Source organism: Streptomyces sp. CA-251387, assembly GCF_050936625.1.
Lineage (GTDB): Bacteria > Actinomycetota > Actinomycetes > Streptomycetales > Streptomycetaceae > Streptomyces.
The window spans coordinates 57,246-113,270 of record NZ_JBNJMJ010000001.1 but is presented as its reverse complement, the minus strand read 5'-3'; the positions used below and the strand labels follow the sequence as shown (position 1 = coordinate 113,270).

The following is a 56,025-nucleotide window of genomic DNA, read 5'->3' as shown; positions in this document are numbered from 1 at the left end:
GCGGTGCGCTACGACCGCGCCTCCTGCGGCGAAGCCCACGACGAGGCCCCGTACGGCGAGGCCTCGTACGAGCCGCAGGGGGAGCGCTGATGCTTCCTCAGATGCTGCTCACAGGGGCACCGGGCACCCTCGACCTGGACTCGGACACCCGCTCCTGGGTCCTCGTCGGCTTTCTGACGTTCATGGTCCCGATGCTGCTCATCTGTGTGCTCAACGGCCCCGAGCGCGACCGGGTCAACGACTTCTACACCGCGGGCCGCAGGCTGCGCCCCGTGCAGGGCGCCATCGTCCTCTCCGGCGTCTATCTCTCCGCCGCGACCGTGCTCGGTACGACGGGAGCCGTCGCGGTCTTCGGCTTCGACGGCCTGTTCATCGCCTTGTGCACCGTGCTGTCGCTCGGCGTCCTGCTCCTGCTGTCCGGCCCGCTGCGCGAGCGCGGCAGCTACACCCTCGGCGACACCTTCGCCCTGCGCGCCCCGGGGCCCGCCGTGCGGATCGCGGCCGCCGTCGTCACGCTGAGCGCCTGTATCCCGTATCTGATCGTCCAGCTCTCCGGCGCGGGCGCGACCACCGCCATGCTGCTCGGCCTTTCCGGGCCGGGCGCCGAACAGACCGTCATCGTCATGATCGGCACGCTCGTCGTCTGCGCCACGGCCTTCGGCGGGATGCGGGGCATGATCGCGCTCCAGATCATCAAGACAGTGTTCCTGCTCGCCATGGCGCTCGCCGTGGCCGCGGTGCTGCTCCATCGCTTCCACTGGAGCGCTGACTCCCTCATCGACACCGCCGCTCGGGGCAGCGGCCGACCCGAGGGCTATATGCGTCCGGGCCTGCGCTTCGCCGCCGGCGGCCCGGTCGAGAGCACGCTCGACTTCATCGGCCTGATGATCACGGTGGTGCTGGGCGTGGCGTGCCTGCCCCATGTCGCCACCCAGCTCAACACCGCGCCCGACCCGGCCGCCGCCCGACGCACGGTCCGCCACACCATCGCGATCGTAGGCGCCGTCTGCCTCATCACCACCGTGATGGGCTTCGGCGCCGCGGCGGTGATCGGTGCCCCGAAGATTCTCGCCGCCGATCCCGGAGCCACCAGCAGCCTGCTGATGCTCACCGGTGATCTGGCGGGAGGATCGTCGGCGCGGACGGGCGAGGCATGGCTCGTCGTGCTGGTCTCCTGCGCGGTGTTCCTCACGACGCTTGCGGTCGTCGCGAGCGTGACCCTGGCGGCGGCGGGCGCCGTCGCCCACGATCTCGTCACCAACGTCGTGCGCCGCGGGCGTACCACCGAGGGCCGGGAGGTGGCCGCGGCCCGTATCGCGTCCGCTCTGGTCGGGGTGCTCAGTATCTTCTGCGCGGTGTGGGTCCACGGCTGGAACATGGGCTTCCTGTCCACGCTCTCCCTGGCGGTGGCGGCCTCCTGCCTGCTCCCGGCGCTGGTGTACGCGTTGTTCTGGCGACGCTTCACGCGGCGGGGACTGCTGTGGACGCTGTACGGCGGCCTGGGCTCCGCGATCGGACTCCAGGTGTGCAGCCCCGTCTTCTCGGGCAACCCGATGGCGCTGATGCCCGAGTGGCACATCGACTGGTTCCCCCTCCAGACAGTCGCCTTGGTATCGCTGCCCGTCGCGTTCCTGCTCGGCTGGCTCGGCAGCGTGACGGAACGGCGGCATACGGCCCCGGTTGCGGAGGCGCCGGTCAAGCCTGACGTACTGACGTACTGACGCACGAAGGCGGCGGCCGGCGGAGCGCCCTCACACGCTCCACCGACCGCCACCTCGCCGACCACGACTCAGCCAGCCGCAACCTGCTGCGACCCATCGTCGACAGCCAACTCGAGGACGTCGACAAGTCAGGCGAACTCACACGACGCAGTCTGTGCGCTTTCCTGGAAAGTACACCTGGGTGTGGGCCAGGGTCTGGGTGCCGATCCAGACCTGGTGGCTGGCACCGTCGCTCGCGCACCGCACCCGGTACACGTACGGGCAGTCGGAGAACACTCCCAGCCCCATTACCACGCCGGGGCCCAGGACAGGGGGTGCTGCCTGCCGCCCAGTTCGGGCGGCATGGAGCCGACCATGTGGACGTGCAACGTGACGCCGTCGTCGAGGTCGACGTCCAGCAACGACCCGATCGGCGGTGGGCCTCCCCGACCTTCGGCCTCCGGCAGGCGTGCGGGATGCCGTTGACCTGCGGGTAGTGCTGGAAGTGGCACACGATCCCTATTGACTCGGCGCGTTGAAGCCGATCTGACAGGGTGGCGCGATGAGCAAGTGGCGTGTGCTCTGGGTCCCCAAGCCGGCGCCGACCACCCCACCGTGCGTACCTGTGCCGGCGGGCGGAGCGCGAAGCGTCAGCCGGGATCCGGCCCGGAGTTCGGACTCCACAAGGATGAGGCCCCGGTGCCGATGGCGCGGATGAGCTCGGTGACGGGCACGGTGCGCAGACAGGCCGCCGCGGTCGTCGGGTCCGTGCAGCCGACCGAGGCCGCGAAGTCGCTTCCCTTCCGCTCGGCCGCGTCGAGCGTGAGCGGTGTCAGACCGCCGCCCGCGGCGCAGCTTCCGCTGTGCTGGATCGCCCGGTGGAACAGGCCTTTCGCGGTCGGTGAGGGGATGTGGAGGCAGGTGTCCGCCGAGCCGGCCGACTGACCGCCCAGCGTCACCCCGTAACGGTCCCCGCCGAAGGCAGCGATGTTGCGCCGCACCCAGCGCAGCGTGGCCTGCTGGTCCATCAGGCCGTAGTCACCGGAGGCGTGGTCCGCGCTCTCGGCCGACAGGGCGGGGTGGGCGAGGAACCCCAGTGCTCGGAGGCGGTAGTCGACGGTCACCACGACCACGCCCCGTGCGGCAAGAGCTGCGCCGTCGTAGTGGCTGCCCGCACCGTAGATGTTGCCTTCGCCGTGCAGCCACACCGAGGCTGCCGTCGGGGAGCAGCGTCAGTGGCAGCTGGGGGCAGGGGTGGGCCGGTTCGGTGGCGTCCCGTACGCCGGACCACGGCGGTGCGGACCGCGCCGTACGCCGGCGGAGCTCACCGGTCGGCGGGGCGGCGAACGGGATCCCCTGGAAGACCCGCCCGCCGTCGCGGCCGGGCGCGCCATGCACCCACCCCCGCTCGGTGCGTACGACCAGGGAGTCGGGGTCGGAATCGGCGCGGGCAGTGGCCGGGGGAACGGTCAGTGACAGGAGCAGGGCCGCGACGGTGGCTGTGGCGCGGGCCAGGGCGTGGCGCAGACTCGGGGCTCTCATCCATCACTCCAGGTGCCGGTGTGGGGGCGGGGGATCCTGGCGTGTGCTCGTAGGCGCCGATGTCACAGGCGGCGCCTTGGGGGCGGGCGACGCCGGGCAGCCGCCGTCCGCGGCGTCGAGCGCGGGCTGCCCGGCAGCAGCGCGGCCGTGTCCGTGCGACCGCCGTGGTCCGCGACCGGTCCCAAGAGCGGGTCCCCACTGGGCAGATCACCCACGACGGTGAGCCGGCAGCTGCCGTCACCGTCGATGTTGTGGCCCAGCGACGTGATGGTGGCGAAGGCCTTCTCGCAGTCGGCGGCCGAGCCCTCGACGGTGTTGCCCGCTACGACGGAGTTGCGCAGGGTCATACGCCCCGGCGGCAGATCGATGATGTCGGAGATGGGCGCGGGCAGGCTGTCCAGGTAGGCCGGCGCGATGTTGATTCCGCCGCCGTCGTCGGTGGAACTGTTCCGCGCAATGGTCGAGTTGAGGATCTGCACGGTTCCCAGGCCGCGGATGTGGATGCCGCCGCCGTAGCCGCCGAGGCTGCCGCGGCGGCCGCCGGGATCCGTCACCCGGTTGTCGGCGATCGTCGAGTTCGTCAGGGTGCCGCTGTCGTCGAATCTGATGCCGCCGGCCTCTCCCGCGGCGTTCTGGCTGACGGTGCTCTCCATGAGGTCCAGGTGGGAGTCCAGGACGTTGAAGATGCCGCCGCCGTAGCCGGCGGAATTCCCGGTCACGGCCACCCGACGCAGCGTCAGGTGCGTCCGTTGCCCCGGGAGCGGCGGCACTGGTGGCGGGAGGCGCCGCACCGGCAAGGAGGACGGCGGCGAGTGCCGCCGGGATGGCACGGACCTTCATCGGTGAACCCCTCTCGGCGAGGCATGTGGGCGTACCAGGACTCGGCTGCTGCGGGACTTGCGTGCTGGTGCGCGATGCGCGGCTCGTGCGGAGAACGTGGCGGGGTTCGCTGGAGCGGCGACGCCGACCGAAGAGCAGAAGGTGAACCGGCGGAGCGGGAGAACAGGTCCGCGTCTATAGGGAGCGTTCCATTCAGAGTGGGTCGTGTCTGCACGCCGAACAGAGAAAGGGCCGGGGCGGAGCAGTGTCGGCGGAAGTCAGCCCTGCGGACTGAGGGTCATGGGGTCGGTGACGGCGACCGGTTGCAGCCGGACGAGACCGCGACAGTGGTGAGGTCCGTTTCCTGCTGGTCCTACAGGCCGGTCGACGGCCCTCGGCGTATCAGTGCCCAGACGCACGTACCGGCGGGTGTGCCGTGGACGCCGAAGCGTTCCGACAGTGCCTCGACCAGCCAGAACCCCCGGCCGCCCTCGGCAGCGCCGTTGTCCTCGGTTCCGGCCGGCGCTCGCCACGTACCCGTGTCGCAGACCTCGATCCACAGGTGTGACGGGCAGCGGGCGAGCCGCAGGGTCGCCTGATGTGAGCCGCTGTGCCGGACGGCGTTGGTGACGAGCTCCGAGACCACCAGGCCTGCCGCTTCGGCCACCTCGTCGCCGAGCTCCCATGCGGCCAGCCGTGCCCGGGTGAACGCTCGGGCGTGAGCCGCCGCCTGTGTCTCGGTGCGCAGCGTGCGGCAGGCGAAGGCCGTTGCGTCCCTGGGACCGGGGACGGCATCCCGTGTCGTCGGATCCCCGCGCTGGTGCGGTCCTCGACGGAGGGCCAACATGATTGCTCAACTCCCTGCTGCAGATACGGAATCGTCAGTGGCCGGGGCTCGGACGATGATGAGGGCGTCCAGCCGACGCGGCCCGTGCACGCCTTCCACTCGGTCGAGTTCGATGTCGCTGGTGGCCGACGGTCCGGACACGAACGTCAGCGGCCGCGCCGGATCCAGGAGGGCAAGGGCCTCCGGCACGGACGCCACCACCCGAGGAGCCTCTACGACGCACACATGCAGATCGGGTACGAGGGTCAGCGCCCGGCGGCCCTGCCCCGGCCCTCCGTCCAGGACGAGCGTTCCGGTGCCGGCGATGGCGAGGGCCACGGTGGTCACCACCGCCGAAACCCGGTCGAGTTCGGCGACGGGCAGGCGGGGGACGTCCGTCAGCACCCGCTCGGGACGCAGGGCCGACCGCCAGGCGGGCGGGAAGCCCTCGGGCACCACCACGGAGCCACCGCCGCCGACGGACCGGGCGATCGTGGCGGCCACATCGCCCTCGGAGACCAGCCGCACCGACGCTCCGTACTCCGCCAGCCGCTCGGCGAGCAGGTCCACGGCCTGCTGAGACCCCGGCGGCGGAGTCCCGCCGGGGGAGTAGTCGCGGGGGACCGGGACGTCCTCGGCCCGCTCGCTCCCGGGCACGTCTCGCAGGGCGTGCCGGATCCTTTGCAATACCTCGGTCCGTGCGTTCATCGGTGCCTGTCCGCTGCGTACGATCATGAGTGCGTCCTCTTCCACCAGGCGCGGAAACTCTCCGTGGCCGGTACCGGGGCGTCACGGGCCTCGGTCCACCGGGACAGCGGGCCGGGCAGCCTCCCGCGCCCGCGACGGGTCATCAGCCGCCCGGCCACCCCTGCCGCGCGCTGCGCCAGGGCGAGTCGCGACGGGGCGGAGAGCACCCATCGTGCGACCGCCATCGCCAAGCGTTCTGGACCGGGGACGCGCCGTCCGCGCTTGTCGTCGACGACCCGGGCACGCAGGTGCAGCAGCAACTCCGGGATGTCGATCTTGACGGGGCAGACCTCGTAGCACGCTCCGCACAGCGAGGAGGCGTACGGCAGGGAGCGGTCAACGGCCGAGGCGGTGCCCCGCAGTTGAGGGCTGAGGACGGCGCCGATCGGACCGGGGTAGACCGAACCGTAGGCGTGTCCGCCCACCCGCTCGTAGACGGGACACACGTTCAGACAGGCGGAGCAGCGGATGCAGTTCAGCGCCTGCCGGCCGACCGGGTCGGCGAGTGCGTCGGTCCGTCCGCCGTCCAGGAGGACCAGATGGAAGGCGCGGGGTCCGTCGGCGGCTGTGGTGCCGGTCCAGGTGGAGGTGTAGGGGTTCATCCGCTCCCCGGTGGAGGAGCGGGGCAGCAGTTGGAGGAAGACCTCCAGGTCCTGCCAGGTGGGGACGACCTTCTCGATCCCGGCCACCGAGATGAGCGTCTCGGGCAGCGTCAGGCACATCCGCCCGTTGCCCTCCGACTCCACCACGACCGCCGTTCCCGTCTCGGCCACCAGGAAGTTGACGCCGGAGACGGCCACCTTGGCGCGCAGGAACTTCTCGCGCAGGTGCCGCCGGGCGGCCTCCGCCAGCTGTCCGGGGTCGTCGGTCAGATGGGAGGGCGCGGGGGTGCCGTACGCGCCCATCGCCCGCAGGAAGATCTCCCGGATCTCCGCCCGGTTGCGGTGGATGGCGGGCACCAGGATGTGGGAGGGGCGGTCCTCGCCGAGCTGCACGATCAGCTCGGCCAGGTCCGTCTCGTACGCGGCGACACCGGCGTCGGCCAGCGCGTCGTTCAGCCCGATCTCCTGGGTGACCATCGACTTGACCTTGACGACCTCCCGCTCGCCGGTTGCCCGTACGAGGTCCACGACGATGCGGTTCGCCTCCTCGGCATTGCGTGCCCAGTGCACCTGTCCGCCCGCCTCGGTCACCCGCTCCTCCAACTGCACCAGGTGATGGTCCAGATGGCGCAGGGTCCGCTCCTTGACGGCGCGGCCCGCCTCCCGCAGCCCCTCCCAGTCGTCGAGCTCGGCCACGGCGGCGGCCCGCCGGGAGCGGATGGTGCCGGTGGCGTGCGCGAGGTTGCTGCGCAACTGGGTGTCGGCCAGGGCGCTTTGTGCCGCCTTTGGGAATGCCGGCATGCCCAGGAACGTCGTGTCCTTCACGGGGTCCCCGTCCTTCCGGTGGTGAGCGGGCCTTCCGGGTGGTGTCGGGGGGCGGGTAGCGGCGGCGTGGAGGCGGCCGGGGAGTGGGCGCCGTTCGGGGCCGGTGAGTCCTCGGTGGACGCGAGGATCTCGGCGAGATGCAGGGTGCGCACACCGGCGCGCAGCCGGGACAGCGCGCCGCCGATGTGCATCAGGCAGGAGTTGTCGCCGGCGCACAGCACCTCGGCGCCGGTGTCCAGCACATGCCGCACCTTGTCCGCACACATGGCCACCGACGTGTCGGCGTTCTTCAGGGCGAAGGTGCCGCCGAAGCCGCAGCACTGGTCGGCCGCGGGCAGTTCGACCAGGTCGATGCCGCGCACGGCGCGCAGCAGGGCCAGCGGTCGGTCACCCACGCCGAGCGCGCGCAGCGAGTGGCACGTCGGGTGGTAGGTGACCCGGTGCGGGAAGTACGCCCCGACATCCGTGACCCCCAGCACGTCGACGAGGAACTCCGACAACTCGTACACGGGCGGGGTGTCCCGGACCGCAGCGGACAGCCGGGCGTCGCCCGCCTCCTGGGCCACCCGTCCGTGGTGCTCGCGCACCATGGCGGTGCACGAGCCGGAAGGGCTGACGACGGCGTCGTAGTCGGCGAACACCTCGCTGAAGCGCCGCACGAGAGGGACGCATTCGCGCCGGTAGCCGGTGTTGAAGTGCATCTGCCCGCAGCAGGTCTGTTCTTGCGGGAACTCCACCACGCAGCCGAGCCGTTCCAGCAGTGTCACCACCGCCCGGCCCGTCGCCGGGAACAGGGTGTCGTTGAAGCAGGTGATGAAGAGCGCGATCCGCATGATTCCTCCAGTGCGGGATGGAAGGGCGACGGCGCGTCAGGGCAGCATCCACGCGAGCGCGTTGGACTGCAGGAAGACCAGGAGGCACAGGGCCAGCAGGAGCAGCAGGCTCCACTTGATCGCTGCCCGGAAGAGCACGGATTCCTGACCGGCCAGGCCGACGGCGGTGGCGGCGATGGTGAGGTTCTGCGGGCTGATCATCTTGCCCACGACACCGCCGGAGGTGTTGGCCGCGACGAGCAGCGTCGGGTCCAGGTTCGCCTCGTTCGCGGCAGCCTGCTGCAGCGTCGCGAACAGGGCGTTGGCGGACGTGTCCGATCCGGTGACGGCGGTGCCCAGCCAGCCGAGGACGGGGGAGAGGAACGCGAAGGCCGCACCGGCTCCGGCGATCCAGGTGCCGATGGTGATCGTCTGCCCGGACAGGTTCATCACGTAGGCGAGCGCGAGGACGGCGGCGACGGTCAGCAGGGCCCAGCGCAGCTTGACCACCGTGGCGACGAACTCCCGTACGGCCGACACGGGGGAGATCCGGTAGACGGCGGCGACCACGATGCCCGAGAGCAGCAGCAGGGTGCCGGGAGAGGAGAGCCAAGGGAAGGTGTACACGGTGGTGGTCGAGACCTTCCCGGCGGCGGTCAGGACCTGCCCGTCCAGCCCCGGCCAGCTGATCTTCCGGTCGGAAGCGGTGAGGAACTCCTTGGCGGGCGGCCACAGCTTGGCGACCGAGAAGACGGCGATGACCACCAGGTAGGGCAGGAAGGCCATCAGGATTCGGGAGCCCGAGAGGCGCGCCCCGGGGCCCTCTGGCGCCGGACGGGTACGGGTGACGGCCTGCCGGTCGTGCGCATCGGCGGTCCCCTGAGGCCGCGGCGAGGCCGCGTCGCTTCGGCGGCCTCCTGCCGGCCCTCCGGCCGTCCCGTTCCCCGTCTGCCCCTGGAGGTCCGCGCGGGCCTGCTCACCGCCTTGAGGCTTCCACACCCGCAGGAACAGCACGACGGCGGCCAGACCGGCGAGGGAGGCGATGATGTCGGTGAGCTCCACCGAGATGTAGTTCGCGCTGACGAACTGTGCAAGGCCGAACACCGCACCGCACACCAGGGCGACCGGCCAGGTCTGGCGCAGTCCCCGGCGTCCGTCGACCAGGGTGACGAGCATCAGTGGCACGAAGAGGGCGATCAGGGGCGTCTGGCGACCGACGTAGGCGCCGATGTCCGTGTACGGGATCTTCGTGAGGTTGCCCGCGGTGATGATCGGGATGCCGATGGCGCCGAACGCGACGGGGGCCGTGTTGGCGACCAGCACGGTCAGGGCCGCCCGCACCGGAGTGAAGCCGAGGCCCATGAGCATGACGCCGGTGATCGCCACCGGCGCTCCGAATCCGGCCAGCGCCTCCAGCAGGCCGCCGAAGCAGAACGCGATGATGATGGCCTGCACGCGAGGGTCGGCGCTGATCAGTCCGAAGGCGGCGCGCAGGTCCTCGAACCGGCCGCTGACCACGGTGAGCTGGTAGACCCAGATGGCTGTGAGGACGATCCACATGATCGGGAACAGCCCGAAGGCCGCTCCTTCGCCCGCCGACAGCAGGGCGAGATCGGTGGGCATGCCGTAGGCGGTCACGGCGACGAGGACGGCGACGGCGAGCGAGGCGAGGCCGGCCCAGTGCGCCTTCATCCGCAGGCCACCGAGCAGGACGAAGAGGGTGAGCAGCGGGAGAACGGCGACCAGGGAGGAGAGCGCGAGGCTGTCGCCGAGTGGGGAGAGATCTGGCTGGTACATGAGAGACCTTTGTTTGCGGCTTTGGTCAGACCATGCATTGGGCTTTCCACGCTAAGCAGCGTCACGGCGGCTTGTCCACAGTCGGAGGCGGAAAAATTCAGCTTGGTCGGACCAAGCTCCGAGCTTGCCAAGCTATGATCGGATGTCTGCACACATCAGTGATCACGCGTGAGAAAGGGCTATCCGTGGCTGAGTCGACGGGCTGGGAGCCGGTGCCGCGTGCGCGCACCTTCGAGCTGGTCCTCGCCCGGATCGAGGAGCAGATCCTGGCCGGCAACCTGCGGGTCGGTGACCGGCTGCCGCCCGAGCGGGAGCTCGTGGAGATGCTGGGGGTGAGCCGGGCCGCGGTGCGTGAGGCGCTGCGCGTGCTGGAGGCACAGGGAGTCCTGCGCTCTCGCGTGGGGACCGGGCCGTCGTCGGGCAGCGTGATCGCCGCCATGCCGGACGAGGGCCTCACCCAGCTGCTCCGGCTGCACATCGCCCTGGCGAACCTCCCCCTGACCGATGTCATCGAGGCCCGCGCCACGCTCGAGCGTGCGAGCGCCCGCCTCGCGGCGGGGCGGGTCGCCGAGGTCGATCTGGACCGGATGCGTGAACCGCTCCTTCACATGGACGAAGCGGGCCTGCCGCGCGAGGTCTTCAACGACTACGACACCGCATTCCACGTCGCGATCGCCGAGGCCGGGGGCAACAAGCTCATGGCGGACATGACGGTCGCCGTGCGCAACGCGGTGCGGCACACCTTGCTCACGGCGTTCAACAAGATCGACGACTGGGAAGAGATCGCGTCCAGGCTGCGGGCCGAGCATCACCGGATCTATGCAGCCATCGAGGCCGGAGATGCCGAGGCGGCCGGCGATCTCGTGGAGGCACATGTGCGCGGCTTCCACCACGACGTCGTCCAGAAGGTCCTCGACAACCCGGAAGCCTCCACCTCCGCAGGCTGAGCTCATGCTTGCGGCTCCGCCCAAGTCGTCGGCCGCCGGTGGCCCGGCTGCTGACAGGCGTCATGCAATGTGCGCGCCGTGCCGTATGCCGGAGCTTCGGAGGGCGGCCGCCAGGAGATCACGGAGGGGGGCTGCGCTGGTCCGGTGAGAGCCGTGGCCGACGCCCGACGGCTGGCACCGACGCTGTGGTTTGGGCCAGGCGGCGATGGCGTCCACCGTGTGCGCTGACGACGGCGTCGAGGTATACGGCGTGGGCTGGGCACGCTGATATGACGCAGCCCTCGCCGCCCGCAGGAGGCGGACGGCGAGGGCCGGTGACATTGTCGACGGCCAACGCCCAGCGGAGCTTCGTGCTTACCCACTCAGCGAGGTACCGGCAGTGCACGTCGGTGGCGGGTGGCAGCCATTCCTGACGAGCGGCGACAGCCGCCCTGGCCGGTGGCGCCGTCTCCCGAATCTCCCTGGATGGCCTCAGTAGCCGCAATGCCGGATCCCTGCTCGGGCCCGCATCCCACGCGGACATTGCCGGGTACGGACTGAACCGAGGATCCAGCTCTTCTGTCAGATGCCCAGCGGGCCACGGCGTGGGAGGGGGTACTCCTGCTCGGTGACGCGGACACGGTCGCCGCCGCGCGCGAGTGGCGAATGGCTGCCGTACAACGCGCTGACGAGGGGCGGGACCAGTTCTACAGCGCTGCCGGAGTCGGCCTGACCGTGGGCAGCGGTGATGTGGCTCAGTCCCGATGGCTCATCGACCGGCAGATGACCTTGTGAGCCGGACGCGGGTCGTGCCTCCGCGCACCGCCCCGAGCACCGAAGTGGCCAGCTGAGGCGCTCAGTCACACGAGGAACGAGTACAGGGGCACGCCGCGCCATGCGCTGCAGGTCCGCTACCGCGCCGTAGCCGTCCTCCGGGCACGCAACGCGGGCCTCGGCGCATCAATGCGCCGCGAAGATCGCGGAAGCGGACTCGGGTAGGGGTGTCTTCTGAGGGCTGGCGTTCGGCGGTCTCGGTGTCACTGTGGTTGAACGTGTTCAAAACGTGTGTCAGGATGTGTCTGTCGCCCGGTGGGCGGTGGACGGGAGGATCACGGTCGTGACGAGTTCGCTTCTCATGCCGCGGGGCCGTGTCCGGGTGGGCGCAGCCGGCGGGGGGACGGCTGCGGGGAGTACGGCTCCGACGCAGATCCTGGATTGGCAGCACCCGTATGTCGCCTCGCTTCTGAGGCGGATTGATTTGGCGGCGGAGTCGGAAGCCTCAGGTCCCGCGGAGGCGATAGCGGTTCTGCGTCGGGCTCACCGGTGGATCGCCGCAGGTGTGCAGCCGGTGTACTCGGTGCAGGACGAGCGGCCGGTATCGGAGGTTCTTCGCCGGGGCCGCGGCTCGTGCAGCCAGCGGCTGGCAGTACTGGAGTGCGTCGCGCGAGCCTGCGGGGTGGCCACGCGGGTGCGTGGCCTGCTGGTGGACGGGAGGTTCTGGCTTCCGCGGTTCCCTCGGCTGCATCGGATCCTCCCGCGCCAGGTGGTGCTCGCATGGCCGGAATTCCGCCTCGAGGGCCTGTCGCGGACTTCCTACCCCGCCGCGCCCTGGTTGACGGTCTCGGAACTCTTCGGCGGCCTGGACGAGTTGAGCCGTGATCAGGGGGGTGGCTTCACCAACGACGGCGCGGAGACGCTCTTCGAGGCGTTGTCCAGAACAGCGATCGACTGGGACGGCGGGGTGGCATGCCCGGCTGCCGGCGCCACGTGTGATCTCTCGGGTCACGTCCTCGCCGACCTCGGCCACTTCGACTCGCGTGACGAACTCTTCGCCCGGCACGGCCAGACGCTCTGCGGGATGGCTCGGCTGCTGGCCGAGCCGATCCTGGGCCGCCGCTCGGCGGGTGCCTGACGCCTGCAGCACACCGAGCTCCCCGACGGCACGTCGGCGGGGCACTCCTGCCTCTTGCCAGTCAGACGTACCGGCCGTGTGGGCTGCGGGCAGGACGGGTCCATTGCAGTACTTCTCCTGTCACGGCCCCCGGCGGGCGGGCCTTGGCAGTGTGCCGGCAGGGTCAGCTGGAGGAGAAGCTGCGCCTCGTCCTGCCACTCCCGGCCGTACCTCGTCCGGTCCCCGCCCTCGCACAGAGGCCGCCCCTCGGTCTGCATCACTCTTGCTCCTAAGGCTGAGCTGTGGCTGACTGGCAGCGGCGCCGAGGGGGAGCGGATGGGCAACTGGGTCGTGATCGCGCAGTATTACAGCGACGTGTACAGGACCGAGTTCGTCTGCCGTGGGCTGGAAACGAAGGACCAGGCACTGAAGGCACTGCGTGCGGCCCTCCACACCTATGTACCGAGCAGAAAGATCGTCGAGAAGCGGCGTCGCGTGCACCGCTTCGCCGACCAGGAGTCGTACCTGGTGGTGATCAAAGGCAAGCTGTCGGAGTGGGAGTGCACCCTGCGCATCGCGGAGCTGGTCTCGGACTCGACCAACCCGGCTGTGGCCGAGCGGGCGCAGATGGACGACGGCGCGGCAGAGGTGGCTGACGGGCCGCAGGACCGGATCCCGCCCGGCTTCTGAGCGGCGGACAAAACTCCGCTCAAGCCTCCAAGATCCGGCGCTTGGGCACCTGGCACCTGGACATGGAGCCGCACGACGGGCAGGCCGTCGGACGCGTGCGGCCGGCCGCATGAGGGTGCTGTGCGGTGAGGTCGAGGAAGTCGGCCGACGGCCGCTGTACCGATTCCCTGGGGCCGACTGGATGGGGTTGACGCCGACAAAGTGTGAGTGATGCATTACTCACATGCAGACAGGGCAACGGCAACGCCAACTCCGCACCGCGGAGGAGCGCCGCGAGACGGTGCTGCGCACCGCGATCGGCGCCTTCGCGGCCCGGGGGTACTTCGGGACCACGACCATGGAGGTCGCTAAGGCGGCCGGCATCTCGCAGGCGTACGTCTACCGGCTGTTTCCGAACAAGGAGTCCCTGTTCGGTGCGGTCGTCGAGCACTGCTTCGTCCGGGTGCGGGCCGCCCTGGAGCGGGGTGCGGCCGAAGCGAAGGGCGTCTCGCCGGAGTTGGTGCTGGATTCCATGGGGGACGCGTACGCCCGGCTGATCAGTGACGACAACGATCTGCTGCTGGTCCAGTTGCACGCCCAGGCGGCAGCGGTCTCGGAGCCGGTGATCCGCGAGGCGGTCCGCGCGGGCTACGCCCGTACCGTGGAGTACGTCCGTGGTGCCTCCGGTGGTGACGAGCGTCAGGTCCAGGAGTTCTTCGCGGTCGGGATGCTCTGCCATCTCCTCGTCTCGCTCGACGTGGAAGCGGTGGCCGCGCCCTGGACGCGCACGCTCGCCGCGGGCATCACGCACTACTGAGGCCGACGCGCAGCCCTGCCGCACCGGAAGCGACGTTGCGGCGGGGCTGTCGGCACAGGCAACCGGCCGTGGGTTGTCCTTTTTCAGAACCATAGAGTGAGTGGTTGACCACACATAGATGGGTGGGGAGTCATGGGGTCCATCGCGGACGGCTGGGGGAGAGGTCGGTTACGGGCTTGGGGCAGGAGTCCCGCGCCTGCCGCGCCGGGCCTTGCACTTGTGACTCTGGCCGGTGCTCAGTTCGTGGTCGTACTGAGCACGTCCGTCGTCAACGTCGCACTGCCACCACTGCGGCACGGCGTCGGTCTGTCCGGCACGGGGAGGTCCTGGGTCGTCAACGCCCACGGCCTCGCCTTCGGGGCGCTGCTGCTCCTCGGGGGCCGGGCCGCCGACCTGGCCGATGCCCGCCGTGTCCTCGTCGCGGGCTGGTCCTGTTCGCCGCCGCCTCGGTGGCCGCTGGGCTGGCCGGCTCCGCCTGGTTGCTGATCGGCGCCCGTGCCGCCCAGGGCGTGGGTGCTGCCGCGGTGGCACCCGCCGCACTGGCCCTGGTCGTCCGGATCTTCCCGGCCGACGGCGAACGTGCCGGTGCCCTGGGGCTGTGAGGCGCGGTCTCCGGGGCCGGCGGTGCGGCCGGGGTGTTGCTCGGAGGTCTGCTGACCGAGGCGTTCGGGTGGCCCTGGATCTTCCACGTCTGCGCGCTCGGGGCGGCCCTCGCCCTGGCCGCCGCCCTCCGCCTGGTCCCCGCCGATTCCGGTGGTCCACGCGGCGGCCCCGACGGTCCGCGTATCGACGTGTTCGGCGCGCTGTCCGTCACCGCTGCGATCGTCGCCCTCGTCCACGCTCTGACCACCGCCCGCACTTCCGGCCTGGGTCGACCCGTTCGTCCTCGGTCCGCTGCTTGCCGCCGGATTGTTGCTCCTGCTCTTCCTGCGAGCCGAACGCCGCCACCCGGCCCCGCTGTTGCCGCCCCGGCTGTCGGCCCAGGGGCTCGTCGCCCCGGCCAATCTTGTGATGGCCCTGCTCGGCGCCGTGTGGGTCGGGCTGTTCTTCTTCCTCCCGCTGCTTCAGCAACAGGTGCTCGGTGCCGGCCCCTTGGCCGCCGGCCTGGCGCAACTCCCGCTCGCGGCCGCCCACGTGCTCGGTTCCACTCTCGCCCCGCGCCTGGCCCGTCGGCTGGGCCCGCACCCCGCCCTGGCCGTCGGGCTTCTCGCCCAGGCCGCCGGACTGCTCTGGCTGGCCCTCCTGGCCGCACCGGGCACCACCCTGGCTGGACTGACCGGTCCGACGGCACTCATCGGGCTCGGCCTCGGTATCGCCTTCGTCCAGCTCACCGCAGCGGCGGTCAGCGGTGTCCGGCCGGTGGACTCCGGAGTAGCCGGCGGGCTGGTCAACACTACCCGCCAGCTCGGCGGCGCCGTGGGCCGGGCCCTGCTCGGCACCCTCGCCAGCGCCGTCACCTCCACCGATGGGCCCGCGATGCTCGCCGACGGCTACCGTGCGGCCTTCCTCCTGGCCGCCTCAGTCGCCGCCGCGGCGGCCGCCCTCACGCCTGTGCTTTCCCGCCGCGCCCTCGCCGGACCTACCCCGGCCATGGACAGCACCACCACCGACACCAACGACTCCACGGAAGGAGCCCACCGATGAACCCCACAACCTCGACCCCCTGCACCATCGACGAGTCCGCCAAAGCCGTCGTCCGGCTCGCCGCGACCGTCCCCGCCCCCATGGTCCGCCTCTGGGCCCCGTGCACCGTCGTCGCGGCCTGGCCCGACCGGAACCCGACATCACCCTGACCGAGTCGGCCCGCTCGCGGCCGGGGCTGTCTTCTGCTGCACACCCACTCCCTCGACATCACGTCCACCGTCCTGGAACGGAGCACCCGTCGAAGCCGAGCCCGAGGCGTTCGGCCAGGCCCTCCGACAATCCCTGGAGCGCTGTTTGAGTGCCCTGAAGTCCGCGGCAGAACGCCACTGACCGTCCCGCCGCCCTTGCTTGCCCACCCATCTCGACTTGAATGGCAGAAAGGACTGTTGGCATGACCGCCAAGCCCTACCTCACCGGCCACTACACCCCGGTCGCCGACGAGATCACCGTCACCGGCCTCACCGTCGAGGGCACCCTGCCGCCCGAGCTGACCGGCCGTCTGATCCGCAACAGCCACAACCCCAAGCCCGGCGTCACCCCCACCCACTGGTTCAAGGGCAGCGGCATGGTCCACGGCATCCGGCTGCGCGACGGCCGCGCCGAGTGGTACCGCAACCGCTGGGTCCACACCCCCGCCCTGGACGGCGCCCCCTACATGACCGAGGACGGCCCCGACCTGACCGCCAGCACCGCCGGCACCCACGTCATCGAACACGGCGGCCGCCTCCTCGCCCTGTGCGAGTCCGCCCTGCCCTTCGAGCTGACCCCCGAGCTGGAGACCGTCGGCGCCTTCGACTTCGACGGCAAGCTCACCTCCGCCATGACCGCCCACCCCAAGCAGGACCCGGTCACCGGCGAGCTGCACTTCTTCGCCTCCTCGCCCTTCCCGCCGTATTTGATCCACCACGTCGCCTCCCCCGACGGCCAGGTCCTCGACAGCCAGGAGGTGCCCGGTGCGAGCGCGGCGCTCAAGCACGACTTCGCCATCACCGAGCAGTACGTCGTGTTCCTGGAGGGCTCGGTCACCTTCGACATGGCCGAGCACTCCGGCATCCCCTACGCCTGGAGCGACGCACAGCCATCCCGAATCGGCGTCCTGCCGCGCGGCACGGGCGGCGCGGCGAAGGTCCGCTGGTTCGACATCGCACCGGGGTACGCGATGCACTTGGCCAACGCCTACGAAGACGCCCTCGGGCGGATCGTCGTCGAGGGCCCGGCCGTGGGCCGCGACGGCTGGCAGCGCTCCTGGAACTGGTGGACCGGCGCCCCCGGCCGGGGGGCCGAGCCCACCTCGCAGTCACGTGCGCGACGCTGGACGGTCGACCTCGCAGCCGGAAACGTCCGCGAAGAGACCATCGACGACCTCACCGTGGAGTTCCCGACCATCAACGAGGCTTACACCGGACGCGAACACCGCTACCAGTACGCCCTGTCCTTCCCCGACGAGCAGGGCATCGGTAACCACACCTCGTCAAGTACGACCGACGCACCCAAGGCCGCCAGTTGCTTCCCGTCGGCAACGGCCAACTCCCCAGCGAGGCCGTCTTCGCACCGGCCGAGGACGCCGCCGACGAGGACGCCGGCTACCTCCTGACCGTCGTCAGCGACCTCAACTCCGACGGCTCGCGTCTCCTCGTCCTCGACGCCTCGGACCTGTCCCTGCCGCCGGTCGCCACGGTCCTTCTTCCGCGCCGCGTCCCGGCCATGATCCACGGCTCCTGGATCGCGGACGCCGCCAACTGACTGCGGACGACCCTGTCGCCGCCCGAGAACGCGGAGCGCTGCCCTCCTGCAACCGCCGCCTCCAGCGGGTCTTCTGCACCTCAGCGTTGTTCCGCGTCCGGCACTGCGAGGAGTCCCGCCGGTACTACGAACGCAAACGCGCAGAGGGCAAGCTCCACATCCGAGCCGTGCTCGCTCTTGCCCGCCGTCGAGTCGACGTTGTCTGGGCCCTCCGTCGCGACGGACGGTGCTACGAACCCACGCTGCCCGTCGCTCTCGTGGTTTGACAGACGCCATGTGGAATCAGTCAGCCGTCCGCGGCAAGGCGGTCGAGCCATTCGCTGAGGAGGTGTTGCTCCGCGCTGCTGAGCGTTGTCTGGCCGGGCAGGAGGGCCTGCAAGGTTCGGACGGCGTCGGCGAGGCCCGCCTCTTGCACCACGGGTCTTTCGTGGCTGACGGCGGCGACCATGGATTCGCGCAGTGTGGTGAGCAGGGCCGGGTCGCGTTGGTCCTCGGGTAGCGACAGCCAGGTGAGTACGGCGCCGCGCGCGGTCGCGTGGATGAGGGCCGCCGCGAGCTTCTCGTCGACGCGGAGCCAGCCGCCGGCGGCGAGGCGGCGGATGCGCCCCAGCAGGATCTGCATGCCGGCCTGGAAGGCAGCCGATGTCGTGCCGCGTCGGGGGTCGCTGTACATCAGCGCGTACAGCTCGGGGTTGGCGAGCCCGAACTCGACGGCGAGGTCCCAGCCCGCACGCAGATCTTCTACCGGGTCCTGAGGGCGGGTGTCCCTGTGCTTTGCCGCGAGGAAGCTGGCGTAGCCGTGCTCCACCACTGCCTCGAGGAGCCCGTCCTTGTCGCCGAACAAGCGATAGATCGCAGGGGGCTGCGTCCCGGCGGCCGCCGCGACCGCCCGGGTGGTCACCGCGTCGCGGCCCTCGCGCGCGAGCAGGTCCGCCGCTGCCTCAACCACCCGCTGCCGGGTGACCTCACGGACGTCGGCTGCAGTCTCCGACGCGGCGAGGGGAATGGCCTCGTTCTTCGCTCCCTCAGACATGAATCAATGATAGCGGCCACTTGCTTCCAGTGATGCTATCGCTGTTATCGTAATTCGAGTATCACCGGAAAACAGTCAGAGATGAGGAGCGCACTATGCCTGAGAAGCTGCGCATCGTAGGCATCGAGGAGCACGTGGCCCTGCCGGTGCTGCTCGATGCTTGGACGCGGGCAGGGGTGCCGCAGACCCCGCAACTCGGCTACGGCGACGAGCCGATAGCGCAGCGGCTGCGCGACGTCGGCGACCGCCGCCTGGCCGACATGGACGATCAAGGCGTCGACGTCGCCGTGCTGTCGCTGGCCACACCCGGCGTGCAGAACCTGACTGCGACGGACGCCGTGAGCGTGGCGCGCGAGGCGAACGACGCACTCGCCGAAGCCGTCGACGCCCACCCCGACCGATTCCAGGCGCTCGCGGCCGTCCCGACGCCGGCACCCGAAGCCGCCGCCGCGGAGTTGGAGCGCGCGGTCACCCGGCTCGGCTTCCGCGGCGCGATGCTGTACGGGCGCACCGGTGATAAGCCGGCCGACGCGCCGGAGTTCGACGACCTCTACGCCACCGCCGAACGGCTCCGCGTACCGCTGCACTTCCACCCGCAGACCCCTGTGAACGCGGTCCAAGAGGCGTACTACTCGAATCTGCCCAACGGAGTCGGCCGCGCGCTCGCGACCGCCGGCCTGGGCTGGTACTACGACCTGGGCGTGCAGTACCTGAGGATGATCTTCTCCGGGGTGTTCGACCGCCACCCCGGACTGCAGGTGATCGCGGGGCACTGGGGCGAGGTCGTCCTGTTCTACCTCGACCACATCGGTGTCCTGCAGGACATGGCGAAGCTGGAGCGGCCCCTGGCCGAATACTTCCGCCAGAACTTCTGGGTGGCGGGCAGCGGCACGGTCAGCGAGCGCTACCTGCGGTGGACAGCTGAGGTCGTCGGAACCGAGCGGATGCTGTACTCCACCGACTACCCCTACACCTTCGGAACGCGGCCCGGCGGCTTCCCCTTCCTCGACACCAGCCGCTCAGTCGCCCGGTCGTTCCTGGAGCAAGCACCGTTCACCGAGGAGGAAAGGGCCGCCATCGGGTCCGGCAACTGGGAGCGGCTGACCGGGCACAGCGCCACCACGCCCGGCAGCAGCCGATCCGCAGACGACCACAGCGACAGCACCTCGGGCAGTCAGCGATAGCACAGACGTCCGGCCCGAAGCCGGTCAGCGGGCGGAAGGCCCGCTCCAGCACGGGCTCGCGGCGGGCTGGGCGGTGCCGGGACCCTGGAGGGCCTCTTGGGGGTGCCTTGGCTGTCGTAGTGATCGTCAACGCCCGCGGTCACGCGGATCACACCGGACAGTCACCTTTGCGGCCGGCCCTGTCTCCCCGGGACCGGCACTCGACGAACAACCAGATGACGTTGTGAACCCCTCTCCACGCGGGCCGCGTTCAGCGGCCCGCCCGTTCATGAACCGCGAGCCGGTGACCTGTCCCCGGCCCTGCGGTGACCTCTGTCAGACAGAATCCCGGAGGAACAGTGGCGACAACCCCTTGTCGTGTGCCGTCCGCCCGACGCAGACCTCTAGGCGTGGCGATCGTCTTAGCCGTCCTGACGGTGTCCGTGTGCCTGGGCATCGTCCGACCCGCCGAGGCGGTGGCGTCCACTGCCGCCCAGCGGCAAGCCGTCGCCCGCTGGTGGGCGCCGGTGCACTTCCAGGACGTCGACACCAGCGGTGAGACCTCGGAGGGCGGCAAGTCCGACCATCTCGCCGCCTACGACTTCGACGGCGACCTCAACGGCCGCAACAACTGGGAGAACATCACCGAGTCCCCGCTGGCGGCGAACGTCTACTACTCGGTGGTCGAGACCGAGGGCTACTGGTATCTGCTCTACACGTTCTTCCACCCGCGTGACTGGGCGGACGCGGCGCTCGACAACCCCCAGGAGGACCTCACCGAGCACGAGAACGACGCCGAGGGCGTGCTCGTGGTCGTAGAGCGCGGCGGCCCCGAACACGGCGCGCTCAAGGCCGCCATCACCGTGTCCCACAGCCACTTCCACTCCTACGTGCCCGAAGACGGCACATGGTCCAGCGAGGGCCTCGACGGCACGCTCCCCTGATGAGCAGCCCGCACACGGATGGCCACCAGCGCCCGTGGACCGCCCAGCAGGCCGGCACTCACGCCGCGTGGGCCGCCACCGATCTGTCCAGCCTGCGGGAGGAGTACACCCACGGCGACGGGATCCTGTACTACCCCGGCAGCACCGCCGAGGTGCCCGAAGACTCCAACGACCGGGACGTGCAGTACGCCGTGACCGACGTCTTCGCCCCGCGCGGCATGTGGGACAGCCGCAACCTGACGTCGTTGTTCGCCACACCGGACAACTTCGCCGGGGACGACAGTGGCAACCCCAACGGCGCCGCCTGCGGCGAAGGCGGAGTTGCGGGTCCCGCGGACGGCGAGTGCGGGACCGACTCGGCCAATCCGCCGTGGGCCTGGGACGATCAGGACGACAGGCCCGGCAAGGGCTACATCGCCACCAACCTGGCCGAGCTGGTGTTCCGCTACTTCAACTGGAACGGCAAGCCCGCCTCGCCCGACCTCGACTACACCTGGAACCGGTAGAACGGCATCACTCCGCCCTACCCGGACGACCCGCCGGAGTCGTCGCCGATGGGCAAGGTGCTGGTCGTCCGTGACTCGATCAGCAACGGGTTCGAGGGCGACCACACCTGGCGGTATCGGCTGTGGGAGTGGACCCGGAGCCAGAACGTGTCCGCCACCTTCGTCGGACCGTTGACCGGGACCAGCAAGCCCGAGGACCCTCACCCGCCCGTGCCGCCTCCCCTGCAGGGGAAGCCAGGAGCCCGAGGCGTCGGAGCCGGATCCGGACCGGTTCACGGGGGCTTATGCCCAAGACGCCGACGTCGGGTTCCTCAACGGTGGCTCGGCGCACTACGCGATGTGGGGCCAGCAGCTGGGCCAGGACGTCAACACCATCAAGTCGGTGATGGACGACCTGAAGTCCAAGGATCAGCTGCCCGATCTGCTCCTGGTCGAGCTGGGCTTCAACGACATCGGGTGGCTCGGCGCCGGCGTCGGCCTGGTCGACACCATGAAGGACTTCGTCGACAACGCCCGGGCCGCCAACCCCAACGTGGCGATCGTGCTGGCCAACGTCCCGCACCGCACCACCCTCGGCGACGCCAACCCCCATCTGCTCCAGCGCACCACCGGCTACAACAAGGCCCTGGCCGAGGCGATCCCCACCTGGGACACCGACGACTCGCCGGTCGTGCTCGCCGACCTCGACGAAGCGTTGGACTGCGACCCGACCGCAACGACGTGCGCCACCACCTACGACGGGCGGTACCCCAACGCGCTGGGCGAGTATCGCATCGCCCAGGCGTTCGCCACCTCCCTGCACGAGGAGTTCGATATCGGCTCATCGGCCCCCGAGGTGCCGGACACCATGCCCACCCGGCAGGTGGGCACCCCCACTGACCTTGAGTTCGACGGCACCCAGCAGGGGGTGACCGTGACCTGGACCCAAGGTCTTCGGCGTCCACCGCTACGACATGCAGTGGCGCGATGTCACCACCGACTTGGACGCCGCCTGGCAGGAGGCCATCCCTGGCGCACCGACCCATCGCTGGGACCTGTCCTGGCAGTTCAACGCCAACCCCACGACGGCCACACCTACGAGGTCAGAGTGCGCGCCATCGCTGGGGACAGCGACGACCTGACGTCACGGTGGTCAGCCCCGGTGAGGGGGTGGCCCACCCGACCACGGCTCCGCCGCCCGCGACCCTCCACGCCGCCGCCGGCGCCGGATCGATCGATGTGGCCTGGACGGCGCCCACCGGGCCACACACCGACTCCATCACCCGCTACGCCTCTGGATCTACGACGAGGACACCCCGCAGGTCCACTCCCGGATCATCGGCTACCCGGCCTCGGCACGCACCGCCCATGTCGACGGGCTGACGCCGGGCCACCACCACCGGATGTTCATGTGCACCTGGAACGCCTCCGGGGAGGGAAAACCCCGCATCGCTGAGGGGACCGTGATACCCCGATAACCGAGCATCACCCGCAACCGTGCGGTGCTCCCGATGTGTAGCAGCGCACCGGGGGCGTCGTCCACCGCGCCCCAATCCCGTCACAGTGGGCCTGTCAAACGAGCGGTGTAACTGGGGTAGTTGGGGTTACTGACGGGCCGCCGATAGGCGGCCATCGAAGGTGATGTCGAAGGCGTTCAGCGCGGTCTTCCAGCGCATGGTCCAGCGGGCCTGGTCCTTCCCGGTGGGATCGAGAGACATGATCGCCATGTAGACGCACTTGAGGGCAGCCTGCTCGTTCGGACAGTGCCCGCGAGCCTTCACTGCTCGCCGGATGCGCGCGTTGACCGACTCGATCGCGTTGGTGGTGCAGACGATGCGGCGGATCTCGGTGTCGAATCGCAGGAACGGGGTGAACTCCTCCCAGGCGTTCTCCCACAGTTTGACGATCGCCGGATACTTCCTGCCCCAGGCGTCGACGAACTCGGCGAACCGCTCCAGGGCGGCCTCTTCGGTCGGAGCTGTGTAGACGGGCTTGAGCAGCTTGGCGATCTTGTCCCAGTCCTGGCGGGCGGCATAGCGGAAGGAGTTCCGCAGCAGGTGCACCACACAGGTCTGCACGATCGTCCTCGGCCAGACCGTCTCCACGGCCTCAGGCAGGCCCTTCAGCCCGTCGCAGACGAGCATCAGCACGTCACTCACGCCGCGGTTCTTGATCTCGGTGAGAATGTGCAGCCAGTGCTTGGCTCCCTCGCCGCCGTCGCCTGCCCACAGGCCCAGGATCTCGCGCCGGCCCTCGGTGGTGACGGCAAGGGCCACATAGATGGGCCGGTCGGCGACGGCGCCGTCGCGGATCTTGACGTGGATGGCGTCGATGAAGACCACCGGATAGACGGCGTCGAGAGGCCGGCTCCGCCATTCGGCCATGCCCTCCAAGACCTTGTCGGTGATGGTGGAGATCGTCTGGCGGGAGACCTCGGCGCCATAGACCTCCGCCAGGTGGGCCTGGACCTCACCGGTGGTCAAACCCTTTGCCGCCAGCGAGATGACCATCTCGTCGACGCCCCGTCAGGCGCTTCTGCCGCTTCTTGACGATCTTCGGTTCGAAGGAGCCGTCCCGGTCGCGGGGCACAGCTATCTCCACCGGGCCGACATCGGTCAGCACGGTCTTGGAGCGTTTGCCGTTGCGGGAGTTGCCGCCGTCCTTGCCCGTCGGATCGTGCTTGTCATAACCGAGGTGGTCGGTGATCTCGCCCTCGAGAGCGGACTCCAGCAGCCGCTTGGTCAGCTGCTGCAGCAGCCCGGCCTCACCGGTCAGCTGCAGGCCCTCGGCCTGGGCCCGGCTTACCAGCTCGTCGCTCAACTGGTCGTCCACGGCCTTCGCCGACACAGCTGCTGCCGACTCGACAGCCTCCTGCGCGGCGACGTTCTCACTGGTCATCGATGCATCTTCCATGATCGGGAGTTACCGAACGTCTTACAGTCCCCTCACAGTTGATTTGGGACGGCTTCGAAGCATCGGCTCACTGCAGTACAGGCTGACCGTGCACTGGTTGTAGTCGCCACGGAAGCGAGAGGCCGTTCCTGCCGGGGCGGCTCGGGGCCTGTGGCGGGAAGGGAGTCGAGGCGTCGTCAGTTGCCCGACAGGGCGCGGTGGAGCAGGACGAGGGTCAGGATACGGACTGGTACGGGGTCCGGTTGCAGCAGGTCGATGCCATCTGGAGCCTGAGTTGCTGGGCTCGTGTCCTACGTAGACCGCGTCATCCGGGTCCGTGATCGGCCCAACCGGCGTCCGAGGACCAACGTAGGGCCACAGATGGCGCGGATCGTGCCAGGTCTGCCGGGGCGGGGGTGCGGGCGGGCATCAGGTGGGGGCCTGGGGCGCGCCACTGGGCTCGACCGGCGCGGACAGCTCAAATGCGGGCTGCGCCGGAACATCCAGCGGGGCCGGCTCGGCCGCGGTAATGGCCCGGTGAGTCAGGCACGGTCCAGCAAATGCCGCTCGTCCGCTTCGGCGACCAGGTCCTCCGACTGGTTGAAGGCCCCCGTCGGCGGCCTGCACAGCCCACAGATGGACGGCTACGCCGTGTTCCTTGGCCGCCATCACCCCAGGCAGGAGGTCACCGTCGCCAGTGATCAGAACGAGGTCACTCGCGGCCTTCCGTCAGCGGCGGGCGACGGCCCGGCAGGGCTGCGGGTCCGGAAGGCGGCCGGTGAAGAACGACCGGGGCGGTACGCCCATCAGCGTGCGGAAATCGGAGGTCATGTGGGACTGGTCGTAGTAGCCGGTGGCGACGGCGAGTTCGGCCCAGGGGTAGGTGACGGCGTGGGACAGCACCGTGCGTACCCGATCGATGCGGGCGTAGTGCTTGGGGGACAGGCCGACCCCCTCGGCGAACAGGTTGCGCAACTGCCGCTCGCTGACGGCGAGTTCGCGGGCCACGTCGCCCACCGGCCGGGGGAGTCGGCCAGTTCTGACCGACATCGCGTCGACACCGGCGCGCACGAGTTCCGTGCGGGAACGGTCGGCGGCGGACGCGAGCCGCTCGGGAAGTACGTCCGCGAGGTGCGCCACCGCCTCCTCCGGGTCCAGCCGCCCCAGTTCGGCGGCCAGCCGGCCCGCGGTGCCGCCGGGCAGGTCGCCCAGGGGAACCGCACGGCCCGCCAGCTCGACCGCCGGCACGCCGAGCAGGGGCCGGGTGCCACCGGGCGCCAGCCGCATCTCGAGGCAGGAGACGAACCGTTTGCCCCGGTGGTACGAGGCACGGGTGCGCGGACCGACGACCAGGGTGCTGCGGCGGCCGTCCTCCCCGAGGCGGAAGATCAGCTTCGTGGTGGCGTCCGGCAGGTGGACGTACGGCTCCGCCGGCTCCGCGCCCACGGGCACGGGACCGATACCCGTGACCCACGGGCGCAGTGCCTCGGGTGTGCGCAGGACCTGCCGGGACATGGTGTTCGTCACCGCTCCACCGTAAGCCGGGCGCACACCCGTCCGGGCCCGTGAACCGTGCCGGAATTTCCAAGAGTCCGGCGCCGTCCGGCGCCCACCGTGGTGGACATGATTCTTGTGACGGGTGCCACCGGCACCATCGGCAGTGAAGTCGTACGGCAGCTCACGGCGCGCGGCGAGAAGGTGCGCGCCCTGACCCGGGATCCGGCGAAGGCCCGCGTGCCCTCGGGCGTGGAGGTGGTACGCGGGGACTACCTCGACCCTGGCTCCTTGGAGGGGGCGTTGTCCGGGGTGACGGCCGCGTTCCTGCTGGGCGCACCCGGCCCGGGCTCGCGGCACGACCAGGCACTGGTGGCGGCGGCCCGCGCGGCGGGCGTTCACCGGCTGGTCAAGCTCTCCGCGATCGCGACGGGCGATCCGGACGTCGGCCCGTCCGGCGAGTGGCATGTGCCCGGTGAGCGGGCGGTGCGGGACAGCGGGGCCGAGTGGACGATCCTGAGGCCCTCGTCGTTCGCCTCGAACACGCTGAGCTGGGCGCAGGCGATCCGGCAGGGTGAGCCGGTGCCGAACATGACCGCTGATGGACCGTCGGGGGTGATCGATCCGCGTGACGTGTCGGAGGTCGCGGCAAGGGTCCTCGTCGACGGCGGCCACGCGGGGCGGACGTACACGCTGACCGGGCCGGAGACGATCAGCGTTCGGAGACAGGCCGCCGACCTCGCCTCGGTCCTCGGCCGGCCGGTCGCCACACGGGAGCTCTCCCCGGAGGAGACACGCGACCATCTGCTCACTGTGTGGGGCTTCGACGACGCACAGGCGGAGGGCATTCTCTCCGGTACCGCCTTCGTGCGCGGAGGCGGCAACGCGGTCGTCACCGAGGACGTCCCGGAGGTGCTGGGGAAGCCGGCACGGACCTACCGGGAGTGGGCGGCGGACCACCGGCAGGCGTTCATCTGACACCGGGAAACCGCACAGGGGCGGCGGGTATCGGCCCCGCCGCCCCGTCCCGGCGCCCGGTTCAGGACCGCCGCTCGCGCAGGACGGCCGCCGCCAGGGCTAGACGAGTAGTTCCGATGTGGCTCAGTGGTCGTAGGCGATCAGTGAGCGGGTGATGGGTGCGCCGATGGTGCGGTTGTGCCAGATCGCGCAGGTCATTGCCAGGATCCGCTGGGCCACGCGGACAGCGACGCCTTCGATGGTGCGGCCGCCGTGTTGTTCCAGGTCGAGCTGGCCCTTGAGGGTGTCGTTGACCGACTCGATCAGCTGGCGGACCGTCTTGAGCAGGGCTTCTCCCGGCCGTGGGGTGCCGCGGTTGCGGTAGGAGGGCCGCAGCAGGGCGATGCCGCGGGCGGCGAGGAAGCGGTCGAGTTCGGCGGCGATGTAGCCCTTGTCTGCCAGGATCAGCAGGCCGGGCCCGGGAGGCGGCCAGGTGCGGTTCGTTGTCGATCAGGGCGGCCAGCACCTGCCGTTCGTCGGTCTTGGGGTCGGCCAGGGCCCAGATGACCGGCAGGCCGGCCGGGGTGCACACCAGATGCAGTTTCAGACCCCAGGAGAAGCGTGAGTGGGAGCGGCAGTAGCCGTAGTTCGCCCATCCGGCCAGGCCGGAGCGTTTGACGGCCTCACGCGAGCGGGCGCACTCGACGGGCGTGGAGTCCACGATCCACACCGGGTCCAGCCACAGGTCGGTGTCCGCGGCCAAGGACCGGATCACTCGTTTGACCAGGCCCAGCGCCGCCCGCAGTCGCTTGTTGTGGGCGGGCCGCTGGGGCAGGTAGGGGAACAGGCCGTGCAGGTAGGAATGGGCGAAGCGCAGCCAGCGGGCCTCGCAGTGGAAGCCCAGCACGGCCTGGGCCACGGCCAGGGTGACCAGTTCCGCGTCGGTCAGCCGGGGCGGTCGGCCACGCCAACGCGAGGTCTTCAAGTGGTCGTCGATGTGCACGTACATTGCGGTTCAAGAGGGTGTCTAACTCGGTCGTCACAACCCGATGTTGGACACCCTCCCTGCGTCCGTGAACCCCGCAATCGGAACTACTCGTCTAGTTGTCGTTCAAGGTCTCCTTCGATCCCCACCCTGCCGTGAACGTCCAGCCCGTCCACGGGTGCTCGCTGGTGGCCGGGGAGAGCAGACCGGCGAGGTTGGCTCCAGCCGCCCCGGACAGGGTGGTACTGCGGCCGACGTACTGCAGACGCCCCTCGGCATCGAGATGCCCCAGCAACAGACTGCGGGGCACGGCGAGGGAGCCGGTGAGCGTCGACGATCGCATCCTGGCCCTCACGCACCTTGTACTTCCGCCACCCGCACAGACGGCTGATACGGGCTGTCGTGCCGTTTGAAGAGCAGCCCTTCCAGGCCGACCGCGGTCCAGGTCAGCCACTCGGTGACCGTGTCACGGTCGGTGGTCGACGGGCACAGCGCCCACGGCGCCGTCAGCTGGCGCTCGGTGAACAGCATCTCCAATGCCGCATGGCGCCGCTGGTACGGCCACGCGGTGGTGTCCTGGCCCGCCAGCCGCAGCATGTCGAGGGCCACGAAGTGGGCGGGCCACTGCCCGGCGAGCCGGTCCGCTGTGGCAGCACGCCGCTGCAGCCGCTCCTGCAGGCGCTCGAACGCCAGCCGCCCGGCCTCCCACACCACCAGCTCCCCGACTACCGGCCCGACCACGGCAGGTCAGCGCATTACAACTCCTCGCCGGGGGCTGTGTGCTGAGCTCTTGGCGCACGTCAGGCAGCACAGCCGGGGCTGCCCGGATCCCGTGTCGTACGGTCTGATGTCGCGGCCGTCCACCGTCTGCAACAGATCTCACCGAACCCGGCGGTGCCGCCGGCACGGCCGAAAGATCTGAACCAAATACCGGGAATCAGGCCGCGACGAGCTCCTGCTCGCGGTCCGGCGTCTTGACCTTGGGCTTCTTGTTCGGCAGCGAGAGCCGGAAGACCTTGCGCCACGCGGAGAACACCTGCTTGGGCAGCGGCCCGGTGACGTACTCCAGCTCGTACTTTTCGAACAGCGCGCGGACCTTCACCGCGACCTCGGCGTACCGGTTGCTCGGCAGGTCCGGGAACAGGTGGTGCTCGATCTGGTGCGAGAGGTTGCCGGTCATGAAGTGCATGGCCTTGCTGCCGCTGATGTTTGCCGAGCCCATCATCTGGCGCAGGTACCACTGGCCGCGCGTCTCGCCCTTGATCGACCGGCGCTCGAAGACCTGTACGCCCTCGGGGAAGTGCCCGCACATGATCACCGAGTGGGACCAGATGTTGCGGACCAGGTTCGCGGTGAACGTGGCGGCGAGCGTGGGGAGGAAGGACGGGCCCGACAGCAGCGGGTGGATCACGTAGTCCTTGAGTACCTGCTTGCGGATCTTGCGGCCCACGGCCTTGGCCCGCGCGCGGAACTCCGGGTTGTTGCGGCGGCGCTTGTGCAGGTTCTTGCCGAGTTCCAGGTCGTACGCTGCGATGCCGTACTCGAAGAAGCAGGCGTTGATGAAGTTCCACAGCGGCTGGCCGAGGTGGAACGGGTGCCACTTCTGGTCCTCGTCGACGCGCATGATGCCGTAGCCGAGGTCGTTGTCCTTGCCGATCACGTTGGTGTACGTGTGGTGCAGCTCGTTGTGCGAGTGCTTCCACTGGTCGGACGGCGAGACGTGATCCCACTCCCAGGTGGTGGAGTGGATCTTCGGGTCTCGCATCCAGTCCCACTGGCCGTGCAGGACGTTGTGGCCGATCTCCATGTTGTCCATGATCTTCGCCACGGACAGACCGGCGGTGCCGAGCAGCCACGCGGGCGGGAAGATCGAGAACAGCAGTACGCCCCTGCTGACCAGCTCGAGCTTGCGCTGCGCCGCGATGACCTTACGGATGTAGGCGGCGTCTTTCTCGCCGCGGCTGGCGATCACCTCGTCGCGGATCGCGTCCAGCTCGCGGCCGAGCTCCTCGATCTGCTCCGCGGTCAGGTGGGCGGTGGGGTCGATGGCGGTCAAGGTGCTCCTACCGTTCGATGTCGCAGGGGCCCGCTGCGGCGGACACGCAGGTCTGGATGAGGACGCCCGGCTCGGCCTCGGTGATCTCGCCGGTGCGCAGGTCGCGGACGGCGCCCGCCTTGAGCGGCGTGATGCAGCCGAAGCAGATGCCCATGCGGCACCCGGAGGGCATGAGCACGCCGGCCTCCTCGCCGATGTCCAGCAACGGCGTGGCGCCGTCCGCGTCGACGGTCTTGCCGGTGGCGCTGAACGTGACCTCGCCGCCGTCGCCGGCGGCGACGATGCTGGGGCGGAAGCGTTCGGTGTGCAGGCGCTCTGGGACGCCGTGCTCGCTCCAGTGCTTTTCGGCGGCATCGAGCAGGCCCGCGGGCCCGCAGGCCCAGGTCTCGCGCTCGGCCCAGTCGGGCACGAGCTCGTGCAGGCGGGCGATGTCGAGCATGCCGTCGGTGTCGGTGTGCACCTCGGTGAGCCGCAGCTTCTTGTCCGCGACCAGGTCGTGCAGTTCGTTGCGGAAGATCACGTCTTGCGGCCGTGGCGCGCAGTGGACCATGACGACGTCGTCGAACTCGGTGTCGCGCAGCATGCCCATCACAGGCGTGATGCCGCTGCCGGCCGTCAGGTAGAGCACCTTGGCGGGCTTGGCCTGCGGCAGCACGAAGTCACCGCTCGCCTGGTCGAGCTGGATCAGAGTGCCCGGTTTCACCCTGCGAACCAGGTGGTTGCTGACCTTGCCGTCCGGGATCGCCTTCACGGTGATCGTGACGCGGCCGTCCGGGCGCTTTGCCGGTGAGGTGAGCGAGTACGCACGCCACAGGCGCACCCCGTCGACGTCGACCCCGATCCGCACGTACTGACCGGCCGTGTGGCCGCGCCAGCCCCGTCCCGGCCTGATCACGATGGTCGCGGCGTCAGGCGTCTCGGGGTGCACGGCCTCGATGCGCCCCCGCAGGTCGGCGCCCGCACGCAACGGGCTGACCAGGTCGAGGTAGTCCGACGGCAGCAGCGGCGTCGTGACCATCTCCAGCAGTTTCCACGCCTTGCTGCGGAGGGCTGTACTTGTCATGGCTTCAGCTTGCTGTGTCTCAGGGCGTAAAGTCCTGACCGCAGGACGTGAATCTGGTCGGCTGAATTGTTCGCAGGGAATAAAAGACATGAGCCATGCAATGCGGAGGGTCAGCGAGCTGGCTCTGGATGAGACGACGGTCACCGCACTTCGGGCCGCGCTGAAGACCACCGCCGACGAGGTCGTCCAGGCGATCATCGACGAGGTCCCTTCCTACGCCAACGCCCTCTCGGGCCACATGGGTGCCACCATCCGCCGAGCCGTCCGCACGGCACTGGGGCACTACCTGGACCTCGCGAGCGGGAACGCCACAGGCGGCGACGCCGGTGACGCAGCCTACGAGCTGGGCCGCGGCGAGGTCCGGGACGGCCGTTCGATGGACGCCCTGCTCAGCGCCTACCGCGTCGGTGCCCGCGTGGCCTGGCGATGCCTGGCAGCGGGAGCCGTACCCGCAGGTCTGCCCGCCGCCGAGGTCGCCAAGTTCGCCGAGCTGACCTTCGCCTACATCGACGAGCTCTCCGCCGCGAGCGCCGCGGGCCACGCCGACGAACTGGCCGCCCGGGGCAGGGCCCACGAGCGCCACCTGGAACACCTGGCCCGCGAAATCCTCGCCGGCGCGAGCCCGGACGTGCTGCTGGCCTCTGCTCAACGAGCCGGGTGGCAGCCTCCGGCTTCGCTGACCGCGGTCCTGCTGCCCGCCGCCCAGGCCCGGCCTGCCTACCGCGCGCTCGACCCGAGCACCCTCGTCCTCGACGATCTGCCGGACGCCACCGGTGTGCTGCTCGTCCCCGACGCCGACCGGTCACATCTCTTGCGGCGGCTGACCGACCGCACCGCCGTGGTCGGCCCGGCCCGGCCATGGACTCGTGCGTCCGCCTCGTACGCGCGAGCCGTACGCGCGCGCTCCCTCTCCTCCGACATTCGCGACACCGAGGACCACCTGCCCGAACTGGTGCTGAGCGCCGACGTGGACGCGTTCGCGGACTTGCGTGCCCGAGCCCTCGCACCGTTGCGGACCTTGCCTGTCGGGACCGCACGGCGGCTGGAGGAGACGCTGCGGGCGTGGCTGCTGCACCAGGGCAGGCGGGACGAGGTGGCGGCGGCGTTGTTCGTCCATCCCCAGACGGTCCGGTACCGGATGTCGCAGCTGCGGGAGCTGTTTCCGGATCTCGCATCGCCGGACCGGGTCCTTGAACTGACCCTGGCGGTCGGTCTTCGGGCCGGCTGACGCGTAATTTCGACCGTCCACGATCACGTCCACGACCGCGTCCGCGAGCGGTCCAGGAATCGTGCCTCGTTCTCGATGCCATCAGCCGGCTCATGCGGCCCGGGGAAGAGCTGCCGACGATCCCCCTGCCTACCTGATCGTATGCACTGTCTGTCCGGCAGGCCCGACGCTCTGAGCATGCCCGGAGCTGACTGCCCACCCTGTGTGGTCCGCCTACTGGCTGCGTTGACCGCTGCTGGGCACGGTGGCAAGGTCGCCCTGGTGGTCGCCATGGGGTCGGACGCTGAGCCGGCGCAACCTGACCGATACCGGCAGATGCGCGACGAACACAGCGCGCCTGAGCGCCGCTTGGGGCAGTTCAGTGCCAAGCGGGTCCTGGTCAGGCTGCCGGGGCGGTCAGGACGGCCTTGGCTGCCAGCCGGAGTTTCCTGATCATCGGATTCGGGTCGCCCTTGCGGCTGACCAGGACGACCCGGCTCGGCGGAGCGCCCTCGACGGGGACGGTGACGAGGTCGGGACGCAGTGAGCTACGCCGATCGCCGACCGGTAGCACGGCGATCGCCCTGCCGCTCGCGACGAGTTCAAGCTTGTCCTCGTAGCTCTCGATCGGCGGCACGCCGGTCCCGAGGATGCGGTAGGAAGTCCAGTCCGCGGTCTCGAACGCGCACGGCGCCACCTCCTCGCCGGCCAGTTCTTCCGCGGTCACCGATATGCGGTCGGCCAAGGGATGGCCGCGCGGGACCACGAGCATCCGGGGCTCCTCGTACAGCGGCGTGGTGAACACGTCGTCGGCGGCGAGCGGCAGCGGGGCCCGGGCGATCAGGGCGTCGACGCGCTTGTCGGACAGCGCCCCGACGTCGCGGCAGCTCAGGTACCGGGTGGCGATCCCGGCGTTCGGGTGACGGCGGCGCAGTTCCCGTACGGCGGCAGTGATCACCAAGTCCTCGACGTAGCCGATGGCGATTCGTTCGGTCTCGGCTTGTTCACGCACGGCCAACTCGGCCTGGCGGGCGGCCTGCAGCAGGGCTTGGGCACGGGGGAGGAACCTCTGGCCGGCCGGAGTGAGCCGGGTGCCTTTGGGGTCGCGGTCCAGCAGTCGTGCGCCGAGATACTTCTCGAGCCGTTGGATCTGGCGGCTCAGCGCCGGCTGGGCCACGTGCAGGTCGGCGGCGGCCCGGCCGAAGTGCTGGTGCGCCGCCACCACGGTGAAGTAGCGCACGAGCCGCAGCTCCAGGTCCTGTCCGAGATCGTTCACCCTTGCAGGGTACGCGTCATGCCGTTTCGGAATGACCGGTTGCCGAACCGGTCTTGGACGGCCATGCCGTCCGGGGCCTTGACTGAAGGAGCAACGTTTCCCCAGCGAAAGCGACAGGCGCGATGAAGGCGATCCAGTTCCACGAAGCGGGCGGGCCGGAAGTTTTGCAGTATGACGAGGTGCCGGTTCCCGAGATCGGCCCGGGCGAGGTACTCGTCCGGGTGCACGCGGCGGGCATCAACCCGCCGGACTGGTACCTGCGTGAGGGGATGAAGGTCATGCCGGCCGAGATGAGGCCGGCGCTGGAGTTCCCCCTGATCCCCGGAACGGACATGTCGGGCGTCGTCCAGGCGGTCGCTCCGGACGTGCTGGGGTTCGCCGCCGGTGACGAGGTCTTCGGCATGCTGCGGTTCCCCGGATTCGACGGCCGGACATACGCCGAGTACGTGGCCGCGCCGGCTTCGGACCTGGCTCACAAGCCGGCCGGTATCGACCACGTGCAGGCGGCCGGGGCGCCGATGGCCGTGCTTACGGCCTGGCAGTACTTGGTTGATCTCGGCCACGATGTGCCGTCTCCTTTCACCGGCCGGGTGCACCGGCCGGTGTTGATCACGCCAGGGATGACCGTGCTGGTCAACGGGGCCGCCGGTGGAGTGGGCCACTTCGCGGTGCAGCTGGCGAAATGGAAGGGGGCACACGTCATCGCGGTGGCCTCGGGTCGGCACGAGCAGTTTCTGCGCAAGCTCGGCGCCGATGAGTTCATCGACTACACCAAGGCGCAGGCCGCGGACGTGGTCAGCGATGTCGACCTGGTGATCGACACCGTCGGTGGCCCGGACAGTTCACGCTTCCTGACTGTGCTCAAGCGCGGCGGCACCATGCTTCCGGTGTTCTTCGCCCAGTACGACCCGGAAGAGACGGCGAGTCTGGGCATCACGGTCTCGAACATTCAGGTGCGTTCCAACGGCCCCCAACTCGCCGAGATCGGGCGGCTGTTCGACGAGGGCAAACTCCAGGTTGGGGTGGACAGCACCTACCCGCTTTCCGAAGCGGGCAGCGCACACACGCGAGCCGCGCAGGGCCACATCCAAGGCAAGATCGTGTTGACGGTGGTTTCGTGATCGGCGGCTGCAGCAGGCGGTGGCGAAGTACGCCCGCGCCTTGGACGAGCTGAACAACGTCGTGGTCACGACGACGGACGCCGCCACCGCTGAGGTGCGGTCCTATCTGGCGCAGACGAGAACACCGGCGAGAGCATCCAGATGATCTCGACCGGGGTCTACACGCTCGGCCCGGCCGGTCCGGCCGTGCGTGGCGGATCGCCGAGCTCACCCTGACGCTGGACAACGCCTTTTAGTGCGGGGCCAGGTGTATTGACCCGCAGCGGCGCGGTCGCTCGGCACGTCGCCGAACGCGGCGGAGATCTGCTTCAACGTCAGCAGCCAGGAGACCGTCTCAAGACGTTCGTGTCCTGCATTCACGGCGAACTCGTGCTTCGTGACCGGCGTTCAGGTTCGTCGTGTACGCCTACCGCCGGGGGCTGGTGACTTGATGCGGGTCCGCACGGCGGCCGGCCGTGCGGCATCGAGGTGGTCGTGTGGACGTATGGGTGAAGGGGGCCGGACGACGCCGACTACGACGACGCTCCGCCCACGGCCAGCGCGGTTCGCGCCAGCCCGCGCAGCCAGGCGTGGGCGTGGTCGGTGTCGTAGCGCTGATGCCACGACAGGTATACCGGTGCCGAGGGCAGTTCGAGCGGGAGGGGGAGCACGACCAAGCCGAGGTCGGCGATCGCTGACCGTGTGGTGGCTTCGGGGACGCTGATCACGAGATCGGAGCCGCGCGCGAACTCCAGCGCGGCTGCTTCCGTGGGCGCGGTCGCCACCACGCGGCGGGTGAGGCTGAGCCGCGCGAGGGCGTCGTCGAGGGCATTGCTGAGGTTTCCACGTCGCGAGACGGTGACGTGCTCAGCGGCGGCGTACCGCTTTGCGGTGACGGTCCTGACGCGGGTGAGGGGGTGGCCCTGCCTCACGACGATGACGAGGCGGGTCTCGCCCACGTTCTCGGCGCGGATGTCCGGTGCGCTCGGGCGGTTGGCGTTCGCCTCCAGGTCGACCTCGCCGCGCCGCAACTCGGGGGTGTCGATGCTCGATTCCGCGACAAAGCGCAATCGCACGCCCGGCGCCTGTTCGCGCACGGCCGCGAGCAGTGCGGGGCCGCTCAAGGCGACCAGGGAATCGTGCCAGCGGAGTGTGAAAGTGCGCTCCAACGTTGCCAGATCGAGTTCACGGCTCGGTGCCAGCACCCCCTGGACCTGGTGCAGCAGCTCGTGCACCTGTTCCCGGACGGCGATCGCATACGGCGTCGGGGTCATCGTGCGGCCGGTGCGCACCAGGATCTGATCCCCGGTCGTGCGTCGGATTCGGCCCAGACTCCGGCTCATCGCGGGGGCGGTGACGTGCAGGCGCGCGGCCGCCCCCGCCACACTTCCCTCCTCCAGCAGCGCGTCGAGCGCGGTGAGCAGGTTCAAATCCAATTGCATGTGAGTAATCCTAGCCGTGCTTTACATGCATTTGAAGTTAATCATGCGGCTCTATACCTTCGAGACCAGAGCGCTGAACAGCGCGCACAGTTCGGCCCGAACGGCCCCATCACCTCCTTCTCAAAAGGAAATTCGCCATGTCCGAAGTGCTTCAGACCCCTGATGTCGCCGCCTCCGACGCCGACCTGCTCGGCCAGACCGCGATCGCCGTGCGCGCGGCCGGTTCGGCGCTGCGCGAGCGCTTCGGCGAGGTGGTCCGCTACCAGAGCCGCGAAGAGCTGATGCGCGCGCTCGCCGCCAACGACGACACGGCCCTCGACATCCTGCGTCCCCGCCTCACGCGCCTGCGCCCGGACGCCGGCTGGGTGGAGGACGAACTGGACGGCGGGGCGCTGCCGCCCGGCGAATGGTGGGTCGTTGATCCGGCCGAAGGGAACGTCAACCACCTGCACGCCCTGCCGGAGTGGGCGGTGACCGCGACCCTCGTGCGCGAGAACCAGCCGGTGCTCACCGCGGTCCACCTGCCGTTGACCGGCGAGACCTACACCGCGCTCACCGGCGCGGGCGCCCACCTCGACGGCCGGCCGCTGCACGTCTCCCAGACCGCGGACCTCGGCCTGAGCATCGTGGCCACCAGCCAGGCCCGGCCGGACGAGGACGAGAAGGTCGTGCGGCGCGTCGGCTCCTCGATCACCGCGATGCTTTTCGACGCGCTCGTCGTCCGCACTGCCGTGCCCGCAACCTTGCACCTGCTGAACGTGGCCGCCGGCCGGATCGACGCCTTTTGGCAGTTCGCCGGTGCCCGCGCGGACCTGCTGCCCGGGGCGCTGCTCGTCACCGAGGCCGGCGGACAGATCTCCGACGCCGAGGGCCGCCCCTGGACCCCGCAGAGCGAGAGCTTCCTGGCCGCCGCGCCCGGCGTCCACGCCGAGGCCGTCGCCACGCTCTCACGCTGACCGCGCACCACAACCTGCACGCACGGAAGGACCAGATCATCATGACCACGATCGCAGTTCTCGGAAACGGCCGCGTCGGCGGCAATCTGGCCACAGCCCTCACCCGGGCAGGGCATGAGGTGACCGTGGCGGACCGCGCGCCGGGCGCCGCTGCCGACGCTGCCCGGACAGCCCGGATCGTCATCAACGCCACCCCGGGAGCCGGCTCGCTGGACCGGCTCGTCGCCCTGCGCGAGGAACTGCGCGACAAGATCCTCGTCGACGTCTCCAACGCCACCGTCGACGGACCGGACGGACTGCCCGCCGACCTGATCTACCCCGGCTCAAGCCTCGCCGAGCAACTTCAGGAAGCGCTCCCCGAAACGCGCGTCGTCAAGACACTCAACACCATGCTCTTCCCGGTGATGACCGCGCCGGCCACGCTCACCCAGGCGCCCGACGCCTTCCTCTCCGGCGACGACCCGCAGGCCAAGCAGACCGTCCGTGAACTGCTCATCAACCTCGGCTGGCGCAAGGAGTGGATCACTGATCTCGGCGGGATCCAAACCGCCCGCGCCACCGAGGCCGCAATACTGTTCGTACCGCACGTGATTCGGTCCAGCGGATTCGCGCCCTTCGCGATCTCGGTCGCCCGCTGATCCGCACGCATGTGCACCGCCGGGGCACGGCAGGGCGCAGACTAAGTTCGGCAAGCAGGTGGAAGAGACCGCTGAATCCCTCGCGTTCGGTATCGGCCGGTTTCTGGCCGGGCGCCGCATGGACGGGGTGAAGCGGACCGAGGCGACGTTCTGGCGCTCGGGTACCCGGGTCTTGGCGAAGGTCGAAGGCCGCGTGGGGCGCTCCTCCTGCCGGGCCGGGTGGTAGCGCCTGGTCTTCCGGATCACCTGGCTCGCAGCGGCGGGGGAGGGCGCCTTGCCCCCCGTGATCCGGCTCGGCAGCGTACGGACTGGACGCAGCGGTCCACGCCTGGGACATCGCCCGGGCGACGGGCCGGCCGTCGCCGCTCACGCCCGAGTTGGCCCGCCCCTTAGAGGCAATGCCGTTGCGTTACGGGTCTGCTGGTCTGGGTGGGTGGATCACGACGGCGTCGGTGGCAGTCTGGGTCGGCTGGGGCCAGTGCCGGTGCTCGGCTCTCTTGAGGCGGTAGTTGGACATCTTGCGTTTGACCACGCGGGGCTGGCTGCGGAGTCAGCGCCGTGGCAACAGGTGCGCCAACAGGTCGTCGCGGAGCCGGGATAGCGCCGTGACCAGCTGTTCAGGGGGAAAAGACTCCTGGTGAGGCGGTGACACTGCGGCGGGTGGCGCGCAGGGTGTCGGTGAATGAGAGACGATCGGGATCCGCCCCGCGGGCGGCTGCGGTTCTGCACATCAGCACCCGCAGCGCGTCGTGGACCAGCAGATGTGCACAGATCTGCTGGCGGATGCCGTCCGGGGTCTTGCTGGACAGCACCACCTTCGCTCCCCGCTGGTGTGTCTTGATCTCTCCGAGCACCGACTCGATCTCCCACCGCTGGTGATAGAGCGCGGCCAGTTCCGCACCGGGGTACGCCTGCGCGTCGAGCAGGTCGGTGACCAGCCGAAAGCCGTTTGCTTCGGCGCTGGCCACACCCCGCAGCCGGTAGGCGATCACACGCACCCGCACCGGGTCGCGTTTCTTGGGGGCGGTGCCGGCATGCAGCCGCGACAGCCACGAGCCGTCCGGCAGTCGCTGCTGCACCGGCAGCACCCGGTTCGCCGACACCCGCCACAGCTGATGGGCTCCGGTGGCGGTGAAAGCCCGCCACAGCGGGACGCCGAGGAACTCCCGGTCGGCCAGAACCAGCATGCCCGGGCCCTGCCGAGCGCACCAGGCGGGCCGACAGCGTCAGCTCCCCAGCCCGGCAGCCGTCCAGTTCCGCATCCAGCACCGCATGCGTACCCAACTCCACCAACGCGGCCATCCGCACCTGCGGGAACGCCGCCCTGTCCGGGCCGCGGGTATTGCCCGGGCGCCCGAAGGCCTTCTCGTTCGCCGCACTGTCGGCCGCATCCCAGCACGTGCCGTCCACCGCCACCAGCCGCAGTCCGCGCCAGAACGCTCCTGGCGTCCGCTCGTCGCGGCCAGCGGCCCGGCCGTGGTTGCGAACAGCACCCGCAGCGGCTCCGGGCCCAACCGTTCCCTTGCTCTGAACAGCGAGGACTTGGAGGCATCCGCCACGTCCCACACAGCCCGGCCGACCGCAGGCCCTCGACCAGATGCCGCAGGACCTCCAGATACGGAGCCGGCGAGAACAGCGCCAGACCCAGAACGAAGTAGACGACCAGACGGGCGGGCAGCAGCCTTCTGCGTTGCTCTTCGCGGCCACACGCGGCCACCACCCGGTCCACCAGACCCGGCGGATACACCCAGGTCAACAGCCCAAGACCCGATAACTCCGACACACTCTCAGCCACCGGCACCACCCCCGAGACGGCCCCAGCAGACTACGCCCGCGAACTAACGCAACGGCATTGCCTCTAGGGGCTGTCTTCAGTTGTGATCAAATGGGCTTGCGGGAGGCTGCGGATCCAGATGGTCGCTGCGCGACGGCTACGACCTGGGGAGGCCCCGGACAACGTGTCCATGGCCTGGTCGCACTGGCGATCAGTGGAGGCGGCGCGCTCAGCTCGTTTGAGACGACTGTTCGCCTGACCATCGAGGAAACCATGGATGCCCTACAGCACACAACTGATCGAGTTGCAGCGGTCTTGGGCCGGGGGGAACCTGGTCGTGTTCCTTGCATCCCAAGGAAGAGGCCGGCGGCGAGGGCCCTGTGCGCTGGACCATCTCTCCCCCTGCGTGACAGCGGTCGTCAGCACGGCGCTCGATTTCGGCGCAGGCTCTGCCCCGTTCCGCGACAACTCGTCTGCTCACTGGCGGCGTTAACAAGTGTCACGAGTGATGCAGTGGCCCTGATCGCCGTGATGAGGGAGAACGCTCATGGACTACAGCAAACTCGCTCCGTCTCTTGCGATGGCCTACGACGAGTATGCCGAGGGGCGCCAAGCGCTCGCTGACCACGTGCAGGAAGACCAGATGCCGGGTTTTGTGGCACCACGGGACTTCGCCAAGCCCGCTCGGGTCGTGGTCACACTGGAGTGTGCGCCGGACGCAGACTTCAGAGACCTGGAGGGCACTACCGGAATCGAGATCAACGCCGGTGGGGAGAGGGTACGCACGGCCATAGTCCCGCTCAACGACCTGCCGGCCCTGACCCAGTACCCGGGGGTCGAGCGCGTCGCCCCGGCACAGAGGGTCCATCCTCTGATGGACGTAGCCCCGGGCAAAGTGGGGCTCCCCGCCTTCCGGACGAGCAACCAGCTCACCGGCAAGGGCGTCATCATCGGTGTCGTCGACAGCGGGATCGACGCGCGGCACCCGGCGTTCGCCGGCCGCATCCTGCGGATATGGGACCAGGAGGCGCGCGGCGGAACAGGTGTGCCCGAAGGCGGGTACGGCATCGAGTACGCCAACACGGCCGACCTGGTCAAGTCCAAGGACGACCACGGGCACGGCACACACGTCGCCGGCATCGCCGCCGGCTCGGACAGAAAGTTCCAGGGTGTGGCGCCGGAAGCGGACGTCGTCGTGGTCAAGACGAACATGACGGACGTGGGCATCATCGACGGCATCCAGTACGTGTTCCGCCTCGCCCGGGAGCTCGGCAAAGCAGCCGTGGTCAACCTGAGCCTCGGCGGCCACAGTGACCCCCATGACGGAACGGACGCCCTGGCCAAGGCGATCGACGATGAGTCCGGTCCCGGCAGGATCGTCTGCTGCGCGGCGGGGAACGAGGGAGAAGACAACATCCATGCCCAACTCGACCCGAAACCAGGGGAGACGCTAAGGGTTCCCTGTCTGCACAGTCCCGACCCTGACGGCGTCGTCCAGGATCTGTGGTTCAACGGCTGGTACGCGGGCAGCGACGACGTGGAGGTGGCGGTGGCCGCGCCGGAAGGCCTGACCACACCGTTCCAGGGCGTTCTGCCGAACGGCCCGCAGGGCAACCCGAACAAGGTCTACCGGCTGGGTAACTGGACGGTGCAGATTGGGACTCCTGGGCGCGACAGCAGGAACCAGGACCACCAGTTCACCGTGCGCCTGCGGCCCCCTGCCAACGCCGCGGGCTCGCGCACCTGGACCCTGCTGGTCCGAGGGACGAATGCGGCCCAGCAAACGACGCGGGTGGACGTCTGGGCTCTCGGCGATGGCAGATTCTCCGGTCCGCATGCCAGGAATTCCATGACGATCGGATCTCCGGGTACCGCGACCAGCGCGATCACGGTGGCCGCCTACACGACCAAGACTCGCTGGACGGACATCGATGGCACGCACCGCGATGCGAGCTGGCTGAAGCCGGACGACATCGCGCCTTTCAGCAGCCTGGGGCCGCGACGTGACGGCAAAGCCAAGCCTGATCTCGCCGCGCCCGGTGCCATGATCGTCTCCGCGCAGTCCCGCGACTCCAGGAACAGCCGCCGCTGGATGATCGACCAGAACCATGTGGCGATGCAGGGCACGAGCATGGCAGCGCCCTTCGCAGCCGGTGCGGTCGCGCTCCTGCTGTCCCACAACAAGACCCTCGACCCGGCAAAAGCGCTGTCGACCTTCGCCTACAAGCAGAAGCCCGGCGCGGACACCTGGGGGCGTGGCCTGATCGACTTTTCCTAGCTGGCGACGAAGCACGGACACGACAACGGCCTCTGACCAAGTACCCAGGTCAGGGGCCGTACTCACCGCCCGCCATGTAGAAGCGGTTACCGAGCCGCCAGGCGCGTTCGTGCTGTTCCTGACGTACTGCCAGCAACGGCTGCCAGAGGACCGAACCTGTGGGCGAAGGGCCTGTTCGACGGGGTGCGCGAATTCGGCTGTGAAAGCACGTAACCCCCGGCGGCGGTCTGAAAGTTCTGCCGCAGCCGGTCGTCGACGCCCGTACTCCGCGCAGTTTCTCCTTGTGCTGAGCCCACGGTGGAACACGCTTTGCCTGCGCTTGATGTGCCTTTCACCAAGTCAGTGATGGATCGCCGACTTCGGTCATGCGGTTGCGATGATCCTGAGAGTCGTCGCTCGCTGCACCCCGGTTTCGCCCAGCAGCTCAACCAACGCCGCATTGAAATTCTCAAGCCCGTCAGCCTCAAGGTGGGCGATGATCTCCCCTGGGACGATCTCATTCGCCAACACCTTGCAGCCACCAAGGCTGTGATGCGTCAGGCGCTCGAGCGCGACGTCACCGCTAGTCGGCTCCACCTCAAACAGAACATATGCGCGGGCCACCATTTCCCCTCACCTCACTTCGTTCCCGATGACTCGTCCGCTGTATGGAGAAATCAAATCTTCTGGGCAAATTAACACTGTCGTTCTCCGGTTTCTGTGAGGCGCGGTCGTGTCATCGAGCGGTCGGGAGCTGCATTCCGGCATGCCCGCGCCGAGCGGCGTGCTGCGGAGGGAGCAGAGGCTCCGCTCACGCGTCTGCCCGACCAGCACCGGCTGACCTCATCGGTGTCGAGGCCCTCCGCAAACAGGTACGGCAGCAGCAAGCGCGCCTGGAAGGCGGCGACCGCCGAGCCCGCGCAGAAGCCAAGGCTCGCCTGGCGGGACTGAGCGCAACGCCTCGAAGGGCATCCAGCTGCCCCGGATCCCAGCAGATAACGGCGAGCGTGCGTTGACCTTTTGTCCTGCGCCAGGGCGCGACCGCGCACGCCGCCCAGGCCCCGACGGTCACCGGCGCGCTGACCGCCACCGTCCCGGAGCAGGACCCGGCGGGCCTGGCGGGAACGGTTCGGCCCGATACCGCCAGGCAAAGCTCTCGCCCATGTCCACGTGGCTTTCGGCTGTAAGAGGCAGCCGCAGGGCAGTGCTCCCCCCCGGTGGGACACCGCGTACGGCAAGGTCCGAGCCGCTTACGGCTTGCCGTGGTACTGCCGCAGATAGTCGATCGCCGCCCGTCGGCCCCTCTCGACCAGGGCCTCGCGCGCCTCCGGCCCGAGGCCGAAGTCGGTGATGCCGACCTCGCCGCACGAGACGCTGATCATCCGGTCTCGAACGCCCGGTTGCTCCAGATACGTTTGATCTCGGCCTACCAGGGCCGTCGCCACCACCTGTTGCAGCAGCTGCAGCAGGGGTGACATCGCCACGGTCAGCGCCGGGAACAACTCAGCGATTCCAGCGGGGAGGTCGGGCAGGATCCGCACCCCGAGGGTCGGCCAGCGCGGCTGCTTGCCGTCGGTGCGGTCAAAGGTGTCGACGGCGAAGTTGGACAGGATGCCCCCGTCCACGATGACCGACTTCTCTCCTGTTGTTCGATGGGTGAGTTCGCAGGGGTGGAAGTAGAAGGGGATCGACAGCGAGCGCCGGACCGCGTCGGCGACCTTCTGCTGGTCCGGGTCGAGGCCGTAGAGCCGGTAGTCCCAGGGGAGCCGCAGCAGCCGCCCGTGAGTGACGTCCGTCGCCATGACGACGAGCTTGTAGCGCTTGTGCTCCGGCAGGTCGGCGTCGGCGTCCGGGTCGTCGTACCGAAGATCTCCGAACGTGGTCACGCCCAGCTCAGCCAGTTCCTTCTCCAGCCACCGCCGGATCCACTCGCCCCGGTATGCGCCCCGCCTCCCGAACAAGGACACGCCCTCGCTGAGCAGGGGCAGGCCGGGCAACAGACGGTCCGGGACCCGGGCCAGGTCCAGGCGGCCCATGATGTCGCGCAGGTCCGTGGCCCCCGCCCCGGCGGCCACGAAGGCCGCTGCGATGGCGCCGACAGAGGTGCCGGCGGCGCGCTCGAAGACATAGCCCTCCTCCAGCAGGCCGATCACTGCTCCCGCGGCGCCCAGGCCACGAACCCCACCGCCCTCCAGGACGAGGTCGGCCCTGCGTCCTTCTGCCATCGGCTTCCTCCTCATTCCCGCCCGGCGATGTTCCAGGGTGAGAAGGCGTTCTTCACTCCGGCCAGTGCGGTCCGCAGATCCGGGTGGTGGCGCAGCAGCACGGTCCCCATGGTGTTTTCGTCGATCCAGCGCAGTCCAGCCTTCGAGTAGACCTCGGGCGTGTAGTACTCGGTGAAGAACCGATCGCTGTTGAGCCGGCGCGAGGCCATGAGGATGAAGATGCGGAACGCGGTGTCGCTGAAGGCGAATCCGGCGGGGAGTTTCTCCGCGTACAGGCCTACGGTCAGGTCCACCTTCTCGATGTCGCCCCCGTAGACCCGCTTGATCTGCTCGGCCCAGTCCCGGTTTTCGGTGAGCTCCTCGAAACTCGCGGCGGGCTTCAGGCGCAGCAGCCGACGGAACTCGTTGTAGCGGGGGACCCCGAGCTCCCTGCTGCGCAGGATGTCCGTGGCCGCGAGGTCCTGCAGGTGACCGTCCGGCCGCTCGAACTCTTGCAGGAACTTCGGGAAGTTGTGCAGGGTGACCAGGCCCGGGGGCAGGGTGCCGAAGCTGTAGAGCAGGTCACGCATGGGGACGGTGTCCATGACTTTCAGTGCCTCGGGACCGGAGAGCTCGCGGAAGGTGGCCTCCCGCAGCGTCGCGTCGTCGGCCGCGGCCCGCAGGTGCCAGTCGTCGCGGACCAGCGGGTGCATGCGGTAGACGGCGACGAACTCCTCGGTGAGCGTGTACGGAACGCCGTAGTGGTCGGTCTCGGCACCGGGATGCCGCTGATCACCTCGGAGTCGCTGAGCCGCCCGAAGAGGTTGTGCAAGCGCTCGCCGGCGAGTCCCCACCAGTTGGTGCGCAGCGCGGTGACGGTGGTCGGATGACTGATGACTGCCGGCGTCCACTCCACCGTGTGGATCTTGGCGAGGAGGGCGGCGTTGACCAGCCGGGCGCGCTGGAAGAGCTCCTCGTCGTCCCAGCCGGGGTACTGCGCGTGGAGGTGGTCACAGATGGCGTTGTGCTCCTTGGTGAACAGCGTCTGCATCATCGCGAGCCCCAGCCAGAAGCCGGGCACCCGGGACGGGTCGCGGTCCGGGTCGGACGGGAAGGGTGTCCCGTCGTCGCCCCACAGACGCAGCTTGCCGTTTTCCCCGGTGCGCAGGGCCCGCTGTTCCTCCTCGCTCGACCCGTAGAGCTGGGAGGCGTCCCACCAGTGCGAGGAGACGTTGACGCGGGTGTCGGGGGTGCCGGCCGGGGCATGCGGGTCGCGGGTGGGGTCGTCGGGGGTGCGCATGATCTGCATGGGGCGCTCGGGCCAGGGGTCGTCGTCGCGTAGAGGGACGGTCCACGGCCGGTCCGTGGGGCTGGTGCCATGGCTGAACCAGTCGCGCACCATGAACTGCAGCCAGGCCGCCACGAAGGAGTTCACCGTCTCGGCGGGGATGAACTCTTCCCGGGTGAGCAGTTCGCGGCTGACCACGCGCGGGTTGGGTGAGGAGAGCACGTCCGCGGCCGAGACCGGGGGGATCTTCTCCAGCGGGATATTGCGGCCGAAGCGGGTGCCGGCCATGCCCATGTGCGGCTGGTCGAGGTCGTTGTAGCTGCCGTCGGCCGTCCGGTTGACCAGGTATGCAGTGCCGTTCTGCGGTGCCGGCTCAGGAACGTTCACTGCGGGGATCCGGTTGGTGTCGTGCAGGTTCCCCTGCCGCAGCTTCACCCGCAGCCCGAGCAGGGTAGCGAGTCCGAGCGGGACGGGCAGTTTGTCCCAGCCGATCCTGCGGTCCAGGACCTCGGCGACGCCGGTGACGACGCGCCAGGGCAGGGTGCGTCGGTAGCCGGGCCTCGCGTGGCCGGCGGACGGTCGCTGGTCAGTCATCGGATCCTCCTGGCGGATGGTTCGACGGTGGTTGGTTCGTTGGGTGGCATGGCTTCGGCGAGGATCACCTCACTGGCCTTCTCGCTGATCATGTAGATCGGCGTGGCGACGAAGAATCCGGGAATTCGGGGGAAGACGGAGGCGTCCACGACACGCAACCGCTGCACGCCGCAGACCCGGAATCGGCTGTCGACCACGGAGGCGGGATCGTCGGGACGCCCCATCGGGCAGGTGCAGGAGGCGTGGTGGCCCCAGGCCTCGTCCTGCACCCAGCGGCGGATCTGAGCGCGGGTGCGGACACCCTCGCCGGGCCACAGCTCCTTCTTGATCACGTCTCCGGCGCGGCGGTTCATGCCGCGCACGAATTCGACGGCGTCGACCATCGCTTCGAGGTCCGCGCCGTTCTTGTCGGTGCCCTCCGTGAAGTAGTGGAAGTTCACCTGCGGGGTGTCCCGGGGATCGGCCGACCTCAGGCGCACCCGCCCACCTGTGTTCCGTGTCCCGGCCTTGAGGACCGCCCAGGTGAAACGGTCCTTGCGCAGCAGCCCGTCCCGGGAGTAGCCGGGGTAGTAGCCGCGGAAGTCGGCGGGCAGCCCGAAGACGAACAGGTCCGGTGCGTCCAGATCGGCACGGGACTTGCGGGTGATGCCGACGACGGCTCCGTTCGTGGTGTAGAGCCCCTTGCCGCGCTGCCAGTCGCGATAGCAGCGGTCGGGTGGCGTGCCGGGCTCGGGTGCGTGGAAGGAGCAGCCTCGGATGATCGGGAACTCCCGGGCCATCTCGCTGACCACGCCGACCTCGTAGCGGTCCTGGAGGTTCCGGCCGACGCCCGGCCGGTCGACGCGCACCGTGATGCCGTGCCGCTCCAGCTCCTCGCGCGGGCCGATCCCGGACAGCATCAGCAGCTGCGGTGTGTTGAAGGCACCAGCGGCCAAGATCACCTCCCGCCGGGCCAGCACCAGCTGCGGCGACGCGAGGTGGGTGTCCCCGTCGGCCGCGGGATCGGCTCGGTAGGCGTGCTCGCGGGCGAGGTACTCGACGCCGACCGCTGCCTGGTTCTCGTCCAGCACGACTCGGGTCACCAGCACGTGCGGCCGTACGACCAGCCGGTCGGGGTACTTCTCGCGTACGGCCCCGACCCGCTCGCGTACGGCACTGCGCCGCCCGTCGGCAGTGACGGACATGGGAATCTGCCACAGGCCTTCGAGCGCATCGGTCTGCACGCGCCAGTCATTGGGGTCAACCAGCGCGCCCAGGCCCTCCAGAGGAGACAGCGGCCGGCCGAGGAAGTCGGCGAGCTCGCCCTCCGCCGCGTTCAGTACGACCTTCAGCAGCTGCTTGTCCTGGATGATCAGCCCCGGGTCGGCGAGCCGTGTGGGTAGCCAGCCGTCGAAGCCGTGCCGCGACTCGTTGACGTACCGCCCGGAGACGAATGGCAGCGCCCGCAGCAGCGCTGCCAGGAGCCGGTTGGACGGCAGTGTCCTGGGACGCGGCCGGTACTCGCAGCGCTCCAGCCGCTCGAAGTAGGCGCGCATGGACGCGCTGCTCCAGGAGTCATCGCCGGTTGCCCGGGCGATCCGGTCCCAGTCCGCGTTGTACGGGTAGACGGTGATCAGCGCGTGGTGGGCGGAGCAGCCGCCGATCGCCCCGGCCCGCGGGTAGAGGATTCCCTTGCCGGGGACGGCCTTGGTGTCGCGCTGGTGCTGTTCCTCGTCCGCGTAGTGGCGCACGAAGTAGTCCCAGCGCTGTGCGGGGTCCTCGGTGGCGTCGGGGTGGAAGGCGGGCACGAGGTAGTTGTCGTTGGTGTGTTCGCCGCCCGCGTCGAGGAGCAGGACCCGCATGCCGGCCTCGGCGAGGCGTGCGGCGAGCGGGCCGCCACCGGCCCCCGCCCCCACTACGACGTAGTCGAACCCTTCCGCGGCGGTCGTCTTCACGTCTTCTCCTGGCCGCCGGTCAGGGCCCTGACCGCCAGTGCGGTGTTGACGGCGGAGATCAGGGTCGTCAGGGCAGCGGTGCGGGGCGCCAGATGGCCGCGCAGCCCAAGCATCGCCGCAGTCACCGTGTCGCTGCCATGGATGAGCACACCCTCCCGCAGGTCCTGCGTGAGGCGCTCGTCGCGGCTGGTGAGCAGGTCGAGGCCGAGCAGGACGGTGCGGATGCCGAAGAGCCGGAAGGCGTAGACGGCGGCGGGGTTGGGCTCGGAGTCACGGTCGAGTCTTTGGATGAGGAGCGTGGGGGCGAGCAGGCCGGCGGCCCCGTTGAAGAGCCGGATGCCGGCCAGCCCGAGAACCGCTGCCGAACGACTTCCGGCAACACGCTTTCCTGTCATGGTGTCCTCCTTGAAAGGGACTGCGGGGCGGCGCAGCTCACCCAGGTAGTTGTCCCTGCCGACCGCGGCTCGACCCCCGCCACCCGCGAGAACCACCCGCTCGGCCCTCGGAGCGGCAACGCGAAGTGACGTCGCCACGGATGGTTCGTTCGGGTGGTCCGCTCCCGAGGCGATCAGGTCCGGCCAAGCCGACGCACGCTGTTACCGGCGGTTTGTTGAGGTGGGGTCTGGGCCGGAGTAGGCCGTGAGTGAAGACGTCAACTACGGCTTGGGGAGCCTGAGTAAGCGGTCCGTGAGTTGATGCCCGCTCCAAGTGATGCTTGAGGCACGGGTGTTGGCTACTGGTGCCCGCTACTGCTGCCTGGCGAAGTTGCCGCTGTCGGCTTCGGTGAGGATGCTGAGTTTGACCCGGAGCTTCAGCTCGGCCCGGGTGCCTTTGACCTTCTTCGGCAGCACTTCGTGGCCGAGGGCATGGCAGAGGTCTTTGGCCGGCGGGGGCCGGTCGCCGCGTTGAAGGCAGCGAGGATGCGCGGGTACCGGGTGGTTCGATAGCACAACGGGGATGAGGGGAGCCGGTCGGCGAGGCCGGTGCTATTGAGCCCGCCACGGCGCTTCCCTGCCCGGCTTCCTCGTTCAGCGTGCCGCGGAGTGCGGGATGACGTCGCTCACTCTGCCGACCGGAACACCGTCGCCGACGCCGTCCGACTCGCCCAAGCCGAAGCCGACCCCATAGGACGCACCGTAAGGCCCGCATTCGTCGCAGTGTGCCTTGTGCGGCGCGACGCGCTTCGCGAGGGAACCTGTCAGGTGACGCGGGAAGAGCGGTGGGAGAGGGTGGGACGGGGATCCAGGAAGTGGCCCGAGGCGGAGAATGCGGCTGCGTTGAAGCCCTCTTCTCGCAGTTCAACCGCCGGGAACTCCTTACAGGCGGTCTGCGGCTGGGCCGTGGACTCGCCGAACCGGCAGGCGACGCCGGTGAGCCTGATCGTGATGAAGTCCGCGATCTGTGATCCGAATTCGATGGGTCTCCCGCCGATGGTGATGTCCCCGACGGTGAAACCCTTGTCCGCGGGCACCGCGTAGACGGCGCGGACACGGTGCTCCGAGTCGCCTCTCAAGTACGTCCAGTATTCCTTGGGATCAGAGCCGTCCGGGGTCTCCCAGCCGTCCGTGGACAGATCGTCGAAGTACAGACCCACGGGGTCGGCGAGGGTGATGTCGGCCTTCTGGCGGGCCAAGGCGTTGACTCCTGCCCCGATGTGCGGATCGCTGTTGCGCTCCGCGGCACCGTACTTGCTGCAGGCGATGAGCTCCTGCTCGGTGGTCAGTTCCTCGCCATCGATGACGCGCCGGATGGTGGCCGCCGCGGCCAGTTCGATTTCCGCGCCCAAGGTGTTGTTCGGCTGAATCAGGTGCATGGCGCCGTGGCTCGTGGAGTTGTTCCACTTATTGCGCGGCCGGTATCGACCGCTGGGCGAGAACAGATCCTCCTTGCGTACGTCCGGACTGATGAACTTTCGGTACAGCTCGACTGTCTTGTCCGGGTTGGTCTGCGCCAGGATCTCCCAGTACTCGGGGCCTTCACAGGTGAACGTGACCTCGTTGATCTTTCCTGAGCCGTCGCGGGAGACGCTCCACTCGCAGTACTCGTCCTGGACGTCACGGCTGGCGTCGGCGCGCTGCCATCGCTGAAGATCGGAAATGGACGTGATTTTGATGATGCGGGGGAACGCGGTCCATCGAATGGGGGCGTGCTGGAAGTCCGGGGCTGTGTCTGTAGTGGTCAGGTTGTAGAACTGCGGTCTTGGGCTGTCGTTCAGTACCTGGTCCGGATCGGGGCCTTGAATGGCCTCGTCGACCGTGTCGGAGATGAACGTGTTCCAGGCCTTGCGGCCGAAGTCGTCCAGATCGTCGAGGTTGCCGGGAGGCCCGTAGGCTTCCAGTTTGGCCATGGCGTTCTCCTTGTACTTGTGGGCGGAGCGGGAACCAAGTGGGCGGCAGCGCCGCCGAAGGTGATGCCGGGAGACCGGTGAGAAGCCGTGTCAGGTCAGCTCCGCGACGGTGGCGTCCTCACGCATCGCCAGCGGCGGGGCATCAGGGGGGATATTGGTGACCGGCAGGGTGAGTTCGAACTCGTTGAGCCTCATGCCGCGGAACTGCCGGCGGCGCGACTCGGCCAGGCGGACAAAGTCGTCGAAGCCGGATTCGGTACGGATGCGCTCGGTGACCCCGCGCAGATAGGCGTCCACCCGTTGTCCGAACACTGTCCGCCAGGCGTCGTCGGGTACCTGCCAGTGCTCGGCGAAGCGGCCCTCGGGGCTGTCGGCGGGCAGGGTGCCCGCGGCGTCCAGGATGGCTTGTGCGACTTTGTCGCACAACTCCACCACCTTGGTCGGCGTGGTCGGCACGTACCGCATGAGGCGGCTTCGGGCAGGGCTGAAGACCGGGTTGGGGAAGTCCACCATCAGCGCACATGCTGCGAACTTCGCCGGGACAAGCCCGTTGCGGACCATCTGCCGAACCACCTCGTTGTCCTCGTGGGCGGCCTCGGGCACCACGAAGGCGAAGAACGTGTCGCCTGGCTGCGAGAACCCGCTGAACTTCTCCTCCAAGTGGAAGTCGAATCGGGTCAGGCTGGCCAGGTATCGGGCGGCCGGAGCTCTGGGCGGGGCGGCCTGTGTGGACAGGCGAAGGTCGTTGAACAGGACATCCTGGTTCAGCCAGAAACCCGTGGGCAGCGTCAGGTCGGGACTGTTCGCCGTGATGTTGCTGCTCTGTCTGTCGGTGCTGGCGAGGTTGATCGTGGTGTTGGTGAACAGATGGCGCAGCAGCCGATCGGGATGGTCCACAACGCCGTTCGCGGTGACAGCGGCCAGGCGGGCCGCTGTCCACCGGGTGATGAGGGACCTGACGGTCAGTTCCAGCTGTTGGGCCCCGATGACCTGCTGGAACAGCTGGTCATGGTGCAGTGGGTCATCCTCGGCGAGTCGGATCGTGGCCCGCTCGGACTGCCAGTTGATCCAGGGAATCCTCAGCTCTTTCATCACGGCGCTGCCGTTGACGTGGCTGTCGAAGCATCCCTTGCCACGCGAGTCGGGTTCCAGTGCGTCCCAGGAGTTGCCCGCCCAGACCCAGCTGGAGTCGAACCGAGCATAGAAGTTGAAGACCCTCGCTTGGGGATCCCATCCCGCGACCTGAAGGAAGCCCTCCTGGGGGTCGCCACCAGCCTGGGTGCTGACCAGAAGGTCAACCTGACTGCCTGCTACGGCAGCGGTGATCGCGAACCGCATGTCGCGCTCGCCGATGGCATCCGGCGGGATCTGCCCGGCCTCGCTGACCAGGTACACCTTCCGTGAGGCGGCGGCCGTCGCGGGGAGTCGGGACAGCAGGTCCTGCACGGTGGTGGGAAATACGCCGACGCGGAAGAACTCCACCGCCATCGGGTCGCCCAGCGACATCAGTTCCCCATCGCTGACGGGCCGCGCCCGGTCATCCCTACCGCTGATCCTGCGGTACAGCCGCCCCGGTTCCAGCGCGGCGGAGCCGGGTCCGCAGCCGTCCACGGCGAAGCCATGGTCCAACGGGGGGTGGCCGGATGTCTCGTCCAAGGCACCCGTAGGGCCGGCGGCGCTGACTTCGTCGACGGCAGTCGTTCTCGTCCAGGCGGTCGCACGCCGCAGCTGCGTGTGGTCGGGCATGGCCACCCCATTCCTAAAATATGATTATTTATCAGTTAATATGCATATCAATGTTCAAACGGATACCCGGTCACGAAAGCCCCTTTCAGCCGCGGTCGCGGATCCACTCTGATGGCCCACCTGCACCAGCGCCTCTGTCTTCGGCGCTCTGATCACATTCCTCAGGTCTGGCCCGCCCCTGCCCTCCTGGTGACGGCCCAAGGTGATGTTCAGCCGGCGAGGGTGACCTTGATGACGGCGTTCGGGCAGTCGGCCAGGATGTCGGTGAGCGCGGTCTGTTCGGCCGGGTCGACAGTCAGTTGGCGCCGTGCCCTGATGGAGACCCAGTCGGTGGCGTGCGTGCAGCGGTAGCCAGGGGCCTGCGGTGGCCACGTGGAGTTGTGGTCGGCCTTGGAGCGGTTGCCGACTGCGGCAATTTCGCGAGCACCCTCGCCGCCGGTGGCGGCCAGAAATTCAGCAGTTCGTGGCATCGTCCGTCGCGCGGGAGGACCCAGAGAACCTTGACGCGGCGGCCGAGAGCGAGGACGACTGGACTGCGGAGCTTGCCCTCTGCGCGTTTGCGTTCGCTCACTCCTCCCATCGCTCTCGTGGCTTGACAGACGGCATTCGGAGCAGCTGATCCGAGCAGCAGCACTACAGAATAGAGCGATCTGCAGGCGTCTATCCGTATGCCTCCAGGAGAGCGCGTCTTAAGCAGCGAGGCAACGGCCGAACTGGTGAGCATGAAGCCAAATCAACCCACTCTGACCAGCTAGTCAGCTACTCCCACACGGCCGGGACGGGAGGAATCTCATGGCATGCGCTGCCTAGATACGTGTGCTACGACTTGGCAATACGCCGTGCGGCACGGGAGATGGGAGGATCAACATGGCAGATGCAGCTTTCGCCAAGCTTTTGTTCCTGGAGGCGAAGAGGATCCAGGACCCGGATGGTGCGGACGAGGTGCTCGTCGGTAGAGGTGACGGCGGCACCTTTGAAAAGGTGCGCATGCGACAAGGGGACGTGTTTGAGTTCGACGAGCGGTTCGTGCCGTTCGTTAACCAAGCGCCGATTGACGTCGTTCTGCACGAAGTGAATGAGGTAACTGACAAGGTCAGCTTCATTGGAGGGGCGAAGATCATCGCCTCCGAGGTGGGCCTTGGGGAACGAACGCAGGCAATCGGCGCGCTGTCCTTGTCGCTGTACGAGCTGACATACAAAGTCCTTTGACAAACCGCCATCGGCCATTGCGCCTTTGTCATCCTCAATTCGACCAGGCCGGATGCAGGTGAGTACGGCCTGGTCGAGTTTGGTGATTCGGGTGGTGGACCAGCGCAGCTTGCGGCCGCGGGGACTTGAGGGTGGCCGCGGCCTGCTCGACGAGTGCACGGATCTTCGCGCGGGATCGGTTGGGCCGCCCTCTTGCCTGCTTGCCGATCCAATGCCCGTTCCAGGCCCGGGAAGAAGCCGGTGAACTGGGCTCGCAAGCGATTGATCGTGCGGGTGCTGTCAGCGGCAAGGTCCATGCACCGGCCCGCGAAGATCTTGAGGTCGGTGACGGTGTCGTCGGCGGCGCGTGAGGGGCGCCGGTGGCTGCGGACGCCGGCTTGATCGGCGATGACGGCGTAGGGCAGCGGCTGGTCGTGGTTGAGGAGGATTGCGATGGCCAGGGCGGCTCCGCCGTCCGCCAGGTCGATGTCCCAAGTCACCTGGTCGCCCAGGGCCAGGACGTCGGCGAGGAGTTCGAGTAGTGCGGGGTCGTCGTTGACGCCGCGTCGATGCGTCACGAGCTCCATACCTCGTCGGCAGTTGCGCTGCTCCCCCAGAGCAAACAGAACAGCCCAGGTGCCGAGGCCATGCTTCAGGGGCGTGCCGGAATTGTGGTGAGGGTCTTCTACTGCGTCAGGTGCGTGACTGGGCCGAACTGGCCGACGATGGCGAGCTGTTGCAGGTTGGGATGCGAGTGTTCAGTAGTCGCTGGAGCTTGCGTACCGATGGTGTGCGAGCTCTGCTGCAGGGTGGGTGTGCTGGCGGCGGCCTCTTGTGCCAGCTTGCCACCGTCTCAGCATGCCCCAGGTCGGGGAGCCGACGATGCCGTCGATGGTGATCTCGGCGCGAGGCTGGTATTCGCGTATCCGGTCCGTTACGAGGCCGAAGTCCCCGTTGAAGGCGAGGGAAGGCGGATCGGGCGGCACGTGCCCGTTCAGCAGTCGCTGGACCTTGCGAAGCGCTTCTCCCTGGGAAATGCATGGCCCACGAGACGGACGTATGCTGAATTCGGATCGGGGAACACGCTGCGAGGCGATCAGATCATGCTGGAATTTGAAACTCATACATTTTCTGGCGTGGCGTGCCCAACCCCCGAGAGCCTTGTCGCGAGGCCAAGAGGGGGGATCTGACAGACCGCCTCGAGGCGGATACGGACCAACTGTCACCCATTTTCTTCCTGATAAGTCCTTGGGACTGGGCCATCCCGGATTCATCATGCGCACGGTGAAGTCCGACGACGACGCTTGGGAAAGGTGGCAACCGGCCTCGTCCCGGAGCATCGGTGCCGAGTTCCGGGCGGGTGTTCGCACAGCCAGGTCGGGATGGTCTGTGGCCCACCGGCTCCCTGAAGCGCCGGCCAGCCGCATGGGTATCGACAGCGAACGGCTCTTGGTCGCCGCGTGCCATCGCCCTTGCCGCGGCACTGTCCAGGCAGCCAACGAAGACTGGTTCAACAGGCCAAGAACCATCGAGAAGAACAACTGCTTCTGCATCGCGGCGAACCACGTTGCGAACATCCGCTGTGCCGGGCCGGGATGCAGTCGGCGAAAGCTGGCCGCTTCCGTAACGGTCGACGATCTTCGGGTGGCCTCTGCGTAAGTCTGCGCTTCTACCGGGCCACCGCTTCAGGATCGACCCACGCCGACAGGAGACGGGAACCCAAATGACTGATGTAGTCAACTATCGAAGCAACGCCATCGTTGAGCTCATGCACATGCCCGCCGAGGAGCACGACGAGCGTTGGCTGCAACAGGCGCTGCAGCAGGCCATCATGCTGGAGCTTGCCACGCTTCCCCCCTACTTGTGCGGACTCTGGTCGATCGAGGAATCGGACCAGAACTCGGAAGTCTTTCAAACGCTCCACGCGATCATCTTCGATGAGATGTCGCACATGGGCCTGGCCTGCAACATGCTCACCACCATTGGAGGGGTACCGCACATCGCCGACGAAAGCGTCGTCCCGAAGTATCCAGGCCCGCTACCCGGTGGTGTGCAGCCCGGGTTGTCGGTCTCGCTCATGCAGTTGAGCAAGGAGTCGCTCGACATGTACTCCCGCATCGAGAGGCCCGACGACCCCGTGGTTGAGGACATGGAAGTGCACACGTCCATCGGCGCCTTCTACACGGCGATCCTCGAAGCCTTCCGCTCCCAACCGGAGTTGATCAAGGGTACGCGGCAGCTCACCAAGAACATGTCGTCGTCCCACGGCGAGGGGAATGACGTCGTCGCCCTCAACTCGCTCGATGCTGTCGAAGCGGCCGTGAAGATTATCAAGGAGCAAGGCGAGGGCACTGCTGCGTCGCCAGACAACCCCTTCCCCGGCGAGACCGGGGAACTGGCCCACTTCTACTCGTTCCGGGAGTTCTTCCACGGACGTCGGCTGGTCCGTGTGTCGGACGAACCGCCACGGTTCGACTTCCAGGGTGACGAGGTTCCCATGCCCCGGACCTTCCCCATGGGCACGGTTCCGGCGGGCGGTTGGGCTCAAGGCGGGGTACCAGTGTCCAGCGACGTGCAAACGGAGCTCGACACCTTCAACCGCCACTACAGCTCAATGCTCCGGTTCCTGGAGCGTGCATGGAAGGCGGAGCAGCCGAGCACAGCCACGCAGATGCTGAGCAAAGCGATCGTGCAGATGGTGCAGTTGCAGGAACCCGCTCAGAACCTCATGCGAACGCCATTGCCCGACGGGACCGGCAAGACCTACGGGCCGGAGTTCCGATACGTTCCGGACGAGCCGTGAGGTGACACAGCGCGCCGGCGCCGCAGCACCGTCAGGTGCCGTGTGTGCGGCGCCGGATGCCGGCAGAAATAGGCCCGGCGGCAGTACGAACCCGGCGATGTCCCTTCGTGGACTCCGTCGCTCTGAACACCTTCGCCGCCTGGATCGAGCAGCCGTTCGGCATGCCCCACCGACCCCGGTCGTGGTCCTGCGGGGGTTCTTCAACGGGCGGGCCGGCGGCCCGCCGGCCCAGGTCGACACACCGACTCCACCGATCCCGAGGTCTCACCCACCGGACCAGAATGATCGACGGAGCTGCCTGGTCTCCTGGACGGGCAGCGGCGAGCAGAAACGCATCCGCGCCCAGCGGTTCTGCCCTGACGGCGAGAAGACGGGTCCTGAGATTGCCGGCAGCACCACCGAGGCCTTCCGCCGCGATCCTGCCGTGATGCCGCTGAAGAACGGGGACTACGTCGTCGTACTGGGTCTTTGCCTTTCACGGCCCACGCCGGACGGCCGAGATCCGCCCGACGTCACGGGATTCGGATGCCTGGGTCGGGGCGTGCTGACAACCCTTGACGATGGACGGTCCGTCGGCGCGTACATCAAAGCCATGGGAACAGCGACCTCGGGGTCCTCCAGGACACCGCCGTGGCCAGTGTCTTCCCCGGACGACGACGCTGGCGTCATCACCGGCGGCTTCGCGGGTGCACCAAAACACTGCGCCCGGCTGTTGGCCGCCCGCGGGCACAGGATCCAGTTGCCCCCACCTCCCGCGGACACAGATTCGCGCCCCCTGCTCCTGACCGAGCCGGCCATCGAACTGCTCGGCTCGCTCTGGGGCGAGGAACTCCTCGACG

Annotated in this window: 51 protein-coding genes and 6 pseudogenes (2 of these 57 running past the window's edge); 27 read left to right on the top strand and 30 right to left on the bottom strand. The window is 68.9% G+C overall.

The window, feature by feature from the left end; translation table 11 throughout:
• A protein-coding gene (locus tag ACQEV2_RS00560; protein WP_433035005.1) for a hypothetical protein crosses the window boundary here: on the top strand, positions 1-90 show its final stretch. Its footprint begins 219 nt before the window's first position; the window shows 90 of its 309 coding nt (coding positions 220-309); its start codon lies off the left edge, out of view; its stop codon occupies positions 88-90.
• Positions 90-1,721 carry a cation acetate symporter gene (locus tag ACQEV2_RS00555; protein ID WP_433035002.1) on the top strand — a complete coding sequence of 544 codons (1,632 nt, stop codon included), beginning with the start codon at positions 90-92 and terminating at the stop codon, positions 1,719-1,721. The genes ACQEV2_RS00560 and ACQEV2_RS00555 overlap by 1 nt, the downstream gene beginning before the upstream one ends.
• A gap of 629 nt (positions 1,722-2,350) precedes the next feature.
• On the opposite strand, the gene ACQEV2_RS00550 is transcribed toward ACQEV2_RS00555, so the two are convergent.
• The 8 genes and pseudogenes from ACQEV2_RS00550 to ACQEV2_RS00515 all read right to left on the bottom strand — a co-directional run bounded on the left by ACQEV2_RS00550 (position 2,351) and on the right by ACQEV2_RS00515 (position 9,670).
• The gene (locus ACQEV2_RS00550) at positions 2,351-2,908 is read right to left on the bottom strand and encodes a carboxylesterase family protein (protein WP_433034999.1); all 558 of its coding nucleotides are present in this window, start codon (positions 2,906-2,908) and stop codon (positions 2,351-2,353) included.
• A 91-nt stretch (positions 2,909-2,999) separates the two neighbouring features.
• Positions 3,000-3,242, bottom strand: a pseudogene (locus ACQEV2_RS00545) (carboxylesterase/lipase family protein); the annotation flags it as partial.
• Between the two features lie 62 nt (positions 3,243-3,304).
• A complete protein-coding gene (locus ACQEV2_RS00540; protein ID WP_433034996.1) occupies positions 3,305-3,961 on the bottom strand; it encodes a choice-of-anchor Q domain-containing protein in 657 nt (218 codons plus the stop codon).
• Positions 3,962-4,434: 473 nt separating this feature from the next.
• On the bottom strand, positions 4,435-4,908 hold the full coding sequence (locus ACQEV2_RS00535; protein ID WP_433034993.1) for an ATP-binding protein: 474 nt from the start codon (positions 4,906-4,908) through the stop codon (positions 4,435-4,437).
• A 6-nt stretch (positions 4,909-4,914) separates the two neighbouring features.
• The gene (locus ACQEV2_RS00530; RefSeq protein ID WP_433054072.1) at positions 4,915-5,595 is read right to left on the bottom strand and encodes a LutC/YkgG family protein; all 681 of its coding nucleotides are present in this window, start codon (positions 5,593-5,595) and stop codon (positions 4,915-4,917) included.
• Positions 5,596-5,618: 23 nt separating this feature from the next.
• Positions 5,619-7,037 carry a LutB/LldF family L-lactate oxidation iron-sulfur protein gene (locus ACQEV2_RS00525; RefSeq protein WP_433034990.1) on the bottom strand — a complete coding sequence of 473 codons (1,419 nt, stop codon included), beginning with the start codon at positions 7,035-7,037 and terminating at the stop codon, positions 5,619-5,621.
• 20 nt (positions 7,038-7,057) lie between these two features.
• Positions 7,058-7,894, bottom strand: coding sequence for a (Fe-S)-binding protein (locus ACQEV2_RS00520; RefSeq protein WP_433034987.1), 837 nt, complete (start codon positions 7,892-7,894; stop codon positions 7,058-7,060).
• A gap of 36 nt (positions 7,895-7,930) precedes the next feature.
• Positions 7,931-9,670, bottom strand: coding sequence for an L-lactate permease (locus tag ACQEV2_RS00515; RefSeq protein ID WP_433034984.1), 1,740 nt, complete (start codon positions 9,668-9,670; stop codon positions 7,931-7,933).
• Between the two features lie 185 nt (positions 9,671-9,855).
• Between ACQEV2_RS00515 and ACQEV2_RS00510 the strand changes: the two genes are divergently transcribed.
• The 11 genes and pseudogenes from ACQEV2_RS00510 to ACQEV2_RS00460 form a co-directional block, all read left to right on the top strand.
• A complete protein-coding gene (locus ACQEV2_RS00510) occupies positions 9,856-10,617 on the top strand; it encodes a FadR/GntR family transcriptional regulator (RefSeq protein ID WP_433034981.1) in 762 nt (253 codons plus the stop codon).
• A 1,114-nt stretch (positions 10,618-11,731) separates the two neighbouring features.
• On the top strand, positions 11,732-12,508 hold the full coding sequence (locus ACQEV2_RS00505) for a transglutaminase domain-containing protein (protein WP_433054070.1): 777 nt from the start codon (positions 11,732-11,734) through the stop codon (positions 12,506-12,508).
• A 315-nt stretch (positions 12,509-12,823) separates the two neighbouring features.
• The gene (locus ACQEV2_RS00500; protein ID WP_433034978.1) at positions 12,824-13,177 is read left to right on the top strand and encodes a hypothetical protein; all 354 of its coding nucleotides are present in this window, start codon (positions 12,824-12,826) and stop codon (positions 13,175-13,177) included.
• A gap of 223 nt (positions 13,178-13,400) precedes the next feature.
• Complete coding sequence (locus ACQEV2_RS00495) at positions 13,401-13,973, top strand: TetR/AcrR family transcriptional regulator (protein WP_433034975.1); 573 nt, start codon at positions 13,401-13,403, stop codon at positions 13,971-13,973.
• A gap of 243 nt (positions 13,974-14,216) precedes the next feature.
• Positions 14,217-14,459, top strand: a complete 243-nt coding sequence (locus ACQEV2_RS00490) for a hypothetical protein (RefSeq protein WP_433034972.1) — start codon at positions 14,217-14,219, stop codon at positions 14,457-14,459.
• A complete protein-coding gene (locus tag ACQEV2_RS00485) occupies positions 14,453-14,575 on the top strand; it encodes a hypothetical protein (RefSeq protein ID WP_433034969.1) in 123 nt (40 codons plus the stop codon). Before ACQEV2_RS00490 ends, ACQEV2_RS00485 begins: the two co-directional genes overlap by 7 nt.
• Before the next feature lie 310 nt (positions 14,576-14,885).
• Positions 14,886-15,617, top strand: coding sequence for an MFS transporter (locus ACQEV2_RS00480; RefSeq protein WP_433034966.1), 732 nt, complete (start codon positions 14,886-14,888; stop codon positions 15,615-15,617).
• Positions 15,614-15,766, top strand: coding sequence for a hypothetical protein (locus ACQEV2_RS00475; protein ID WP_433034963.1), 153 nt, complete (start codon positions 15,614-15,616; stop codon positions 15,764-15,766). The genes ACQEV2_RS00480 and ACQEV2_RS00475 overlap by 4 nt, the downstream gene beginning before the upstream one ends.
• Before the next feature lie 242 nt (positions 15,767-16,008).
• A complete protein-coding gene (locus tag ACQEV2_RS00470; RefSeq protein WP_433034960.1) occupies positions 16,009-17,211 on the top strand; it encodes a carotenoid oxygenase family protein in 1,203 nt (400 codons plus the stop codon).
• Entirely contained in the window at positions 17,121-17,360 is a 240-nt protein-coding gene (locus tag ACQEV2_RS00465; protein ID WP_433034957.1) for a carotenoid oxygenase family protein, read from the top strand. Before ACQEV2_RS00470 ends, ACQEV2_RS00465 begins: the two co-directional genes overlap by 91 nt.
• A 50-nt stretch (positions 17,361-17,410) precedes the next feature.
• A pseudogene (locus ACQEV2_RS00460) lies at positions 17,411-17,626 on the top strand (IS110 family transposase); the annotation flags it as partial.
• Positions 17,627-17,646: 20 nt separating this feature from the next.
• On the opposite strand, the gene ACQEV2_RS00455 reads toward ACQEV2_RS00460, so the two are convergent.
• Positions 17,647-18,393, bottom strand: coding sequence for a TetR/AcrR family transcriptional regulator (locus tag ACQEV2_RS00455; protein ID WP_433034954.1), 747 nt, complete (start codon positions 18,391-18,393; stop codon positions 17,647-17,649).
• Positions 18,394-18,488: 95 nt separating this feature from the next.
• Here ACQEV2_RS00455 and ACQEV2_RS00450 point away from each other — a divergent pair, with 95 nt between their 5' ends.
• From ACQEV2_RS00450 to ACQEV2_RS00435, 4 genes are all read left to right on the top strand, one after another.
• A complete protein-coding gene (locus ACQEV2_RS00450; protein WP_433034951.1) occupies positions 18,489-19,577 on the top strand; it encodes an amidohydrolase family protein in 1,089 nt (362 codons plus the stop codon).
• Between the two features lie 389 nt (positions 19,578-19,966).
• Entirely contained in the window at positions 19,967-20,500 is a 534-nt protein-coding gene (locus tag ACQEV2_RS00445) for a hypothetical protein (protein ID WP_433034948.1), read from the top strand.
• Positions 20,500-21,006 (top strand): hypothetical protein, encoded by a 507-nt coding sequence (locus ACQEV2_RS00440; RefSeq protein ID WP_433034945.1) that lies wholly within the window; start codon positions 20,500-20,502, stop codon positions 21,004-21,006. Before ACQEV2_RS00445 ends, ACQEV2_RS00440 begins: the two co-directional genes overlap by 1 nt.
• 337 nt (positions 21,007-21,343) lie before the next feature.
• Entirely contained in the window at positions 21,344-22,441 is a 1,098-nt protein-coding gene (locus tag ACQEV2_RS00435) for a GDSL-type esterase/lipase family protein (RefSeq protein ID WP_433034942.1), read from the top strand.
• Positions 22,442-22,589: 148 nt separating this feature from the next.
• Here the strand turns inward: ACQEV2_RS00435 and ACQEV2_RS00430 are convergent.
• The 3 genes and pseudogenes from ACQEV2_RS00430 to ACQEV2_RS00420 form a co-directional block, all read right to left on the bottom strand.
• Positions 22,590-23,883 (bottom strand): annotated as a pseudogene (locus ACQEV2_RS00430) (IS256 family transposase).
• Positions 23,884-24,208: 325 nt separating this feature from the next.
• A pseudogene (locus ACQEV2_RS00425) lies at positions 24,209-24,603 on the bottom strand (NYN domain-containing protein); the annotation flags it as partial.
• Positions 24,604-24,606: 3 nt separating this feature from the next.
• On the bottom strand, positions 24,607-25,404 hold the full coding sequence (locus tag ACQEV2_RS00420) for a helix-turn-helix domain-containing protein (RefSeq protein WP_433034939.1): 798 nt from the start codon (positions 25,402-25,404) through the stop codon (positions 24,607-24,609).
• 87 nt (positions 25,405-25,491) lie between these two features.
• Between ACQEV2_RS00420 and ACQEV2_RS00415 the strand changes: the two genes are divergently transcribed.
• Positions 25,492-26,349 (top strand): NAD(P)H-binding protein, encoded by an 858-nt coding sequence (locus ACQEV2_RS00415; protein WP_433034936.1) that lies wholly within the window; start codon positions 25,492-25,494, stop codon positions 26,347-26,349.
• Between the two features lie 123 nt (positions 26,350-26,472).
• On the opposite strand, the pseudogene ACQEV2_RS00410 reads toward ACQEV2_RS00415, so the two are convergent.
• The 5 genes and pseudogenes from ACQEV2_RS00410 to ACQEV2_RS00390 form a co-directional block, all read right to left on the bottom strand.
• Positions 26,473-27,371 (bottom strand): annotated as a pseudogene (locus ACQEV2_RS00410) (IS982 family transposase).
• 57 nt (positions 27,372-27,428) lie between these two features.
• Positions 27,429-27,656, bottom strand: coding sequence for a hypothetical protein (locus ACQEV2_RS00405; protein ID WP_433034933.1), 228 nt, complete (start codon positions 27,654-27,656; stop codon positions 27,429-27,431).
• 8 nt (positions 27,657-27,664) lie between these two features.
• On the bottom strand, positions 27,665-28,054 hold the full coding sequence (locus ACQEV2_RS00400) for an ATP-dependent DNA ligase (RefSeq protein WP_433034930.1): 390 nt from the start codon (positions 28,052-28,054) through the stop codon (positions 27,665-27,667).
• Between the two features lie 196 nt (positions 28,055-28,250).
• Entirely contained in the window at positions 28,251-29,369 is a 1,119-nt protein-coding gene (locus tag ACQEV2_RS00395; protein WP_433034927.1) for a fatty acid desaturase family protein, read from the bottom strand.
• 7 nt (positions 29,370-29,376) lie between these two features.
• Positions 29,377-30,432, bottom strand: a complete 1,056-nt coding sequence (locus ACQEV2_RS00390) for a ferredoxin reductase (protein ID WP_433034924.1) — start codon at positions 30,430-30,432, stop codon at positions 29,377-29,379.
• An 88-nt stretch (positions 30,433-30,520) separates the two neighbouring features.
• On the opposite strand from ACQEV2_RS00390, the gene ACQEV2_RS00385 reads away from it, so the two are divergent.
• Positions 30,521-31,660 carry a PucR family transcriptional regulator gene (locus ACQEV2_RS00385; protein WP_433034921.1) on the top strand — a complete coding sequence of 380 codons (1,140 nt, stop codon included), beginning with the start codon at positions 30,521-30,523 and terminating at the stop codon, positions 31,658-31,660.
• A 379-nt stretch (positions 31,661-32,039) separates the two neighbouring features.
• On the opposite strand, the gene ACQEV2_RS00380 is transcribed toward ACQEV2_RS00385, so the two are convergent.
• A complete protein-coding gene (locus ACQEV2_RS00380) occupies positions 32,040-32,915 on the bottom strand; it encodes a LysR family transcriptional regulator (RefSeq protein WP_433034918.1) in 876 nt (291 codons plus the stop codon).
• A 122-nt stretch (positions 32,916-33,037) separates the two neighbouring features.
• Here ACQEV2_RS00380 and ACQEV2_RS00375 point away from each other — a divergent pair, with 122 nt between their 5' ends.
• Complete coding sequence (locus ACQEV2_RS00375) at positions 33,038-34,036, top strand: NADP-dependent oxidoreductase (protein WP_433034915.1); 999 nt, start codon at positions 33,038-33,040, stop codon at positions 34,034-34,036.
• Positions 34,037-34,548: 512 nt separating this feature from the next.
• On the opposite strand, the gene ACQEV2_RS00370 is transcribed toward ACQEV2_RS00375, so the two are convergent.
• Positions 34,549-35,457, bottom strand: a complete 909-nt coding sequence (locus tag ACQEV2_RS00370; protein WP_433034912.1) for a LysR family transcriptional regulator — start codon at positions 35,455-35,457, stop codon at positions 34,549-34,551.
• Positions 35,458-35,594: 137 nt separating this feature from the next.
• On the opposite strand from ACQEV2_RS00370, the gene ACQEV2_RS00365 reads away from it, so the two are divergent.
• Together ACQEV2_RS00365 and ACQEV2_RS00360 are read left to right on the top strand one after the other, a co-directional pair.
• Positions 35,595-36,413 (top strand): 3'(2'),5'-bisphosphate nucleotidase CysQ, encoded by an 819-nt coding sequence (locus ACQEV2_RS00365; protein WP_433034909.1) that lies wholly within the window; start codon positions 35,595-35,597, stop codon positions 36,411-36,413.
• 41 nt (positions 36,414-36,454) lie between these two features.
• Positions 36,455-37,051: an NADPH-dependent F420 reductase gene (locus ACQEV2_RS00360; protein ID WP_433034906.1), complete on the top strand. Its 597-nt coding sequence runs from the start codon at positions 36,455-36,457 to the stop codon at positions 37,049-37,051.
• A 617-nt stretch (positions 37,052-37,668) separates the two neighbouring features.
• On the opposite strand, the gene ACQEV2_RS00355 is transcribed toward ACQEV2_RS00360, so the two are convergent.
• Complete coding sequence (locus tag ACQEV2_RS00355) at positions 37,669-38,238, bottom strand: transposase (protein WP_433034903.1); 570 nt, start codon at positions 38,236-38,238, stop codon at positions 37,669-37,671.
• Between the two features lie 419 nt (positions 38,239-38,657).
• Positions 38,658-38,768 (bottom strand): annotated as a pseudogene (locus tag ACQEV2_RS00350) (transposase domain-containing protein); the annotation flags it as partial.
• 604 nt (positions 38,769-39,372) lie between these two features.
• On the opposite strand from ACQEV2_RS00350, the gene ACQEV2_RS00345 reads away from it, so the two are divergent.
• Positions 39,373-41,103, top strand: coding sequence for a S8 family serine peptidase (locus ACQEV2_RS00345; protein ID WP_433034900.1), 1,731 nt, complete (start codon positions 39,373-39,375; stop codon positions 41,101-41,103).
• A 363-nt stretch (positions 41,104-41,466) separates the two neighbouring features.
• Here the strand turns inward: ACQEV2_RS00345 and ACQEV2_RS00340 are convergent, their stop codons facing one another.
• The 9 genes from ACQEV2_RS00340 to ACQEV2_RS00300 form a co-directional block, all read right to left on the bottom strand.
• A complete protein-coding gene (locus ACQEV2_RS00340; protein ID WP_433034897.1) occupies positions 41,467-41,709 on the bottom strand; it encodes a hypothetical protein in 243 nt (80 codons plus the stop codon).
• A gap of 623 nt (positions 41,710-42,332) precedes the next feature.
• Positions 42,333-43,307 (bottom strand): patatin-like phospholipase family protein, encoded by a 975-nt coding sequence (locus tag ACQEV2_RS00335; RefSeq protein ID WP_433034894.1) that lies wholly within the window; start codon positions 43,305-43,307, stop codon positions 42,333-42,335.
• A gap of 11 nt (positions 43,308-43,318) precedes the next feature.
• Entirely contained in the window at positions 43,319-43,999 is a 681-nt protein-coding gene (locus ACQEV2_RS00330; protein WP_433034891.1) for a peroxidase family protein, read from the bottom strand.
• Positions 43,897-45,168, bottom strand: coding sequence for a peroxidase family protein (locus tag ACQEV2_RS00325; protein ID WP_433034888.1), 1,272 nt, complete (start codon positions 45,166-45,168; stop codon positions 43,897-43,899). Before ACQEV2_RS00325 ends, ACQEV2_RS00330 begins: the two co-directional genes overlap by 103 nt.
• Positions 45,165-47,102, bottom strand: a complete 1,938-nt coding sequence (locus tag ACQEV2_RS00320) for a GMC family oxidoreductase (protein ID WP_433034885.1) — start codon at positions 47,100-47,102, stop codon at positions 45,165-45,167. The genes ACQEV2_RS00325 and ACQEV2_RS00320 overlap by 4 nt, the downstream gene beginning before the upstream one ends.
• Positions 47,099-47,497, bottom strand: coding sequence for a hypothetical protein (locus tag ACQEV2_RS00315; protein ID WP_433034882.1), 399 nt, complete (start codon positions 47,495-47,497; stop codon positions 47,099-47,101). Before ACQEV2_RS00315 ends, ACQEV2_RS00320 begins: the two co-directional genes overlap by 4 nt.
• Before the next feature lie 803 nt (positions 47,498-48,300).
• Complete coding sequence (locus ACQEV2_RS00310; RefSeq protein WP_433034879.1) at positions 48,301-49,449, bottom strand: hypothetical protein; 1,149 nt, start codon at positions 49,447-49,449, stop codon at positions 48,301-48,303.
• A gap of 90 nt (positions 49,450-49,539) precedes the next feature.
• Positions 49,540-51,195: a hypothetical protein gene (locus ACQEV2_RS00305; protein ID WP_433034876.1), complete on the bottom strand. Its 1,656-nt coding sequence runs from the start codon at positions 51,193-51,195 to the stop codon at positions 49,540-49,542.
• Between the two features lie 209 nt (positions 51,196-51,404).
• A complete protein-coding gene (locus ACQEV2_RS00300; protein WP_433034873.1) occupies positions 51,405-51,665 on the bottom strand; it encodes a hypothetical protein in 261 nt (86 codons plus the stop codon).
• Positions 51,666-52,062: 397 nt separating this feature from the next.
• Between ACQEV2_RS00300 and ACQEV2_RS00295 the strand changes: the two genes are divergently transcribed.
• The 4 genes from ACQEV2_RS00295 to ACQEV2_RS00280 all read left to right on the top strand — a co-directional run.
• Complete coding sequence (locus ACQEV2_RS00295) at positions 52,063-52,404, top strand: hypothetical protein (protein ID WP_433034870.1); 342 nt, start codon at positions 52,063-52,065, stop codon at positions 52,402-52,404.
• A gap of 359 nt (positions 52,405-52,763) precedes the next feature.
• Entirely contained in the window at positions 52,764-52,925 is a 162-nt protein-coding gene (locus tag ACQEV2_RS00290; RefSeq protein WP_433034867.1) for a hypothetical protein, read from the top strand.
• A 1,181-nt stretch (positions 52,926-54,106) separates the two neighbouring features.
• Positions 54,107-55,186 (top strand): ferritin-like domain-containing protein, encoded by a 1,080-nt coding sequence (locus ACQEV2_RS00285; RefSeq protein WP_433034865.1) that lies wholly within the window; start codon positions 54,107-54,109, stop codon positions 55,184-55,186.
• 739 nt (positions 55,187-55,925) lie between these two features.
• Positions 55,926-56,025, top strand: partial view of a hypothetical protein gene (locus ACQEV2_RS00280; protein ID WP_433034862.1) — the start only. It continues 395 nt past the right edge of the window; only the first 100 of its 495 coding nucleotides appear in the window; its start codon is at positions 55,926-55,928; its stop codon lies beyond the right edge, outside the window.

Excerpts from the sequence above, each read along its gene's own strand:
- ACQEV2_RS00365 (WP_433034909.1), top strand. The coding sequence starts at position 35,595 with ATGTCCGAAGTGCTTCAGACCCCTGATGTCGCCGCCTCCGACGCCGAC.
- ACQEV2_RS00310 (WP_433034879.1), bottom strand. The coding sequence starts at position 49,449 with ATGGCCAAACTGGAAGCCTACGGGCCTCCCGGCAACCTCGACGATCTG.
- ACQEV2_RS00330 (WP_433034891.1), bottom strand. The coding sequence starts at position 43,999 with ATGCACCCGCTGGTCCGCGACGACTGGCACCTGCGGGCCGCGGCCGAC.
- ACQEV2_RS00520 (WP_433034987.1), bottom strand. The coding sequence starts at position 7,894 with ATGCGGATCGCGCTCTTCATCACCTGCTTCAACGACACCCTGTTCCCG.
- ACQEV2_RS00325 (WP_433034888.1), bottom strand. The coding sequence starts at position 45,168 with ATGACTGACCAGCGACCGTCCGCCGGCCACGCGAGGCCCGGCTACCGA.
- ACQEV2_RS00535 (WP_433034993.1), bottom strand. The coding sequence starts at position 4,908 with ATGTTGGCCCTCCGTCGAGGACCGCACCAGCGCGGGGATCCGACGACA.
- ACQEV2_RS00505 (WP_433054070.1), top strand. The coding sequence starts at position 11,732 with ATGCCGCGGGGCCGTGTCCGGGTGGGCGCAGCCGGCGGGGGGACGGCT.
- ACQEV2_RS00515 (WP_433034984.1), bottom strand. The coding sequence starts at position 9,670 with ATGTACCAGCCAGATCTCTCCCCACTCGGCGACAGCCTCGCGCTCTCC.
- ACQEV2_RS00360 (WP_433034906.1), top strand. The coding sequence starts at position 36,455 with ATGACCACGATCGCAGTTCTCGGAAACGGCCGCGTCGGCGGCAATCTG.
- ACQEV2_RS00495 (WP_433034975.1), top strand. The coding sequence starts at position 13,401 with ATGCAGACAGGGCAACGGCAACGCCAACTCCGCACCGCGGAGGAGCGC.
- ACQEV2_RS00440 (WP_433034945.1), top strand. The coding sequence starts at position 20,500 with ATGAGCAGCCCGCACACGGATGGCCACCAGCGCCCGTGGACCGCCCAG.
- ACQEV2_RS00315 (WP_433034882.1), bottom strand. The coding sequence starts at position 47,497 with ATGACAGGAAAGCGTGTTGCCGGAAGTCGTTCGGCAGCGGTTCTCGGG.
- ACQEV2_RS00555 (WP_433035002.1), top strand. The coding sequence starts at position 90 with ATGCTTCCTCAGATGCTGCTCACAGGGGCACCGGGCACCCTCGACCTG.
- ACQEV2_RS00295 (WP_433034870.1), top strand. The coding sequence starts at position 52,063 with ATGGCAGATGCAGCTTTCGCCAAGCTTTTGTTCCTGGAGGCGAAGAGG.
- ACQEV2_RS00405 (WP_433034933.1), bottom strand. The coding sequence starts at position 27,656 with ATGCGATCGTCGACGCTCACCGGCTCCCTCGCCGTGCCCCGCAGTCTG.
- ACQEV2_RS00500 (WP_433034978.1), top strand. The coding sequence starts at position 12,824 with ATGGGCAACTGGGTCGTGATCGCGCAGTATTACAGCGACGTGTACAGG.
- ACQEV2_RS00305 (WP_433034876.1), bottom strand. The coding sequence starts at position 51,195 with ATGCCCGACCACACGCAGCTGCGGCGTGCGACCGCCTGGACGAGAACG.
- ACQEV2_RS00340 (WP_433034897.1), bottom strand. The coding sequence starts at position 41,709 with ATGGTGGCCCGCGCATATGTTCTGTTTGAGGTGGAGCCGACTAGCGGT.
- ACQEV2_RS00530 (WP_433054072.1), bottom strand. The coding sequence starts at position 5,595 with ATGAACGCACGGACCGAGGTATTGCAAAGGATCCGGCACGCCCTGCGA.
- ACQEV2_RS00345 (WP_433034900.1), top strand. The coding sequence starts at position 39,373 with ATGGACTACAGCAAACTCGCTCCGTCTCTTGCGATGGCCTACGACGAG.
- ACQEV2_RS00335 (WP_433034894.1), bottom strand. The coding sequence starts at position 43,307 with ATGGCAGAAGGACGCAGGGCCGACCTCGTCCTGGAGGGCGGTGGGGTT.
- ACQEV2_RS00525 (WP_433034990.1), bottom strand. The coding sequence starts at position 7,037 with ATGCCGGCATTCCCAAAGGCGGCACAAAGCGCCCTGGCCGACACCCAG.
- ACQEV2_RS00385 (WP_433034921.1), top strand. The coding sequence starts at position 30,521 with ATGAGCCATGCAATGCGGAGGGTCAGCGAGCTGGCTCTGGATGAGACG.
- ACQEV2_RS00435 (WP_433034942.1), top strand. The coding sequence starts at position 21,344 with ATGTGGGGCCAGCAGCTGGGCCAGGACGTCAACACCATCAAGTCGGTG.
- ACQEV2_RS00390 (WP_433034924.1), bottom strand. The coding sequence starts at position 30,432 with ATGACAAGTACAGCCCTCCGCAGCAAGGCGTGGAAACTGCTGGAGATG.
- ACQEV2_RS00375 (WP_433034915.1), top strand. The coding sequence starts at position 33,038 with ATGAAGGCGATCCAGTTCCACGAAGCGGGCGGGCCGGAAGTTTTGCAG.
- ACQEV2_RS00450 (WP_433034951.1), top strand. The coding sequence starts at position 18,489 with ATGCCTGAGAAGCTGCGCATCGTAGGCATCGAGGAGCACGTGGCCCTG.
- ACQEV2_RS00370 (WP_433034912.1), bottom strand. The coding sequence starts at position 35,457 with ATGCAATTGGATTTGAACCTGCTCACCGCGCTCGACGCGCTGCTGGAG.
- ACQEV2_RS00285 (WP_433034865.1), top strand. The coding sequence starts at position 54,107 with ATGACTGATGTAGTCAACTATCGAAGCAACGCCATCGTTGAGCTCATG.
- ACQEV2_RS00475 (WP_433034963.1), top strand. The coding sequence starts at position 15,614 with ATGAACCCCACAACCTCGACCCCCTGCACCATCGACGAGTCCGCCAAA.
- ACQEV2_RS00355 (WP_433034903.1), bottom strand. The coding sequence starts at position 38,238 with ATGCTGGTTCTGGCCGACCGGGAGTTCCTCGGCGTCCCGCTGTGGCGG.
- ACQEV2_RS00455 (WP_433034954.1), bottom strand. The coding sequence starts at position 18,393 with ATGTCTGAGGGAGCGAAGAACGAGGCCATTCCCCTCGCCGCGTCGGAG.
- ACQEV2_RS00470 (WP_433034960.1), top strand. The coding sequence starts at position 16,009 with ATGACCGCCAAGCCCTACCTCACCGGCCACTACACCCCGGTCGCCGAC.
- ACQEV2_RS00300 (WP_433034873.1), bottom strand. The coding sequence starts at position 51,665 with ATGCCACGAACTGCTGAATTTCTGGCCGCCACCGGCGGCGAGGGTGCT.